General features: G+C 41.3%; 58 protein-coding genes and 2 riboswitches (1 of these 60 running past the window's edge). Of the genes, 14 read left to right on the top strand and 44 right to left on the bottom strand.

What is annotated here, in order from left to right; genetic code table 11:
* Nucleotides 1-65 precede the first annotated feature (65 nt).
* The 4 genes from AC25Y5_RS13430 to pruA form a co-directional block, all read right to left on the bottom strand.
* Nucleotides 66-1,229 (bottom strand): iron-containing alcohol dehydrogenase, encoded by a 1,164-nt coding sequence (locus AC25Y5_RS13430; RefSeq protein WP_488140742.1) that lies wholly within the window; start codon nucleotides 1,227-1,229, stop codon nucleotides 66-68.
* A 155-nt stretch (nucleotides 1,230-1,384) separates the two neighbouring features.
* Nucleotides 1,385-2,629 (bottom strand): Glu/Leu/Phe/Val family dehydrogenase, encoded by a 1,245-nt coding sequence (locus AC25Y5_RS13435; protein WP_488140743.1) that lies wholly within the window; start codon nucleotides 2,627-2,629, stop codon nucleotides 1,385-1,387.
* 80 nt (nucleotides 2,630-2,709) lie between these two features.
* Nucleotides 2,710-3,903 carry an ornithine--oxo-acid transaminase gene (locus AC25Y5_RS13440; RefSeq protein ID WP_488140744.1) on the bottom strand — a complete coding sequence of 398 codons (1,194 nt, stop codon included), beginning with the start codon at nucleotides 3,901-3,903 and terminating at the stop codon, nucleotides 2,710-2,712.
* Nucleotides 3,904-4,113: 210 nt separating this feature from the next.
* The gene (gene pruA / locus AC25Y5_RS13445; RefSeq protein WP_482105843.1) at nucleotides 4,114-5,658 is read right to left on the bottom strand and encodes an L-glutamate gamma-semialdehyde dehydrogenase; all 1,545 of its coding nucleotides are present in this window, start codon (nucleotides 5,656-5,658) and stop codon (nucleotides 4,114-4,116) included.
* 143 nt (nucleotides 5,659-5,801) lie between these two features.
* On the opposite strand from pruA, the gene AC25Y5_RS13450 reads away from it, so the two are divergent.
* Nucleotides 5,802-7,109: an AAA-type ATPase lid domain-containing protein gene (locus AC25Y5_RS13450; RefSeq protein WP_488140804.1), complete on the top strand. Its 1,308-nt coding sequence runs from the start codon at nucleotides 5,802-5,804 to the stop codon at nucleotides 7,107-7,109.
* A 157-nt stretch (nucleotides 7,110-7,266) separates the two neighbouring features.
* Here the strand turns inward: AC25Y5_RS13450 and yugI are convergent, their stop codons facing one another.
* The 3 genes from yugI to AC25Y5_RS13465 all read right to left on the bottom strand — a co-directional run bounded on the left by yugI (nucleotide 7,267) and on the right by AC25Y5_RS13465 (nucleotide 10,340).
* The gene (yugI, locus tag AC25Y5_RS13455) at nucleotides 7,267-7,641 is read right to left on the bottom strand and encodes a S1 domain-containing post-transcriptional regulator GSP13 (protein WP_488140745.1); all 375 of its coding nucleotides are present in this window, start codon (nucleotides 7,639-7,641) and stop codon (nucleotides 7,267-7,269) included.
* Between the two features lie 132 nt (nucleotides 7,642-7,773).
* A complete protein-coding gene (locus AC25Y5_RS13460) occupies nucleotides 7,774-9,939 on the bottom strand; it encodes an RNA polymerase sigma factor (protein ID WP_488140746.1) in 2,166 nt (721 codons plus the stop codon).
* 140 nt (nucleotides 9,940-10,079) lie between these two features.
* Nucleotides 10,080-10,340 (bottom strand): DUF1871 family protein, encoded by a 261-nt coding sequence (locus AC25Y5_RS13465; RefSeq protein WP_488140747.1) that lies wholly within the window; start codon nucleotides 10,338-10,340, stop codon nucleotides 10,080-10,082.
* Between the two features lie 74 nt (nucleotides 10,341-10,414).
* Here AC25Y5_RS13465 and AC25Y5_RS13470 point away from each other — a divergent pair, with 74 nt between their 5' ends.
* Complete coding sequence (locus AC25Y5_RS13470; RefSeq protein WP_488140748.1) at nucleotides 10,415-11,590, top strand: MalY/PatB family protein; 1,176 nt, start codon at nucleotides 10,415-10,417, stop codon at nucleotides 11,588-11,590.
* Between the two features lie 48 nt (nucleotides 11,591-11,638).
* Here the strand turns inward: AC25Y5_RS13470 and AC25Y5_RS13475 are convergent, their stop codons facing one another.
* Together AC25Y5_RS13475 and AC25Y5_RS13480 are read right to left on the bottom strand one after the other, a co-directional pair.
* The gene (locus AC25Y5_RS13475) at nucleotides 11,639-11,863 is read right to left on the bottom strand and encodes a hypothetical protein (RefSeq protein ID WP_482105849.1); all 225 of its coding nucleotides are present in this window, start codon (nucleotides 11,861-11,863) and stop codon (nucleotides 11,639-11,641) included.
* A 36-nt stretch (nucleotides 11,864-11,899) separates the two neighbouring features.
* Nucleotides 11,900-12,487 carry a peptidylprolyl isomerase gene (locus AC25Y5_RS13480; RefSeq protein WP_482102354.1) on the bottom strand — a complete coding sequence of 196 codons (588 nt, stop codon included), beginning with the start codon at nucleotides 12,485-12,487 and terminating at the stop codon, nucleotides 11,900-11,902.
* A gap of 293 nt (nucleotides 12,488-12,780) precedes the next feature.
* Here AC25Y5_RS13480 and AC25Y5_RS13485 point away from each other — a divergent pair, with 293 nt between their 5' ends.
* Nucleotides 12,781-14,013, top strand: a complete 1,233-nt coding sequence (locus AC25Y5_RS13485; protein ID WP_488140749.1) for an MFS transporter — start codon at nucleotides 12,781-12,783, stop codon at nucleotides 14,011-14,013.
* 75 nt (nucleotides 14,014-14,088) lie between these two features.
* Entirely contained in the window at nucleotides 14,089-15,942 is a 1,854-nt protein-coding gene (locus AC25Y5_RS13490) for a transglycosylase domain-containing protein (RefSeq protein WP_488140750.1), read from the top strand.
* Nucleotides 15,943-15,957: 15 nt separating this feature from the next.
* Here AC25Y5_RS13490 and AC25Y5_RS13495 read toward each other — a convergent pair whose 3' ends face one another.
* Nucleotides 15,958-16,533, bottom strand: coding sequence for a DUF5366 family protein (locus tag AC25Y5_RS13495; RefSeq protein WP_488140751.1), 576 nt, complete (start codon nucleotides 16,531-16,533; stop codon nucleotides 15,958-15,960).
* Between the two features lie 164 nt (nucleotides 16,534-16,697).
* Between AC25Y5_RS13495 and AC25Y5_RS13500 the strand changes: the two genes are divergently transcribed.
* From AC25Y5_RS13500 to mnhG, 7 genes are read left to right on the top strand one after another with little or no spacing between them, the layout of a single operon-like run.
* Nucleotides 16,698-19,109 (top strand): Na+/H+ antiporter subunit A, encoded by a 2,412-nt coding sequence (locus tag AC25Y5_RS13500; RefSeq protein ID WP_488140752.1) that lies wholly within the window; start codon nucleotides 16,698-16,700, stop codon nucleotides 19,107-19,109.
* Nucleotides 19,096-19,518: a Na(+)/H(+) antiporter subunit B gene (locus AC25Y5_RS13505; protein WP_488140753.1), complete on the top strand. Its 423-nt coding sequence runs from the start codon at nucleotides 19,096-19,098 to the stop codon at nucleotides 19,516-19,518. Before AC25Y5_RS13500 ends, AC25Y5_RS13505 begins: the two co-directional genes overlap by 14 nt.
* A complete protein-coding gene (locus tag AC25Y5_RS13510) occupies nucleotides 19,518-19,859 on the top strand; it encodes a Na(+)/H(+) antiporter subunit C (RefSeq protein WP_482102223.1) in 342 nt (113 codons plus the stop codon). Before AC25Y5_RS13505 ends, AC25Y5_RS13510 begins: the two co-directional genes overlap by 1 nt.
* Complete coding sequence (locus tag AC25Y5_RS13515) at nucleotides 19,852-21,342, top strand: Na+/H+ antiporter subunit D (RefSeq protein ID WP_488140805.1); 1,491 nt, start codon at nucleotides 19,852-19,854, stop codon at nucleotides 21,340-21,342. Before AC25Y5_RS13510 ends, AC25Y5_RS13515 begins: the two co-directional genes overlap by 8 nt.
* A 6-nt stretch (nucleotides 21,343-21,348) precedes the next feature.
* Complete coding sequence (locus AC25Y5_RS13520; protein WP_482102225.1) at nucleotides 21,349-21,828, top strand: Na+/H+ antiporter subunit E; 480 nt, start codon at nucleotides 21,349-21,351, stop codon at nucleotides 21,826-21,828.
* Nucleotides 21,825-22,106 (top strand): Na(+)/H(+) antiporter subunit F1, encoded by a 282-nt coding sequence (locus AC25Y5_RS13525; RefSeq protein ID WP_482105856.1) that lies wholly within the window; start codon nucleotides 21,825-21,827, stop codon nucleotides 22,104-22,106. Before AC25Y5_RS13520 ends, AC25Y5_RS13525 begins: the two co-directional genes overlap by 4 nt.
* The gene (mnhG, locus tag AC25Y5_RS13530) at nucleotides 22,090-22,473 is read left to right on the top strand and encodes a monovalent cation/H(+) antiporter subunit G (protein WP_488140806.1); all 384 of its coding nucleotides are present in this window, start codon (nucleotides 22,090-22,092) and stop codon (nucleotides 22,471-22,473) included. The genes AC25Y5_RS13525 and mnhG overlap by 17 nt, the downstream gene beginning before the upstream one ends.
* Nucleotides 22,474-22,519: 46 nt before the next feature.
* Here the strand turns inward: mnhG and AC25Y5_RS13535 are convergent, their stop codons facing one another.
* Nucleotides 22,520-22,771 carry a hypothetical protein gene (locus AC25Y5_RS13535; RefSeq protein WP_488140754.1) on the bottom strand — a complete coding sequence of 84 codons (252 nt, stop codon included), beginning with the start codon at nucleotides 22,769-22,771 and terminating at the stop codon, nucleotides 22,520-22,522.
* 63 nt (nucleotides 22,772-22,834) lie between these two features.
* The gene (locus tag AC25Y5_RS13540) at nucleotides 22,835-24,346 is read right to left on the bottom strand and encodes a leucyl aminopeptidase (RefSeq protein ID WP_488140755.1); all 1,512 of its coding nucleotides are present in this window, start codon (nucleotides 24,344-24,346) and stop codon (nucleotides 22,835-22,837) included.
* A 156-nt stretch (nucleotides 24,347-24,502) separates the two neighbouring features.
* Here AC25Y5_RS13540 and AC25Y5_RS13545 point away from each other — a divergent pair, with 156 nt between their 5' ends.
* Complete coding sequence (locus AC25Y5_RS13545) at nucleotides 24,503-24,979, top strand: divergent PAP2 family protein (protein ID WP_488140756.1); 477 nt, start codon at nucleotides 24,503-24,505, stop codon at nucleotides 24,977-24,979.
* Nucleotides 24,980-25,093: 114 nt separating this feature from the next.
* On the opposite strand, the gene AC25Y5_RS13550 is transcribed toward AC25Y5_RS13545, so the two are convergent.
* From AC25Y5_RS13550 to AC25Y5_RS13565, 4 genes are all read right to left on the bottom strand, one after another.
* Nucleotides 25,094-25,420, bottom strand: coding sequence for a YuiB family protein (locus AC25Y5_RS13550; RefSeq protein WP_488140757.1), 327 nt, complete (start codon nucleotides 25,418-25,420; stop codon nucleotides 25,094-25,096).
* Nucleotides 25,421-26,444: 1,024 nt separating this feature from the next.
* The gene (locus AC25Y5_RS13555; protein WP_482102231.1) at nucleotides 26,445-27,662 is read right to left on the bottom strand and encodes an NAD(P)/FAD-dependent oxidoreductase; all 1,218 of its coding nucleotides are present in this window, start codon (nucleotides 27,660-27,662) and stop codon (nucleotides 26,445-26,447) included.
* 254 nt (nucleotides 27,663-27,916) lie between these two features.
* Entirely contained in the window at nucleotides 27,917-28,279 is a 363-nt protein-coding gene (locus AC25Y5_RS13560; protein WP_488140758.1) for a HesB/IscA family protein, read from the bottom strand.
* A gap of 492 nt (nucleotides 28,280-28,771) precedes the next feature.
* Complete coding sequence (locus tag AC25Y5_RS13565; RefSeq protein WP_488140759.1) at nucleotides 28,772-29,008, bottom strand: NifU family protein; 237 nt, start codon at nucleotides 29,006-29,008, stop codon at nucleotides 28,772-28,774.
* Between the two features lie 85 nt (nucleotides 29,009-29,093).
* Here AC25Y5_RS13565 and AC25Y5_RS13570 point away from each other — a divergent pair, with 85 nt between their 5' ends.
* Nucleotides 29,094-29,423 (top strand): YuzD family protein, encoded by a 330-nt coding sequence (locus AC25Y5_RS13570; protein ID WP_482102234.1) that lies wholly within the window; start codon nucleotides 29,094-29,096, stop codon nucleotides 29,421-29,423.
* Nucleotides 29,424-29,638: 215 nt separating this feature from the next.
* Here AC25Y5_RS13570 and AC25Y5_RS13575 read toward each other — a convergent pair whose 3' ends face one another.
* Nucleotides 29,639-30,706 (bottom strand): NAD(P)/FAD-dependent oxidoreductase, encoded by a 1,068-nt coding sequence (locus AC25Y5_RS13575; protein WP_488140760.1) that lies wholly within the window; start codon nucleotides 30,704-30,706, stop codon nucleotides 29,639-29,641.
* 142 nt (nucleotides 30,707-30,848) lie between these two features.
* Between AC25Y5_RS13575 and AC25Y5_RS13580 the strand changes: the two genes are divergently transcribed.
* Nucleotides 30,849-31,085 carry a YuzB family protein gene (locus tag AC25Y5_RS13580; protein WP_482102236.1) on the top strand — a complete coding sequence of 79 codons (237 nt, stop codon included), beginning with the start codon at nucleotides 30,849-30,851 and terminating at the stop codon, nucleotides 31,083-31,085.
* A gap of 44 nt (nucleotides 31,086-31,129) precedes the next feature.
* Here AC25Y5_RS13580 and AC25Y5_RS13585 read toward each other — a convergent pair whose 3' ends face one another.
* From AC25Y5_RS13585 to gcvH, 27 genes are all read right to left on the bottom strand, one after another.
* Nucleotides 31,130-31,894, bottom strand: coding sequence for a TIGR01457 family HAD-type hydrolase (locus AC25Y5_RS13585; protein WP_488140761.1), 765 nt, complete (start codon nucleotides 31,892-31,894; stop codon nucleotides 31,130-31,132).
* Entirely contained in the window at nucleotides 31,891-32,340 is a 450-nt protein-coding gene (locus AC25Y5_RS13590) for a DUF86 domain-containing protein (protein WP_488140762.1), read from the bottom strand. The genes AC25Y5_RS13585 and AC25Y5_RS13590 overlap by 4 nt, the downstream gene beginning before the upstream one ends.
* A 105-nt stretch (nucleotides 32,341-32,445) precedes the next feature.
* Nucleotides 32,446-32,802: a YutD family protein gene (locus AC25Y5_RS13595; protein WP_488140763.1), complete on the bottom strand. Its 357-nt coding sequence runs from the start codon at nucleotides 32,800-32,802 to the stop codon at nucleotides 32,446-32,448.
* An 18-nt stretch (nucleotides 32,803-32,820) separates the two neighbouring features.
* The gene (gene lipA, locus AC25Y5_RS13600) at nucleotides 32,821-33,780 is read right to left on the bottom strand and encodes a lipoyl synthase (RefSeq protein WP_482102240.1); all 960 of its coding nucleotides are present in this window, start codon (nucleotides 33,778-33,780) and stop codon (nucleotides 32,821-32,823) included.
* A 145-nt stretch (nucleotides 33,781-33,925) separates the two neighbouring features.
* Nucleotides 33,926-34,633 (bottom strand): ABC transporter ATP-binding protein, encoded by a 708-nt coding sequence (locus AC25Y5_RS13605; protein WP_482102356.1) that lies wholly within the window; start codon nucleotides 34,631-34,633, stop codon nucleotides 33,926-33,928.
* Nucleotides 34,634-34,635: 2 nt separating this feature from the next.
* The gene (locus AC25Y5_RS13610; protein ID WP_482102241.1) at nucleotides 34,636-35,415 is read right to left on the bottom strand and encodes an ABC transporter ATP-binding protein; all 780 of its coding nucleotides are present in this window, start codon (nucleotides 35,413-35,415) and stop codon (nucleotides 34,636-34,638) included.
* Nucleotides 35,405-36,355 carry a branched-chain amino acid ABC transporter permease gene (locus tag AC25Y5_RS13615; RefSeq protein WP_482105863.1) on the bottom strand — a complete coding sequence of 317 codons (951 nt, stop codon included), beginning with the start codon at nucleotides 36,353-36,355 and terminating at the stop codon, nucleotides 35,405-35,407. Before AC25Y5_RS13615 ends, AC25Y5_RS13610 begins: the two co-directional genes overlap by 11 nt.
* A gap of 13 nt (nucleotides 36,356-36,368) precedes the next feature.
* Complete coding sequence (locus tag AC25Y5_RS13620) at nucleotides 36,369-37,244, bottom strand: branched-chain amino acid ABC transporter permease (RefSeq protein ID WP_488140764.1); 876 nt, start codon at nucleotides 37,242-37,244, stop codon at nucleotides 36,369-36,371.
* A gap of 86 nt (nucleotides 37,245-37,330) precedes the next feature.
* Nucleotides 37,331-38,515, bottom strand: coding sequence for an ABC transporter substrate-binding protein (locus AC25Y5_RS13625; protein ID WP_482105894.1), 1,185 nt, complete (start codon nucleotides 38,513-38,515; stop codon nucleotides 37,331-37,333).
* A 443-nt stretch (nucleotides 38,516-38,958) separates the two neighbouring features.
* Nucleotides 38,959-40,518: a Na+/H+ antiporter NhaC family protein gene (locus AC25Y5_RS13630; protein WP_488140765.1), complete on the bottom strand. Its 1,560-nt coding sequence runs from the start codon at nucleotides 40,516-40,518 to the stop codon at nucleotides 38,959-38,961.
* A 144-nt stretch (nucleotides 40,519-40,662) separates the two neighbouring features.
* Nucleotides 40,663-40,845: riboswitch (Lysine riboswitch) on the bottom strand.
* Between the two features lie 58 nt (nucleotides 40,846-40,903).
* Nucleotides 40,904-41,680 carry a sporulation protein YunB gene (gene yunB, locus AC25Y5_RS13635; protein WP_488140766.1) on the bottom strand — a complete coding sequence of 259 codons (777 nt, stop codon included), beginning with the start codon at nucleotides 41,678-41,680 and terminating at the stop codon, nucleotides 40,904-40,906.
* Nucleotides 41,681-41,756: 76 nt separating this feature from the next.
* Entirely contained in the window at nucleotides 41,757-43,130 is a 1,374-nt protein-coding gene (locus AC25Y5_RS13640) for a bifunctional metallophosphatase/5'-nucleotidase (protein WP_488140767.1), read from the bottom strand.
* Nucleotides 43,131-43,133: 3 nt separating this feature from the next.
* Nucleotides 43,134-43,958, bottom strand: coding sequence for a sulfite exporter TauE/SafE family protein (locus AC25Y5_RS13645; RefSeq protein ID WP_482102247.1), 825 nt, complete (start codon nucleotides 43,956-43,958; stop codon nucleotides 43,134-43,136).
* Nucleotides 43,958-44,821, bottom strand: coding sequence for a DUF72 domain-containing protein (locus tag AC25Y5_RS13650; protein ID WP_488140768.1), 864 nt, complete (start codon nucleotides 44,819-44,821; stop codon nucleotides 43,958-43,960). Before AC25Y5_RS13650 ends, AC25Y5_RS13645 begins: the two co-directional genes overlap by 1 nt.
* A 654-nt stretch (nucleotides 44,822-45,475) precedes the next feature.
* Nucleotides 45,476-46,873, bottom strand: a complete 1,398-nt coding sequence (gene sufB / locus AC25Y5_RS13655) for a Fe-S cluster assembly protein SufB (RefSeq protein WP_488140769.1) — start codon at nucleotides 46,871-46,873, stop codon at nucleotides 45,476-45,478.
* A gap of 18 nt (nucleotides 46,874-46,891) precedes the next feature.
* On the bottom strand, nucleotides 46,892-47,332 hold the full coding sequence (gene sufU, locus AC25Y5_RS13660) for a Fe-S cluster assembly sulfur transfer protein SufU (protein ID WP_488140770.1): 441 nt from the start codon (nucleotides 47,330-47,332) through the stop codon (nucleotides 46,892-46,894).
* Nucleotides 47,322-48,551 (bottom strand): cysteine desulfurase, encoded by a 1,230-nt coding sequence (locus tag AC25Y5_RS13665; protein WP_488140771.1) that lies wholly within the window; start codon nucleotides 48,549-48,551, stop codon nucleotides 47,322-47,324. Before AC25Y5_RS13665 ends, sufU begins: the two co-directional genes overlap by 11 nt.
* Nucleotides 48,551-49,858: a Fe-S cluster assembly protein SufD gene (gene sufD, locus AC25Y5_RS13670; protein ID WP_488140772.1), complete on the bottom strand. Its 1,308-nt coding sequence runs from the start codon at nucleotides 49,856-49,858 to the stop codon at nucleotides 48,551-48,553. The genes AC25Y5_RS13665 and sufD overlap by 1 nt, the downstream gene beginning before the upstream one ends.
* A 19-nt stretch (nucleotides 49,859-49,877) precedes the next feature.
* Nucleotides 49,878-50,657, bottom strand: coding sequence for a Fe-S cluster assembly ATPase SufC (sufC, locus tag AC25Y5_RS13675; RefSeq protein ID WP_482102253.1), 780 nt, complete (start codon nucleotides 50,655-50,657; stop codon nucleotides 49,878-49,880).
* A gap of 246 nt (nucleotides 50,658-50,903) precedes the next feature.
* Nucleotides 50,904-52,118 carry a dicarboxylate/amino acid:cation symporter gene (locus AC25Y5_RS13680; RefSeq protein ID WP_488140773.1) on the bottom strand — a complete coding sequence of 405 codons (1,215 nt, stop codon included), beginning with the start codon at nucleotides 52,116-52,118 and terminating at the stop codon, nucleotides 50,904-50,906.
* Between the two features lie 150 nt (nucleotides 52,119-52,268).
* Nucleotides 52,269-53,126 (bottom strand): MetQ/NlpA family ABC transporter substrate-binding protein, encoded by an 858-nt coding sequence (locus AC25Y5_RS13685; protein ID WP_488140774.1) that lies wholly within the window; start codon nucleotides 53,124-53,126, stop codon nucleotides 52,269-52,271.
* 98 nt (nucleotides 53,127-53,224) lie between these two features.
* Nucleotides 53,225-54,085 (bottom strand): MetQ/NlpA family ABC transporter substrate-binding protein, encoded by an 861-nt coding sequence (locus AC25Y5_RS13690; RefSeq protein ID WP_488140775.1) that lies wholly within the window; start codon nucleotides 54,083-54,085, stop codon nucleotides 53,225-53,227.
* Nucleotides 54,086-54,155: 70 nt separating this feature from the next.
* Nucleotides 54,156-54,824, bottom strand: a complete 669-nt coding sequence (locus AC25Y5_RS13695) for a methionine ABC transporter permease (RefSeq protein WP_488140776.1) — start codon at nucleotides 54,822-54,824, stop codon at nucleotides 54,156-54,158.
* Complete coding sequence (locus AC25Y5_RS13700) at nucleotides 54,817-55,842, bottom strand: methionine ABC transporter ATP-binding protein (RefSeq protein ID WP_488140777.1); 1,026 nt, start codon at nucleotides 55,840-55,842, stop codon at nucleotides 54,817-54,819. The genes AC25Y5_RS13695 and AC25Y5_RS13700 overlap by 8 nt, the downstream gene beginning before the upstream one ends.
* A 420-nt stretch (nucleotides 55,843-56,262) precedes the next feature.
* Nucleotides 56,263-56,373: riboswitch (SAM riboswitch) on the bottom strand.
* 54 nt (nucleotides 56,374-56,427) lie between these two features.
* The gene (locus AC25Y5_RS13705; protein WP_488140778.1) at nucleotides 56,428-56,727 is read right to left on the bottom strand and encodes a thioredoxin family protein; all 300 of its coding nucleotides are present in this window, start codon (nucleotides 56,725-56,727) and stop codon (nucleotides 56,428-56,430) included.
* A 14-nt stretch (nucleotides 56,728-56,741) separates the two neighbouring features.
* On the bottom strand, nucleotides 56,742-57,083 hold the full coding sequence (locus AC25Y5_RS13710; RefSeq protein WP_488140779.1) for a toprim domain-containing protein: 342 nt from the start codon (nucleotides 57,081-57,083) through the stop codon (nucleotides 56,742-56,744).
* A gap of 207 nt (nucleotides 57,084-57,290) precedes the next feature.
* Nucleotides 57,291-57,671, bottom strand: the 3' portion of a protein-coding gene (gcvH, locus tag AC25Y5_RS13715) for a glycine cleavage system protein GcvH (protein ID WP_488140780.1). Its footprint extends 3 nt past the window's final position; 381 of the gene's 384 nt are visible here — the last part of the coding sequence; its start codon lies beyond the right edge, outside the window — the gene reads right to left on this strand; it ends in the stop codon at nucleotides 57,291-57,293.

Raw genomic sequence — 57,671 nt, forward strand, 5'->3', positions numbered from 1 at the left:
TTAGCTGCATAATATAAAACTCTAACTTTAAGGGGTCACAACACAACGTGACGTTTTCATATTTCTCACAACGAAGCTTTTAATATTGAAAGCACATCTTCATTCTCAAGCCTGTTGAATTTCCCAAGTGGCCCATTGATGGTTGCCTTGTCTGCCATTAAACCCAGTTTGGAATCATCGATATTATAATACGCAAGCGTTTCAGGTGCACCTATTGACGTCCAGAATGCTCTCAATCGTTCAATTCCCTCAAAAGCAATTTCTTCTTCAGGTTTCCCTTCCGGCTCGACACCAAATACGTTGACTGCAAGTTTAGCAAATCGTCTTGGATTACTTTTGACATTATGACGCATCCAGTGTGGGAAAAGAATCGCAAGTCCACCCGCATGCGGAATATCATAGACCGCGGATACAGCGTGTTCGATATCATGAGTAGCCCAGTCGCCTTGATAACCCATTTGAAGGAAACCATTCAATCCTATAGTCCCTGCAAACAGAATCGTTTCCCGCAAATCATAATTAGTGAGATCTTCAACCAGCTTCGGACCATTAGCCATGATCGCACGAAGTACGCCTTCGCACATTTCATCTTGTACGGGTGTGTTTTCAGCATTATTAAAGTATTGTTCAAATACGTGTGACATCATATCAACAATACCGTAAATTGTTTGGTCTTTTGGAACAGATATTGTATATGTCGGATCAAGAATTGAGAATTTCGGGAAATTGAACGGACCACCCCATCCGTATTTCTCTTCTGTTTCTTCATTTGTAATGACAGAGCCTGCATTCATTTCTGAGCCCGTTGCTGCAAGCGTTAAAACTGTCCCAAATGGAAGTGCGTTTTCCGCTAACGCTTTCTTCGTGACTAAATCCCAAGCGTCACCATCGTATTTCGCGGCTGATGCAATCAATTTCACACAGTCTATAACTGAACCGCCCCCAACTGCTAGGATGAAGTCAATATCTTTTTCTTTACAAATCGCTGCACCTTTACGCGCGGTTGAAACGCGCGGATTCGGATCCACACCCGCTAATTCAAATATTTCGTTATTGTTTTCACGTAAAATCGTCATTACTTCATCATAGAGGCCATTCTTCTTAATACTGCCACCGCCATAAACAACAAGCACTCTATTCCCGTAATTCGTTAGTTCTATCGTTAACTTTTGAATTTGGTTTTTCCCGAAAATTAACTTTGTTGGATTGTGAAATATGAATTCATTCATATTATTACCTCCTTCTACTCTTTTCATTATCCAAAACAATAAGCAAGTTTGCAATTCTAAAGGGTGCGTATGAAAACACTATTGTTACGATACTGGGAAAAATCACAAAAGGCATCTCCCGCTTAATAAAACGGGAGATGCCTTTTATATTTAACTTATGCCCAACCACGGAAACGTGATGCTTCTGCAGTTTTACGTACACCAATCATATATGCTGCTAGACGCATGTCTATGTTACGAGTTTCTGCAGTTGCATAGACGTTATCAAATGCATCAACCATTTTTTTCGTCATTTTTTCACGCACTTCTTCTTCAGTCCAGTAGTAACCCATATTGTTTTGGACCCACTCGAAGTAAGAAACTGTTACGCCTCCCGCACTTGCAAGAACATCCGGTACTAAGAGAATTCCACGTTCTTTAAGGATTCTCGTACCTTCACTCGTTGTTGGTCCGTTCGCTGCTTCAACAACGATTTTAGCCTTGATATTATGTGCATTTTTTTCAGTAATTTGGTTTTCAATTGCCGCTGGAACTAGGATATCACAATCAAGTTCAAGCAATTCCTGATTTGTTATTGTGTTATCGAAAAGTGTTGTTACTGTTCCAAAGCTATCGCGACGATCAAGTAAATAATCGATATCTAAACCATCAGGATCATGAAGCGCTCCGTATGCATCGGAAATCCCGATTACTTTTGCACCTGCATCGTGAAGGAATTTGGATAAGAAACTTCCAGCATTCCCGAAACCTTGAATAATAATTTTTGCACCTTTCATATCAATTCCACGACGTTTTGCCGCTTCATTGATAATAATAGTTACGCCTTCCGCAGTTGCCCGGTCACGACCTTGTGATCCACCAAGAACAATCGGTTTACCTGTAATGAAACCAGGAGAATTGAACTCATCAATACGACTATATTCATCCATCATCCATGCCATAATCTGAGCATTTGTAAATACATCAGGTGCTGGAATATCTTTATTAGGTCCCATTACTTGGCTTAATGCACGAACATAACCTCGGCTTAGGCGTTCAAGTTCACCCATTGACATTTCACGGGGATCACAGATAATTCCACCTTTACCTCCACCATATGGCAAATCGACAATACCAGCTTTAAGCGTCATCCACATTGACAGTGCTCTAATTTCATCAAGCGTCACATCTGGATGGAAACGAACGCCACCCTTTGTCGGTCCAACTGCATCGTTATGCTGTCCACGGAAACCCGTGAAAACTTTAACTTTGCCATCGTCCATTTTAATTGGAATTCGCACTTCAACCATACGAAGTGGTTCTTTTAAAAGTTCGTACATTCCTTCATCGTAGCCTAATTTATCAAGTGCATCTTTAAATAGTTCTTGGGTAGACGTAAACAGATTCAAGTTTTCACTCATTCAACGATTCGCCTCTTTGATTTATAATTTTTTCTTATGCATATATTGTAACATAACAGACACTTATTTGGACAAATAATTTATTTTCCAAAGACTTTTTTTATTCTGTCAAGTGCCCAATCGAGTTCTTCTTTTGTAATAATAAGTGGTGGTGCAAATCGAATTACTGTATCGTGCGTCTCTTTACAAAGCAAGCCGAGTTCTTTTAGCTCTTCACAGTATGGACGAGCAGCTTCTTTCAATTCAACGCCGATGAATAATCCGCGCCCACGTACTGATTTTATAGACGGATTATCAATTTTCTTTAACTCTTCCATAAAGTAATTTCCAAGTTCGAGAGAGCGTTTCGCCAATTGTTCTTCTTCCAACACTTCAAGAGAAGCAATGGATACTGCGCAAGCCATTGGATTTCCACCGAAAGTCGATCCGTGTGATCCAGGATTGAATACACCGAGAACAGACTTGTCAGCCAACACACAGGAAATCGGGAATACGCCTCCACCTAGTGCTTTACCCAGGATGTACATATCTGGTTCCATGTCTTCCCATTCACATGCAAACATTTTACCAGTACGGCATAGGCCGGCCTGAATCTCATCCGCTATAAAGAGGACATTGTTCTTTTTACATAATTCACGCGCTGCTTTCATATAGCCTTCAGGGGGAATAATAATACCTGCTTCACCTTGAATCGGTTCAATAAGGAATGCAGCTGTATTCGGAGTGATTGCAGCTTCAAGTGCCTTGATATCACCATAAGGAATAAGGTTAATGCCTGGTAGCATCGGACCGAATCCGCGTTTATATTCAGCGTCTGATGATAAAGAGACCGCTAACATCGTACGGCCATGGAAGTTTCCTTCACATGCAATAATTTCTGCCTGATTTTCTGCTACTTCTTTAACATCATAAGCCCAACGACGTGCCGCTTTAATAGCTGTTTCAACAGCTTCAGCGCCTGTGTTCATTGGAAGTGCCATTTCTTTACCTGATAGTTTACAAACTTTTTCATACCACGTACCAAGTTGGTCATTATGGAAAGCACGTGACGTAAGTGTAACTTTATCGGCTTGGTCTTTAAGTGCTTGAATAATTTTCGGATGACGATGGCCTTGATTTACTGCTGAGTACGCAGAAAGCATATCCATGTATTTATTGCCTTCCGGATCTTTTACCCAAACCCCTTGTGCTTCGGAAATAACAATTGGTAGTGGATGGTAATTATTTGCCCCGAATTTCTCCGTTTTGTGGATTATTTTTTCTGAGACTGACACTTATTTACCTCCTTTGATTATGTAAGAGGCCCACCCTGCAGATGGACCTGTTTATCCATGTCTAGCTCCGGGCGCCCTACGCTTTTCTTATTGTCCCGGCTTCGGGCGCCAGCCCCTCGAGTCGCTTCGGAATCGGGAAAAAGGCAAAGAACGCCTTTATCCCAATTCCTCCAGCGCTTTTCGGGTCTAAGCAGGCGACCTACGCTTTTCTTACAGTGTTTCTGATGTTGTTTGCCCTTGCATATGAAGTTGCAGGTAATCCGGACCGCCGGCTTTTGAATCTGTCCCTGACATATTGAATCCACCAAACGGTTGGTAACCGACGATTGCGCCTGTGCAACCACGGTTGAAGTAAAGGTTACCTACGTGGAAATCTTCACGAGCTTGTTCAATATGAAAACGGTTATTCGTAATGACTGCGCCTGTCAATCCATAGTCTGTATTGTTGGCATATTCAATCGCCTCAGTGAAATCTTTTGCTTTCGATAATCCGACAACAGGGCCAAAGATTTCTTCTTGCATAACACGACCTGTTGGATCCAAGTCCGCAATAACTGTTGGAGCAACAAAGAATCCTTTAGAACTGTCTCCAGTTCCGCCTGCGACAATCCGTCCTTCTTCTTTACCAATCTCAATATAGCTCATGATTTTGTCGAATGAAGCTTGATCGATCACTGGACCAGTGAAGTTTGAGTTGTCTTCTGGATCGCCATACGTCAATTCTTTTGTCAATTCCTCAACGCGCGCGACAACTTGGTCGTAAACATCCTCATGAATAATCGCTCGTGAACAAGCTGAACATTTCTGTCCACTAAAACCGAACGCTGATTTTACAATTGATTGTGCAGCAAGTTCCAAGTCAGCTTCATTATCAACAACGATTGTATCTTTTCCGCCCATTTCAGCGATAACGCGTTTCAACCAAATTTGACCTTTATTCACCTTAGCTGCACGTTCATAGATGCGTGAGCCTACTTCACGAGAACCAGTGAATGAAACAAAACGTGTTCTAGGATGATCAACTAGATAGTCGCCAACCTCAGCACCAGATCCAGGGATGTAGTTTACAACTCCCGCTGGCATTCCTGCTTCTTCGAGAACTTCTATGAATTTGTATGCAATAACCGGAGTTGTCGATGCTGGTTTAAGAAGAACTGTATTTCCTGTAACTAAAGCAGCAACTGTTGTTCCAGCCATGATTGCGAAAGCGAAGTTCCATGGCGAGATGATTACGCCCACTCCAAGAGGGATGTAGTCAAAGCGGTTGTATTCACCAGGACGGCTTACAACAGGAATACCATTTTTCAAATCTAGCATTTGGCGAGCATAGAATTCCATGAAATCGATTCCTTCAGCTGTATCTGCATCTGCTTCGTTCCAAGGTTTCCCTGCTTCCTTCATAAGGAGTGCTGAGAATTCGTGTTTACGGCGACGAATGATTGCAGCAGCTTTGAATAGTACGTCTGCACGGAATTCAGGTTTCACTTTTTTCCATGTGTTAAATGTTTCATCTGCAACTTTCATTGCTTTTTCGGCAAGGTCTTTGCTTGCTTTCGAAACGCGACCTATTACTTGCTCTCTATTAGAAGGGTTAGTTGAAACCAATTTTTCTTCAGTCATGATGCGTTCCCCACCGATGATAAGTGGATAATCCTGTCCTAGATAACCTTCAACCACTTTTATACCCTCAAGAAAAGCTTGTTTGTTCTCTTCTACTGTGAAATCTGTAAATGGTTCATGTTTATATGGAATCATATTATTCCTCCTCATTCAGTAGTAGGACGCAAAATTTATTTGCACATTGTATTTGATTACATATATAATAATGCAAAAGATTGTTGCGGATATCAAGCATTATTCATTATTTTTTTAAAAATAGGAGTTGGAAGGTGATTACTTTGAAGAATATCGACATTTCACTCTTCCCTTTTTATCAGTTTGCGGTGCGTCGCGCAGCGGCTGGTATACATGCAGTTGATAAAATCGGAAGAACTGTCATCTATAATGAAAAGATGAAAGAAATTGAAGGACTCGCACTTGAAGATGTCGCTGATCGGTCAATTTTAGAGCTGTTCAATTTTGACCTGGAGGAAAGTACACTTTTAAAAGTTTTGCAAAGTGGCAAAGAGCAATTAAATGTAAAACAGACTTACTGGAATAGGAACGGTACCGAAATTACAACAATTAATGATACGTTTCCGATTTTTGACAACGAAATTCTAATTGGAGCTGTAGAACTAGCCCGCGACGTTACGGCACTTGAAAGATTTATTCTTCAACCGTTTAGAAAAAACAGTGTTCCAGTGACATTCAATCAGATTATTGCTTCCTCACCTTCTATGAAAGTGGTTATTACGACTGCAAAAAAAGCAGCTCGAGCAAAATTACCTGTACTTTTAATCGGTGAAACCGGAACAGGTAAAGACCTTATCGCCGAGAGTATACATAACGAATTCTCTACTTCCAACACACTATTTTATACCCTATTCTGTCACAGTTCAGACCCACTAGCATTAGATCGTTTAGGTAAAGATTTGAACGTACCAGAACCATTAACTCTTTTTTGCGAGAGAATCGATTTGCTGTCCATTCCACTGCAACAGAAATTACTAGCAATACTATTAGAAAATCCATACAGTAATAAGCAATTCATTGCTAGTATCGGGGATGATCCAGTGGAATTAATTGCTTCGGGTGCTTTATTGAAGGATTTATACTATTTCTTTGCTTCTTTCGCCATCCGAATTCCACCTTTAAGAAAACGTAAAGAGGATATATTACCTTTCGTTTTGGCTTATTTAGAGCGTCGGAGTGAACGGTATGGTTCTACGCTTAAAGAGATCACGGTGGAAGTTGAGGATTTATTCCTCGGATATGAGTGGCCGGGAAATGTGCGGGAACTTGAATTTCTTCTGGATGAAATCTCTTCCGTTGCCACGACTGAGATGGCCATTACATATGATCTGTTACCGTTGCATTTCAGGATGAAGGGCGCAGAGATTACCGAGGAACCGACGCAGGCTACGGACTTTATTGTGCAGTCCGATAAAGAGTTGTTGCCGCTTGATCAGTTTTTGCGTGAAGCGGAAGGCTATTATTTAAAAAAAGCGATGAAACTCAATAATGAAAACATCACAAAAACTGCACAAGCACTTGGCATGAGCAGACAAAATTTACAATATCGTTTGAGGAAATTAAAAAAATGAGGGAGAAGGCATGTTTGCCTCCTTCCTCATTTTTTCTGTCTAGCTTCAGCGCCTAGCCCCTCGAGTCGCTTCAGTCTTGCTGATAAAGGCAAAGAACGCCTATATCTTCAAGCCTTCCAGCGCTTTTCGGGGCTGAACAGGCGCTTACGCTATTCTTTCATTGCCCTGATTTTTCAATCCAGTCTTGGAGTTTTTCTTTCAGTGAGTTGAATCCGTCTGCATCGCTTTCATCGACGCGTGCTTGCAATGATTTGCGTGGACGTTCGTCTTTTCGGATGGTAGCCGGTGCTTCTTGAAGAGCTCTAATGGACAAGCTGATTTTTCCTGCAGCTTCGTCGACCTCTAGTACCTTTACTTGTACTTCCTGCCCCACAGTTAGAAATTCATTGATATCTTTGACAAAACCATACGTAATTTCAGAGATGTGGACAAGTCCTTGTGTTTCATTGTCAAGTGCTACAAATGCACCGTACGGTTGGATACCCGTTACTTTGCCGGAAAACTCTTCTCCTGCTTCGAATTTTTGCGCCATGTAAAACAGCTCCCAATCTATTTTGGTATCGATTCTGCCCTTAAGGCCACTTAAAATTATATCATGTTTGAAGTGAGCGGGCAAAAATTCGACAGTTTGAAAGGGTTCAACGCTATTACACTGCCACACATATTAATCCTCAAATTCGTGCAGTAAAAGATCTAAGTCCGCATGACTGATTCTCCATACAGTATCATCATCCAAAACCATCTGAACCAAATATGCTGTCGTATTTCCTTGTTGAAATCCAATCGAACCTGTTGTTTCTCCGTCACTATTGAAATGCAGACCATCGTAGCTATCAATTGCTATTTCCACTCGACTCCATTGAGCAGTGTATTCTTCAAGCGTAGCCGTATTATTTTTGGTGCTGTAAAGCTGCCACATCGTCTCGGAATCTTCTTGCTCATTTGCGTATAAGTATACCCCGATAATGACCAATGGACTGATTCCTTGCAGTGTGGATTTGTCGTAATTTGATGAAAATGAATGGTACGTCTCTTTAACTAAGTCCTCGAAGAAGGTATCGGGGAAAGACACACTTTCAAAGCCAGATGCATTTTGTCTGAATCCTTGCATGCTAAACGTATCGAGTCTCCCGGATTTTGCAAGTTCCAATGCTTGATGAACATCGTAGGCTTCTAATCGGCTGTGACTATTCGATTCCGTCCAATCCGTCGATTTCATCTCTGAATTAATTGTTTGCATAAGATAAGCCGCTGGTGAACTCTTTCCAGCACTAGCGATTCTTTCCCATCCTGCTCGATAATCCATTTTCACTTTACCGTTAGTATCGAATACCTGATCAGGCTCCGTTCCCCCAATGATTTCGTAAAAAAGTTCACTGTACGACCAACCCAGGTTATGAAATACTTCATCCGTAAACGTTGTGGCTAATAACGTTTTTTCTATTTCTAGTAAATAGTCGATTGAGTCTTCTAGCGGATGCACAAGACCCGGATACATAACCAACGGCGTCGCTTCCAAACCCGTCAAATAGCCGCTAAGATCGGAGTGGATAGAGGATCTAATTTTAGCGCTATGCTCATTCTTTTTAAAAACAGGAGCAATAGGCGCCCAGTTTTTTATGGACACCGGATACATATTTTGTTTAATCATGCCATCCAAGGCAAACTGTAAACCTTCAGGATATGTATCCTTTTGTTTCATGAATCCTTCAATATCTATGATTCCGTTATCTACTGCATCCTCGATAATCTGTTCGTGTTTGTAGAGAATCGCGAAATAGGATTGTTGAATTAGGTAAATCTTTTCCAAATAAGCTAACATAAATTCATTGCTTTTTTCCAAGTCGTCTGCCAGCGATTTTTTAAATAACCGTTTAGTCATCTCAGATGGCAATTCCAATGACTTGATTATTTCCCCATACTCTTCTTCTACCTTTTTCTTATTCAAGCTACCAGTACTGCTTAAAACACTTTCGTATCGACGGATCATATAGTCAAAATCAGTTCGTTGTTGATTTCCGTAATATATATGGTTAAATTCCGCGCCATCTTCAGTCGGTTCAGTCAGACCCAGTTCGGTGTAGCGATTTCCGACTTCTTTTTCAAATGATGCCTTTAGTCGTTCAATATATTTTTCGGCAGAAGCCTTTTTATATTCCTCACTTGTCACAACAGGAACAATCAGCAGTGATAGAAGGACAAGGACTCCCGCAATCCAAGAAATCATGGACTTCTTTGAATACGATTGTACCGCTTTCCCAGTCGTCTGAACTGCCTTCTGCGACTCTGCAAAAACCTGTTCTTTTTTAAATGTAGTTTTTAATCGTCCATACGATTTAGCAAGGAATTCAAGCCTCTTTTCAAGCGACGCGATTTCCAGGTCGTAAAATGCTTCCGCAATGGCTTGTTCGACAGTTTCCTCAGTAGTATCCAGAATTACTGCAATGTCTATTTCATCCAGTTGATGAAATTTCGAGAGAATAAAAGGCACTTTCCTATCTGTTTCAAGCATAACAATCTTGTTATGCAATTCTTGATCCTCTTCAAAAAGAAATATCGGCTCATTCGGTGGATTGGCTAGTCGCGTATTTGATAGAATATTTACTGCATGTTTATATAAAGTCTCAATAAGCGGCTTTTCAAATTCATGGGATTCTAGCTGATTGTGAAAGTTCCTAAATGTTTCCCCCGTTACATCCACAGCTTGTTTTAACGTACAGCCATACTGTATGGCGAAACGCTCGATGTCTCCTGAATAGATGTCCATCCATTGTTCAAAAGCGTCTATCTCGCCAGCCCTCACCTTTTGACTCAACTCGGCATCTTCCACAGGCACCCCTCCAGTACATAATTCTAATTATTTCAATTATATCAAAGATTATCCTGTATTGAAATTTGTTTCACAATCCGAAGTTGTTTTATTGTAAAAATTAAGCCATACCCATTTGAATGCGGGTACAGCTCTACAGGTTAGACGATACATTTCGCCTCGTATTTAATCGCTAGCAACTTATAAGAAATTTGTACACAGTTTTCAATCGGAATCCATTGCTCATAGGAATGTTCATAAACTTCCCGAATTCGCTTTGCAAGGTCTGTAGGATGATCAAGTCGATGTAAATCCGCTACGATATCGACAATTTCAAGTGCATACGCTTTTGGTCCGACTTCGAATGGGTCCCATTGTTCAAGAAGTGCAACAGCCTTTTTATTCATTTCAATTGTATGCACGATGAATCACCTTATTTTTCTCATTATTTTAGACTATGATAACATAGTAAGGAAAAAAGAAAAGAGGGATTTCCATGAATAACTTTGAACTTGTGATTGAACGACGTAAAACACGTTCTGCAAAATGGGACTTAATGGAAATGGTCTATGGTATTGAAGATGCATCCGATATTTTACCGATGTGGGTCGCGGATATGGATTTTGCCGCTCCTGAAGTTGTCGTAAATGCCATGAAAGAACGACTCGACCATGCCGTATTCGGCTATTCTTACATTCACGATGAATGTAAAGATGCAGTTAGCTCGTGGCTTTCTGAACGTCATGGTTGGGATACAAAAAACGAATGGATGTTATTCCACCAAGGTGTTATTCCAGCCATCGCTTCAGTAATTGAAACGTTTACAAATAGGGGTGACGGAATCCTAGTCACTTCCCCCGTCTATCCACCTTTCTTCCAACTTCCCAAACGTCAAGAACGGAACCTGGTCGAATGTATCATGAATGAAGTCGACGGCGTTTACTCCATCGATTTTGAAGAATTCGAGAAAAGCCTTCAGCAAGATGTAAAACTATTCATCTTATGTAATCCGCATAACCCTGGCGGCATCGTCTGGACAGAAGCCGAACTGAAAGAAATGGTGCGACTCTGTACAAAATACAATGTACTGATTTTATCGGATGAAATACACTCAGACCTGGTTTTCTCAGGACATAAGCATATTCCACTGGCTGCCGTAGCTGGCGAAGAAGCCGGACGTATCATAACATGTGTTGCACCTACAAAAACGTTTAACCTTGCCGGAATTCAAGCTGCTGTAATGATTGCGACGGATGAAGATGTGAGACGTAAGCTTTCACTAAATGCCATGGCACACGGCCAGATGGGATTGAATTCATTTGCAAGTGTGGCTTTAACTGCAGCATACAAGGAAGGCGGACCTTGGCTTACGGAGCTGTTGGAAATAATTTCACACAATATGGATTATGCAATTCTTGAATTAACAAAAGCAATTCCTGGTTTAAAAATAGCTAAACCGCATGCGACATATCTTCTTTGGATTGATTTCCGTGGTACTGGATTTTCAGAAAAAGAAATAATGGACAAGCTTTTGAATAAAGGGAAGCTTGCGCTCGAACCTGGATCCAAGTACGGGGAAGCAGGACGTGGGTTCCTTCGTATGAATATGGCAACACCATTGTCAGTTGTCAAAGATGGCGTCAATCGCTTTATCAATGCATTGAGTGATTGAAATAGTTGTAATTAAAGATTACTCATTTCAACAAAAAAAACAGCATCCTCAGTTGGGAGGATGCTGTTTCTCTTTCGCTTCGCGGCGTTCTCGCAAAATGCGTTCTTCAAGTTCTTTTGTTTCCAATTCCTGTTTCTTCGAATTTTTTCGAATCCACCTAAAAGCGAAAAACATGAGAACCATGAAGGCTGCAAACGATAACGCAGCCGGGATGTATTCTGATTTATCTTCCGGAAAGTAAAGGAACGGCATTAATAGAGCGTTCACTTCCATCCACTTCCTTACGTTATTAATTTCACATAATCAAAATTACTTTTGAAGAATTTCGATAGATTCAATTGAAATATCTTCAACTGGTTTGTCTTGACGGCCTTTTTTAACTTTTGCAATGGCATCGACAACATCCATGCCTTCGATAACTTGGCCAAATACCGTATGTTTTTGGTCTAGGTGAGGTGTTCCGCCCATTTCGCTGTATGCTTGTGCAATATCAGCAGGCCATCCGCCTTTTGTCATTTGTTCAACTGTACCTGGAGCTTGTGATGCATGAACAATGAAGAACTGGCTGCCATTTGTACCAGGACCAGCGTTTGCCATCGAAAGAGCTCCTTTTAGGTTGAATAGTTCTTCAGAGAATTCGTCTTCGAAGGAATCGCCGTAGATACTAGCTCCGCCCATACCTGTACCTGTTGGATCTCCACCTTGAATCATGAAATCTTCGATAACGCGGTGGAAGATAATGCCGTTGTAGTAACCGTTTTCTGCATGTGTCAAGAAGTTTTCAACTGTTTTTGGTGCTTGTTCAGGAAAAAGCTTGATTTTGATTGGCCCCATAGTTGTGTTCATAACAACGAGCGCCTCGTTTGCTGCTACTTCATTCGATAATTGTGGATACATTGTTGTTGCCTCCTCTGAGTTCTTAGTACTATTTTTTTCCGCTGGCGTTTTACCAACAGGCACTTCATCTTCTTGTTTCTCGTTCTCTGTAGCACCATTTCCGCAAGCGGATAATAGTAAGAGACTGATAGAAATTGTTAGAAGGGAGAAAATTATTTTCCTCATTATGATTCACCCCGAATCAGTTTATCATATCATATCTTCTATTTCGATAAATAAGCATGAAACTTCCTTCGTTTACCGAACTGTTTTATACTTAATCTAAAGGCACGACGCAGAAAGAAGGTTTTCATATGGACGTGCAAAAACGGAATTTTATCATCATCTGGATTTCGAACGTGCTCGTTGCTGGAACCATGACGATGATTATGCCCTTTTTATCTCTCTATATTGAAACATTCGGTGACCATTCCGATGCATATGTTCAAAAATGGGCTGGTTTAATCTTTGGCGCTACATTTGTTACCGCTTTTATCATGTCTCCCGTTTGGGGACGGGTCGCCGATAAGTATGGTTTCAAGCCTATCCTTCTCATCAACGGATTCGGCATTGCAACATCCGTTTTTTTAATGGGATTTGTCGATTCCGTTGAGGCATTTTTCCTCCTACGTCTTTTAAATGGGCTTGTCACTGGATTTATACCTACGTCACTTGCGTTTATTTCTTCACAGACCGCAAAAAAAGAAGCTGGGAAAATGCTCGGTACGCTACAGATGGGCAGTGTTACAGGAACGTTATTTGGTCCAGTTTTCGGGGGGTTACTTGCGGATACTTTCGGCTTTCAGTACACCTTTATCATTACGTCCATCTCCGTTATCGTCGCTGCACTTATTGTCCTATTCGGGATTAAAGAACAGAAACGGATTAAAAATCCGAAAGCAATTCAATACTCCAGAAAGTCAATAATAAGTGGCCTTCTGCATCACAGACTTATGTTAAATGTCATGATTGTAACAGCACTTATCCAGATCGGAAACTTCAGTATCCAGCCACTTCTTTCTTTATATGTTTCACATCTGACAGATGCGAAAGATGTGGCGTTCCTCGCCGGTATCACCTTCAGTGCAGCGGGGGTTGGTAATCTCCTATTTGCACGGCGCTGGGGTAAGCTCGGCGACGATATCGGCTATGAAAAGGTTCTTTCCGTTTTGCTGATTTTATCATTCGTCTTTATCATACCGCAAGCTTTCGTGACAGAGCTATGGCAGCTTATTTTCTGGCGGCTGCTGTTCGGAATAGCACTTGGTGGAATGATTCCCATAACGACTGCACTGGTTAGACGCGAAGCACCCATCGATATTCAAGGTGAAGTCATGGGTTATAATACGAGCTTCCGTTTTCTCGGGAATATTATCGGTCCAATGTTCGGTGGGATTATCAGTGGTTATATTGGTATTTCTTCCGTCTTCCTGGTCACCGGCGTTCTATTCTTGCTAGGTTTCGCATTTCTCTATTATGCCAAACGAAAACCCGTTCAGGACTTTGAAGATTTCCTAGCATCTGAAGAAAAACGAATACATCCTTAAAAATTCGCACACTTCGATATCCGTAGTGTGCTATATTTTTGTTATTATATGATTTTTGAACGGAGCTCAAAGACATTGAAGCAATTTATCGGTTTCATATTTATCCTTCTCACGATTCCCTTGCTACTCATTGTTCAAAAAGAGATTGCGATCGAATTGAAGAGTGCAGAGTCTTTCAAAGAACAGATCTATCAATCCATTGAGCTGTCCCCCCCAACGAGTAACAATCCCTTAGCACTGAAGGATCGCAACGGTTTAATTTTTGCGGAGGAATACATAGAGTGGCGCGACCCTGTCCCACTGTCAACCATTCCACTATTCGTTCGCCAACTTTTTCTCGAAAGTGAAGACTCAGGTTTCTACGAGCACCGCGGATATGATATTGCAGCAATCGTGCGTGCTTTTGCTGTTAACACAGTGACAGACGATATCAGACAGGGAGCATCTACCATTACACAACAAGTCGTGCGAATGCGCTTTTTATCCACAGAGAAGACTTATGAACGCAAGCTGACTGAACTTTTCTATGCAGCTGAGCTGGAAAGACAATCATCCAAAGATGAAATCTTAGAAATGTATTTGAATGAAATGTATTTCGGCAATCAAGTCTACGGAATTAGTGCCGCCGCAACATACTACTTCAGCAAATCTCTAAATGAGCTGAATGAAGCTGAACTTGCCTTTCTCGCAGCGATTCCGAATAACCCAAGTATGTATGATCCTATAAAGCATTTCGATCAGACAAAAACTAGACAGGAACGTCTTCTTTCTGTCTTAGTAAAAGCTCGGAGCATTACTGCCGATGAAGCTGAACGATATAAAAATACGAGCGTTCAATTAAACCTAAAACAAAAAATGAATGCCTTCCCCGCATACAGTACATATGTCCTTGCTGAACTTACTAATCTTATAGCGCAATCAGAAGGATTGTCAGAAGCAGTAGCAAACGCTTCAAGTGATGCAGAAAAAAATGCACTTGAAGCGTTAGTGAAACAGCGTACCGCTGAGGTTTTATCAGAAGGACTCATTATTGAAACAGCCCTTGACTCTAAAAAACAGTTGCGCGATGAACAGACTATCTCCGCGATTTTAAAACCCGTTGGTGTAGAAGCTGGGTCTGCTGTTATCGACAATGACACACGAGAAATCGTCAGTATTTTTGCCGGGGTCGACTATAAAAAGTTTGACTTCCATCGTGCTTATCAGGCAGTCAGACAACCAGGTTCCGCCATCAAACCGCTTCTAGTCTATGCCCCGCTATTTGAAAGTGGTCCCTATACTGAAAATATGCCCATCAATAGCGGAAATATATGCATCGGCTCGTACTGTCCAACAAATATTGGTGGTTTTGTCTATGGCGATGTAACGGTCAAAGAGGCATTCCGACAAAGTCATAACACGGCAGCCGTTAGGTTATTTCAGATGGTTGGAATTGAAGAAGCATTCGGTTTTATAGAACCCTTTGGATTTAAATCCGTTACAAAACGAGATATGAACTATTCAGCCGCACTAGGCGGTTTTTCAAAAGGTGTGACGCCTATTGAACTGGCAGGTGCCTATTCCAGTTTCATCAACGGGACGTATTCACCTGTCCATGCGATTCGTGCAGTGAAGGATAGAAAGGGTACTATTCTTTATCAATGGCCGGAAGTTAAGAGCGATGTCTGGTCCCCTTCTACAGTTAAAAAAGTTCGCGACTTGATGCAGGATGTCGTATTAAATGGGACGGGGCGTGGCATCAGCTATAGCACCGCGTATACTGGAGCAAAAACTGGAACAACGGATCATTATAAAGATTTATGGGTTGGCGGCATGAACGATACCTATACAACGGCTGTCTGGGTCGGCTCTGATATTCCGCAGTCAGTTAAAAATGTGAGTGACCGAAAACTGCATCTCCAGATATTTTCGGCATTACTCCGAGACTAGCCCTTCACCAAATGGCTAGTCTATTTTTTCGCCTATGAATGGCAAACTTGCGATAACGCCTGTATAGAGTTTCAATAAAATATAGACAATTGTGGAGATGAGCACACACCAAAATGTTATTTCAAAAATAATAAGTCCAATCGTGCTGACAATTGTCATGTATCTGCTTAACTTGTAAACGACATAGACAAAGTAAATGAAAGTCGTCAGTAAAAACAAAGTACCTAATAGTACGATTGAATTGACACCTAACACTGATGCGAGCGCGCCGAAAAAGTAAATGACATTACCTCCCCGAGCTTGGCTATACGATTCTCCCAATACGTCTTTTGAAAAGAACAGCATTGCTGTTTCATGAATTGTCTCCGCAATTAACTTTAGCGCGGAAAACACCATGAAAAACAATAATGAATAGATGACTAGTAAGAAAATACGTAACTGTATTTCCGTTAGGAATTCTCTCATACCTGCATACAGACCAATTCCTTTGAACTGCTCAACAGACACTCCTACTGTGTAAACACCGAATGTTAAACTGAAAAGCACAATTGTAAAGAAAGGCAAATAACCGAATATGTATGGATTTTTCATTTTACACCTCAAAAGTAGTTCTCTTTCTTCAACTCTATAATATAAGAAGAGAGTCGAAAGATGCAATAAGGTGCGGAAATGTTCAATGCAAATACCCCCAATATACGTTATACTTTATAACATTGCAGAAAGTTATGTTTCAATCATCAGGAAGGAGAATTTTCTTGAATTTCGTATTGCTGATTTTTCTGCCTATTGTGGCAGCCTTATTTGTACCTTTCCTATTCAGGAAATTAAAAGATATACATACTGGTTGGTTCGTTTTACTAGTTCCTGTAGCCCTTTTCATTTATTACATTGGATTTATCAAGACAACAATGGACGGCGGACATGCTGTATCTGAGCTTCAATGGATTCCATCGCTCGGTATTTCGTTCGTATCGTATATTGATGGGCTTAGCCTGCTGTTCACCTTGCTAATTACAGGTATTGGCGCACTCGTGGTCCTCTACTCCATTTTTTATCTCGATAAAAATCGGGAAAAACTAAATAACTTTTACGTTTTTCTACTTATTTTCATGAGCGCCATGTTAGGAGTCGTGCAATCGGATAATGTAATTTCTCTCTATTTATTTTGGGAGCTGACATCCATTTCATCATTCCTGCTAATTGGCTATTGGAATACACGTGATCGTTCTCGATTTGGTGCATTAAAATCGATGATGATTACCGTATTTGGCGGTTTAATGATGCTTGGTGGATTTGTCTTACTCGGAATAATGGGCGACACGTTTTCTATACGTGAACTTATCGCAAATGCTTCCACGTTTGTAGGACATGAATACTTCACGCTGGCACTCGTTCTAGTCTTACTAGGCGCATTTACGAAATCAGCACAGTTCCCGTTCCACATCTGGTTGCCCGATGCGATGGAAGCGCCTACCCCGGTAAGTGCATATCTGCACTCTGCAACCATGGTAAAAGCAGGCCTTTACCTTGTCGCTCGATTCACTCCTATCTTCGCAGTTTCTGAAGTTTGGATTTGGCTTGTTACTGGCATCGGCCTTCTAACATTGTTCTGGGGCTCTCTTTTTGCAGTGAAACAGACCGATTTGAAAGCAATACTTGCTTTTTCGACAATTAGTCAACTTGGACTTATCATGTCCTTGCTCGGTGCAGGTGCACTTGCCTATCACTCAGACGATCCAATTTTAAAATTCGCAACATTCGCAGCAATCTTTCATCTGATTAACCACGCGGTCTTCAAAGGAAGCTTGTTCATGGTTGCAGGTATTGTCGACCATGAAACAGGTACCCGCGATATTCGTAAACTTGGCGGATTAATGAGCATCATGCCCGTCAGTTTCACAGTGGCATTCATCGGGTCTATGTCGATGGCAGGATTGCCCCCATTCGGAGGCTTCCTGAGTAAAGAAATGTTCCTTCAATCAATGCTCGCCATTCGTCATTTTGAACTGTTCAACTTTGCAACTTGGGGAATTATCTTCCCAGTTATCGCTTGGATTGCTAGTGTGTTCACATTCGTTTACAGCTTCTACTTTGTATTTAAGACGTTCACTGGACAACAAAAAAGTGAACTTCTTGCGAAAAAACCGCATGAAGCACCTGTCGGCATGCTTGTAGCTCCTGCCATTCTAGCTATACTCGTTGTCACTATTTTCTTTATCCCGAATTTGATTGGGAAATGGTTGGTTAAACCTGCTGTGATAGCTGTCCAGCCTGATTTGTATAGCCATCCTTCTGAAGTTGCAGTACATGTTGCGGCTTGGCATGGCATCGCCGCTCCTGAACTATGGATGACGATTTCACTTGTCGGAGTAGGTCTCGTACTCTTCTTGACAATGAAAAGATGGCACAAGTTATATGACATTCAACCTGAGTATTTTTCATTAAACGCTCTTTATGATTCAGCCATGTTATTTAGCGAAGGTGGAATGAACCGTCTTTCTCGTTTTTACATGACTGGGTTAATCCGTACGTATCTGATTTATATGTTTGCTTTTATCGCTGCCATAACGTCGGCAACGCTCTTTATCAAAGAAGCATTCGTCTTAGATATGAATAGTTTTGCACCGGTAACCTTATATGGAATCCTGACTGCGATTATCTTAGTTCTGGCGGTTAGTATGGTTCTTCTAGCCAAGACGAGGCTGTCGGCAATTATCGCACTCGGCGCAGTCGGATATTCGGTTGCATTATTCTTTGTTCTGTTTAAAGCACCGGATTTAGCGCTTACACAACTCGTAATTGAAACCATCTCAGTTGCACTGTTCCTGTTGGCCTATAAACATTTGCCGTCGCTTAATAACCATGGACAAACGAAGCGCAACAAGGTGGGTAATGCGATTATAGCCGCCGGTGTAGGTATTACAGTAACATTGGTAGCTCTATCAGCCCATTCACAAAAACTGATTCCATCAATATCTCAGTATTATAAAGATACAGTTGCTTCTGAAGCTGGGGGCGGGAATATCGTCAACGTCATTCTCGTTGATTATCGTGGTTTTGATACATTATTTGAAATCACCGTTCTATCAATCGTCGGAATCGCCGTCATTGCGATGGTTCGCCTAAAGCTGTCAAGAAAGGAGGAGAGTACGGATGAAAACAAATGATGTCATTTTGCAAACGGCAACAAAATTCGTATTCTTCATCATTTTCCTTTTTTCAATTCATATTTTCTTTGCGGGACACTACACACCAGGGGGAGGCTTCGTAGGAGGACTCCTCACTACCGGCGCAATTGTTCTGCTACTTTTAGCATTCGACCTGAAAACTGTGCAAAGAGCTTTACCTTTTAACTTCACGATTGTGACAGCTATCGGTTTACTACTTTCACTCGGAACGGCTGCAGGTTCAATTTTCTTCAACGTTCCATTTTTTACACATGTATTTGATGATTTCACTTTGCCTCTATTTGGGACAACTTCCCTTCATACTGCAATGATCTTTGATGCCGGTGTATATCTCGTTGTTGTTGGTGCCGCCGTTACAATGATTCAAACGATTGGAGGAGATGAGTAATGGAATTTATAATGGCTATCGTCATCGGAATTCTTTTCATGGCAGCTGTCTATTTGATACTTTCCAGAAGCCTCCTTAAAATCATTCTCGGGACAGGCCTGTTGAGTCATGGTGCCCATTTACTTATCCTTACGATGGGTGGACTTGGTGGTGCTTCTCCGCCTGTCTTGGCCGAAGGCATCACTGATTATGCTGATCCTTTACCACAGGCGCTAATATTAACGGCTATTGTAATCAGTTTCGGAGTGACCGCATTCATTCTCGTGTTGGCTTATCGGACATATGCTGAGCACAAGACTGATAACATGAATCTCATGAGAGGAAATGACGAACATGATTAATCTGCTTTTATTTCCAATCCTATTGCCCTTCTTTTTCGCAATTATTCTTCTTTTTTTCAAGGAGAATATCAAGGTACAGCGCTCGCTAACATGCATCGGACTTTTGGTAAGCTTGGTTGCTGCACTTTTTCTTGTTGCAAAAGTGAAAGCGGATGGCGTGCAAGCAATTACTCTCGGAAGTTGGTCGGCACCGTTTGGTATTTCGATGGTGTCAGATATGTTATCCGCATTGCTAGTAACGACAACACTCTTAATAACACTGTTTGTTGTGATCTACAGCTTCACAGCGATTGGTGAAGAGCGGGAGCGCTACTTCTATTATCCTGCTATCTTGTTCATGATTACAGGCATTAATGGTGCTTTTACAACAGGTGACATTTTCAATATGTTCGTATTTTTCGAAGTGCTGCTTATCGCCTCTTACCTACTAATCGTTCTCGGCGGCAAGAAAAAACAGCTCAGCGAATCAATCAAATACATACTCGTTAATGTTATATCATCTGCCCTGTTCGTTATTACGGTAGCATTCCTTTACTCAGTCATCGGTACATTAAATATGGCCGATATTTCGGTGAAGATAGCTGAAATTGGACAACCCGGTATCATAACCGTAATCGCAGTCCTCTTTCTTATCGTCTTCGGTGTCAAAGGTTCCCTATTTCCACTTTACTTCTGGTTGCCGGGTTCTTATGCAGCACCGCCCACACCCATTCTTGCACTCTTCGGAGCATTGCTGACTAAAGTGGGTATTTACGGAATCATCCGAACGTATACACTGTTCTTTGTTCATGATTTAGATTTTACACATGGGTTATTATCCATACTGGCTCTACTCACAATCATTGCGGGTTGTATAGGTGCACTCGCTTATTTCGATTTAAAACAAATTATCATTTACAATATTGTAATTGCCGTGGGCGTCATATTATTCGGCGCCGCGCAAATGAACGAGGCTGGTTTAACTGGCGCTGTATTCTATTTAATCCACGACATGCTAATTAAAGGAGCTTTATTCCTTTTAATTGGAATCATTGCTTATGTAACGGGTACATACAATTTGCGTAAAATGGGTGGTTTGATGAACACTCATGCTTCCCTTGGTTGGATTTACTTAATCGCAGCGTTTGGTTTGGTAGGTATTCCGCCATTAAGCGGTTTTGTCGGAAAGCTTTTAATCGTCCAAGGTGCATTTGAGGCAGGTCACGTCTTCGGAAGTATCGTCATCCTGGCATCGAGTCTTGTTGTACTGTTATCCGTTATTCGAATCTTTGTCTATGCATTCTGGGGCAAGCCCGGACTTCATGGAGAATTACCTAAAACAGACAGTCGTTCTTACCGGAAGATGATGGCTCCAGCTATTGTATTAGTCATCTTGTCCGTGCTGTACGGGGTAGGTACTGAATGGCTCGTTCCTTACATGACGGATGCAACAGATGTATTACTACAACCGTCCATCTATATTGATGCGGTGTTAAAGGAGTAGATGACGATGGCATTTCAACTATTATTGAACTTTTTCATCGCTCTCGTCTGGATGTTCATAAGCACCTCATTCACCGCTTCGACATTCATCATTGGATTCTTGATTGGTCTGCTATTAATCATTATGACGAGACGTTTTTTCCCGAACAGACTATACATTTGGCGACTTTGGGCGGCATGGAAATTAGTACTCCTCTTCTTTAAGGAGTTGACATTGTCCAATATTTCAGTGTTACAGGTCGTCCTGCGTCCGAAGTTAAATCTTCAGCCTATGATTTTCGCTTTGCCGACAGACCTTGAATATGACTGGGAAATCACATTGTTATCTAGTCTGATCACATTGACTCCTGGAACGATTGTTTTGTACGTTTCAGATGATCAACGAACACTTTATGTCCACGCCATCGATGTCGATGATGTCGATGATGCAATTGACTCCATTAAAAACACATTTGAAAAAGCAATTAAGGAGGTGAGTCGACCATGACAACATTCATATGGGTTTCTCTCATTCTTGTTATCCTGTCGATTGTTGGACTATTGTATCGTCTCTACCTTGGTCCTTCAATCCCGGATCGGCTTGTTGCACTTGATGCAATTGGCGTCATGCTTATTTCAGCGATTGCTCTGCTGTCTGTCATTTTCGATACAGGGTTTTTCATGGAAGTCATCTTGCTGATTGCAATTATGTCATTCATCGGAACCGCATCATTCTCTAAATTCATTGAGAAAGGAGAGATAATTGAGCGTGATCGTAATAGCTAATATCCTCATTGTCCTAACAATCGTTGTTGGCATTGTTTTCACTATCGTGACAGTCATTGGCGTCATTCGCTTACCAGACTTGTATACAAGAGCGCATGCGGCTTCTAAAAGTGCGACTCTGGGCGTGCTTAGTATTCTGTTAGGTGTATTTTTTCACTTTTGGTTGAAAGAAGGACACTTTAGTATACAACTCCTTCTTGCAATTGCATTTCTGTTTATTACCTCTCCAGTTGGCGGACATCTGATGAGTCGCGCAGCATATATTTCGGGTGTTAAACCAACAGAACGAACTGTTGGTGACGACCTTGCAGAAGTGATCAAAGAAGCTAAACAAAAAGCTTCTGGAACATATAAAACCAAAGAATAAAAAACACATGACAACCCGAGTTCAGGTTGTCATGTGTTTTTTAGTTTTAGTAAGGACCATAATATCCATAAGGGTACGGTTGATAGCCATATGGATATGGAGGGTAACCGTAGTAGGAAGGATATCCTCTATAAGGATAACCACCATATCCATACGATGGGGTTAGGACAGAACCGAGTAAGCTACCAGCAAAGCCTCCGATAAAAGGACCCCCAAAATCACCAAATCCACCAAATCCACCATATCTATTTCCACGACCATGGCCACGGCCGCGATAACCATCATAACGTCTCGTCATAGTTATCCTCCCTTCCCACTTATACTATTCAAGCGAGGTGTCTCAAAGGGGGACAATTGCCTATCAGCCTTCTAGTTCAGATTCGGCTAGACGTTCAACAAGCGTCGCTAGCGTTCTTACCATGACACCCGTTGCACCTTTTGGACCTAAGTCATGTGCGGACTGGGCATCTGACGTTCCCGCGATATCTAGGTGAATCCAAGGTGTGTTACCAACGAATTCACCGACAAACCCGCCTCCGAAGATCATATGACCATCTCTGCCAGGTGAATTATTTAAATCCGCTACATCACTCTTACGTATTCTCTTCTTATCATTTTCAGTAAGTGGAAGCCTCCAGACAAATTCTCCTGTTTCCATTGAAGCATGCATGAATTCTTCAAAGAAACCTTCATCGTTTGTAAGCGCTCCCGTCTTGTCCATACCGAGCGCAACGATAACTCCGCCAGTTAGTGTAGCAACGTCAATGAGGCAGCTTGCACCTGCTTGCAAAGCGTATGTAACTGCATCTGCAAGTACAAGACGCCCTTCTGCATCCGTATTGAGCACTTCAATCGTTTTTCCGCTCAGTGAAGTAATGACATCATCCGGTTTAAAGGCGTCACCAGAAACCATATTGTCTGTAGAAGCAATCACAGCAATTACATTTTTATCTGGTCGTAGCTCTCCAATGATGGTCATCGCACCAAGCACTGCAGCAGCACCGCCCATATCACCTTTCATGCCAACCATTCCATCTTTCGTTTTTAAGGAATAACCCCCGGTATCATATGTAATACCTTTACCGACAAGCCCGATGACATCTTCCCATTTTTCTGTTGCGGCATATTTCATGACGATTAGCTTGGGTTCTTCTACCGAGCCTTTGTTAACAGCAAGAATTGCGCCCATGCCGAGTTCTTCCATTTCTTTTTTACCTAGAACTTCAATTTCAAAGTCATATTTTTTAGCAAGCTCACTTGCATACTCAGCCATTTTAGTTGCAGTTAAAATATTCGGCGGCATATTGACAAGGTTACGTGCTTCATTAACTGCATAAGCATGTACCTTCCCCACTTCAAATGCTGCTTTCAATTCATCTTCGTCAAATAATGACAAGAATGAGAGTGTTTCGAGTGTAACATCGCGTTCGTTTGAATCGGTACGATATCCTTCGAACTTATATAGTCCAAGTCCGATGCCTTCTGATGCCGCAAACACGACATCAGCACATGTCAGTTTGTCGTTCGTAAATGGAGCGGTCCAAATTGCAGCAGAAGCCACTTTCAAATCTGCCAAGCCTTTGCCAATCGCTGCAAATGATTGACGCAACCGATCTTCAGTCAATTCTTTTTGCAGACCAAGCCCAATGAATAAGACACGCTTATAACCTTGTATTTCAACAGTAGGCATTTTTGTAATCGTTTTAAATTCTGTTTTAATATCGCCTGATTTTACCCATTCTGGCACACGCGGACTAAAAGAACTGACAAAACTACTCCAGCCTTCTACATTTTCAGGATGCTCCGGTACACCGATTACTAAGACATCTGCTTCTACTTTACCAAAATTAGGTTCCATAATTATGGTTTTCATTTGACTACCTCCATTTTTTAATACATTGTTTAGTATAGCGGAAATTTTCGGCCGTTTATATTGATTCGTCTGGAAGGCGGACTATCGTTTTTTTGTAACATTCTCTTATGGTATACTGTTTGTATAAATTCCGTACTTTAAAAGGAGTTGAACTAGATGGTCTTATTACAAAACACCCCGCTCCTTGCGGCATTATTCGGAATCATCTTTGCTCAATTCATCAAAATTCCAATTCACTTTTTTCTTACAGGTAAACTTGACTGGAAATTGATGACCTCAACGGGTGGGATGCCCAGTTCCCATTCCGCTGCCGTCACATCTCTGACGACTGCAATCGCTTATGAAGCAGGACTTGACTCTCCTCTCTTTGCAGTCTCTGCCATCTTTGCCGTTATCGTTATGTTTGATGCGACAGGAATCCGTTATCAGGCGGGACAACAAGCACTCATTATCAATCAAATGCGTCTGGACTTCCAGACGTTCGTTCAAGAAGCGAAAGGTTGGCAGCATAAAGACGGCCAGCAAAAAATTCTAGAGTTAAAAACATTACTTGGCCACAAACCTAGTGAAGTATTTGCAGGAGCTGTCACTGGTATTCTAATTTCAGTCATTCTATATTCATTTATCATTTAAGAACAAAAAAGAGGGTGTGTACTAGCAGTTTTATGCTTGTATACACCCTCTTTTTAAATTTAGAAAGGTAAAACTATTCAACTTGGGTTGCTGTTTAAGTGTGCTAGGCCATTCCTAAAACATTTGATAGCCTTGTTTTCTCAATAGCTTAATAACGATGCCTGAAATTATCGCTCCAACCAGTCCACTCGCTAAAATGACGACATCCACAGTGTGGAGTGACATAATCTTTTCCCCAAGGAGGTTGAATGCGTAATTCGGCTTCGTGAAATATTCGAGGACTTTCACTTCATCAATAATCAGTATGACGACAATCGGATAAATAATGGCCATCAACCAAGTCATTCGCAAAAGCATATTTATTAGGAATCCTATACCAAAGAACATAACAATGAAAATCATTACGGATAATACGACGTGCGTTATAGAAATGGTTCCCAATGTGACTACCTCCGTTTTCCATTTATAATTTTACAGGAACGGATGAATGCTTTCAACATTACAATGCCTGTTCGATAATTTGTCGAATTTCGTTGTGGTGATAATATGATTTTGTTTCATCACTTATTGAAATAGAGTATATATGAAATATATCAGAATGGGTCACTTGGTTACTATTATTGAGTGAGTTGTGATTCGGTGTGTAGAATGTAGATCGCTTGGCGCTTTGTGGAGGCCTCTGGCCTTCGCTGGGGTGTAACATTATCGATAGAGTTTTAGTTCAGAGTGTACATTGTAGATCGCTTGGCGCTCTGGGGATGCCTCTCGCCCTGAGCCTGGATTAACGCTTCGCATCCAGTCTCACGGCTTCGGCTACCCCTTGTCGCGCCTGCGCTGGGGTGTACATTATCAATAGAAATGTGATTTTGAGATGTATAACTGAGATTATAATGTGATTACTATTTGATACTGACTTCATTGCAGAAAGACCTACTATAGGCTGCTGACCTCTATCCCCAATATTGAAATGCGCTTTCCTACATAGAGACTATCCAGCACAGGCGCGACTTCGTGGTAGCCGGAGCGATAAGACTGAAAGTGGTCTCCTATCTGGCTTATCGGTGGCCACTGAAAAAGTTCTATATTATTAATTAGAACTAGTTGATTGTAGTGAAGAGCGGCGACTCCAGCGGGAACAGCTAGGAAGAGAAAGAAGTTCACTCTTCCCTGGCTGAAGACCCCGCAGGAAAAACCGTCACGCAGAACGGCTTTTGCGACCAAAAGCGTTAGCGTTGGGAGCACCGGGCAAGAATGCCTTAATTTCTGCAAAGAACGCAGAAATACGGCAAATCGAACCCTTTGCTGTTCGATTGGCTGAAGCCGTGCCCGCGGAAAGCGTCCGCTCGGAACGGAAATCAACGGCATTGAAGGAAATCGGACTTTTTCAGTGGTCTACATTCTAGAATTAACAAATTTCCTCAAAAAAAAGCACCCGCCGTAAAACTGGCGAGTGCTGAAATGCATATTATTTAAGCAAGTTGAACTTACCTTTTTTCAGCGTTAATCCTACTCCACCAATCATGAAGAGCGCACGGTTATCAACCATTTTCTTCATGAATGAAGCTTTTGTACCTGTAACTTTTTTACCAAATACTTCACCAATAGCGTCGTTGTCGCCAAGTGAACAAAGGCTACCTTTAAGATCCGGTGTGAATTCTGAAGTAGCTTCGCCTTTCATCAGCGCGATTAGGTTATTCGCACACATGTCACCTTGTTGCATTGCAATTTGTGCAGTAGGAGGATAAGGACGATTAACTGCTTCATTGATCATTAGTGCACAGTCTCCAATGATGAATACATCAGAGTACCCTGGAGCCCGAAGATCTTTGTCAACTTTAACACGAGCACGCATGTTTTCGATACCTGTCTCTTCGATCAGACGATTACCGCGGACACCTGCAGCCCAAACGACTGTACCAGCTTTGATGAATTCAAATTCATCATCACCTTTTTTAATATTGACGCCTTCAGGAGTAGCTTCAACAACTGGCGTACCAATTGAGAATTCGATTCCTTTAGAGTTCAATTGTTTTACTGCATAATCCACAAGTTCAGGATCAAATCCTGGAAGAACCATTGGAGCTGCTTCTACGCAAAGGACTCGTACTTTTTCTTGTGGAACGTCGAACTCTTTACATAACTCAGGAACACGGTTACCAAGTTCACCGAGGAACTCAATACCTGTGAAGCCTGCGCCGCCAACAATGATTGTCAGGCGGCTATCGTCTTTAACTTCTTCAATTGACCATGTCGCGAATTGATATTCAATATGTTCGCGAATTTGACGAGCAGCTTTTACGTTCGCAATAGACAACGCATATTTATCAAGACCTGGGATACCGAATGTTTCTCCTTCGAATCCAAGTGAAATTACTAGGTAATCGTATGAATGTGTACCGACATTTGTTGTTACAACTTTCCCATTAACGTCGATAGCTTGAACTTCAGCTTTAACGAATTTAACTTTATTGCTGTTAATAACGTCTTTGATATCATACCGTACAGATTCAGGAGACATTGTCCCTGCTGCGGCTTCATGAAGCCAAGTCGATTCGTAATGGTAATCATTTTTATTTATTAGAACGATATCTACATCGTCCGCACCTAGAGATTTCTGCAAATTAACAATAGCCGATAAACCACCGTAACCTGCACCCAATACTAAAATTGTCGGTCTATTCACGAAGATCGAAACCACCTTTGATTTTTTTATATGCCCGGCCCAGGTGAAATCGGTTACATTGACGATTTACACAGTCCTGGCCTTTGTCATTTTTTTTCGACAAACTTCTATTTCTAATAGTAGCCCTTTTGAAACGCCTTTTCAATAGTATATTTGAAATAGAACTTTTTTGAAAATACTGACAAAAACAGAAAGTTCTCTACATAGTAAAAAAATCCTTCCCAAATAAAATTCAGGAAGGATGTACTATTCAATCAGCAGTCTGCTGGAGCTCCTGCTTTCTTAGCAGTTCTAAATGATGTACCGCAACCGCATGACGCAATAGCGTTCGGGTTATTTATTGTGAATCCGCCTCCCATGAGGGACTCTTTATAGTCAACTTGTGTGCCTTCAAGAACGCCTGCATCTTCACTCGAAACAAGAATTTGTAAACCATGCTGCTCGAGCAAAATGTCGTCAGCTGATTTTTCACTCTCAAAACCCATTCCGTATGTCAGACCACTGCATCCTCCGCCGTTCACAGCGACACGCAGAAATGATCCTTCTTCCTCATTATGACGCATCATTTCCCTAACATGAATTGCTGCTGCTTGTGTAACTTCAACAACCTGTGTCATTCGTGTTCACCTTCCCTTTGTTTTCTTTTCCTTATCATAACAAGGAATTCAGCCATAACGCAATCATAATAGCTCGTGCGTTTTGAAATTTACGTTATAATAGAATATACTAGTTCGAAAGGAAGATTCAAGTGGAAATCAGCCCATTTTACGATAAAAAGGTAGTATATTTCCATTATAGTAATCGTTTTACAACTTCGAAAATGAAATCAATATTTACCCGAGTCTCTTCCTATGAGAGTAACTTTAAACCTGTCTATCCTGATCCCGCTATAGAAAGATGAGGTAATTACCTTTTGACAATTGCAATTGCCGAAATTTTATGGAGAATCGGATATACTGAAGGGACGGTCTCTGGTTTTTAACGTGTCCTGGAAAGCCAGTGTACTTCAGCCGAACCAAAAATCATTGAACTAGCCGAAAGAGTTAGGCAGGAAATTCGAACTTTGAAATAAAAAGACGGACCAATTTTCGGTCCGCCTAAAGTTTACATCAAAATACTTGTTCTACTTCAACAACTCCTGGAACTTCTTCCAGAAGAGCTCGTTCAATACCAGCCTTCAAAGTTATTGTTGAGCTTGGGCAAGTGCCGCAAGCACCGAGAAGGCGTAGTTTCACGATGCCATCCTCAATATCCACAAGTTCACAGTCTCCTCCATCACGAAGGAGGAATGGGCGTAATTTATTTAAAACTTCTTGTACTGGTTCAGTAAGCATTGTATCTGTCATTGTTTTTTAACTCTCCTTTCCTTATACTTATTATAAACTGGAAAGAAGAAAAAATCCATCATTCAAATCGAAAGGGGAAAAAAAAATGAGTAAAAGCAACGCAATCATTGAAATTTATGGTGCAGATATTATTTGTGCCAGCTGTGTTAACGCACCTTCATCAAAGGATACATATGAGTGGCTGCAGGCAGCCATTGATAGAAAGTATCCTAATCAGCCATACGTAATCGACTACATCGACATCGAATCAGAAGTTACAGACGAAAAACATAAACATATTTCACAACAAATTCAAGAGGATGTATATTTCTATCCGCTCGTTATGATCAATGACGAAATGATTGGTGAAGGTTATATTCAATTGAAGCCTGTGTTTACTGCCCTTGAAAAGCACGGCTATGTTGCAACTGAATGAAATGATAATGCTGCAGTTTAATTGAGAACACAAAACACCCCTTCCCGCAGTCATGAATGCGAGTTAGGGGTGTTTTGTATCTAATTTATTATAGAAAAATGCCACCGCAAAGATTAAAAATCGATACGGTGACATCTAAGGAATTGTGATACTGTGAGTTGGTAACGTATTTTAAAGTCTCTCAAACGTTTATGTGACCACGTTTAGTGGTACTCTTATCCGTTATGCCATTTATACATCCAAAGAACGCCTGACTTCAATAGTCTTGCAATACGACCTGTTACGGTACGATCAGCAAGATATGCAAAGCCCTGCTTCTTGCCAAGGGATCCAAGGAAACCTTTCAGCTTGATTTCAGGCATTTTCTCCGGTAAAGGTTCGTTGTTCCAGACGTTGCGCAGTACGCGTACAATCTGTTCCGCTTGTTCCTCAGCTACTTGTGCACTTGGTGCGTAAGGAAGCGCTGCGCAGTCCCCTACGACGTATACATCATTAAATTCAGGGAGCTGATGGTACATATTTAATATAACGCGACCTGAACTGTCTTTTTCTGTATCAATATTTTCGACAGGCGCAACTGGACGAATTCCTGCTGTCCAAACAACAGCATCTACGGCAATCGTTTCTTCATGATTATAAAGCGTAGTTGGTTCCACTTTTGTAATGTTGGAGCTCGAAACAACGTCTACATTATGTTCATCAAACCATCCCTTGACATAATTACTGAGTCTCTCAGGGAAATCCCTTAAAATACGCGGTCCGCGATCGAACAATTTGATATTCAAATCCGGTCTGCTTTCCCGAAGCTCACTTGCAAGCTCGATTCCACTTAAACCCGCTCCGACGATACCTATCGTAGCTCCGCCTCCAAGACCTAGGAGTTTCTCATAAGTAATCCTGGACTTACCAATTGTCTGGATACTATATGTATATTCCGAAGCACCTGGCACGTCATGATAGTTATCTTCACATCCTAGTCCAATAACAAGTTCATCAAACTTTATTTGCACGCCGTCGTCTAGATAGACACACTTTTCATCTGGTCTAATTTCGATAATTTCTCCACCGATAACTTTAAGTCTCTCATGTGTAGGAAGCGTAACGCGCACAATAGAATCCGATACCGTCCCTGACGCCAGCGCATAAAACTCTGTTTTCAAACTATGAAACGGTGTCCGGTCGACTAGTGTTATTTCTACATCTTCAGGAAGATCCTTTGTTAATAAACGAAGTAAGATACGCATATTTCCATATCCAGCACCTAAAAGCACAAGTTTTCTCATAATTTTTTCTCCTTTGTAAAACAATAATCCGTTGTTTTCCCAAATTCGATTATAACAGTTTGTGACACCTTTCACAATAAGACACGATTATTGACGAAAGAGGTAAAAAAGTGTAGGATTCCAAATAGGCGAGGTGATCATCGTGAATCCAATTGTCGAATTTTGCATGAGTAATATTGCAAATGGTTCACAGGAAACATTCGAGAAGTTGGAGAAAGATCCCGGTCTTGATGTTCTCGAATATGGCTGTTTAAGTTATTGCACTAAATGTACTGATACGCTTTACGCCATTGTAAATGGTGAAATTGTTGAAGCTGAGACAAATGACGAACTAACAGAACGTATCTATCAATTCATAGAAGACAATCCGCTCTTTTGAGCATTATGGCTACCCGTCAATCATTAACGGGTAGCTTTTTAGATTTAGAACTCCAATAATGTTTGATAGGAATATGTCGGTTTCTGTCTTTTCCCTATACCCTCTTCCAAGGAAGTAACTCCCCCTGCAACGTGAACGGTATCAATGCCAAAACGAATTCCCGCTTGTATATCCGTATCGTAATTATCACCAATCATAATCATCTCTTTTTTTAAGTAGTCATTCTCTTGCTGAATGAACTCAAGCATATATGACTCGGGTTTACCAACGAATAACGGAGATACACCACTTGCGTTTTCTAGCAACTTTACGAATGATCCATTTCCAGGGACAAGTCCTCTCTCTGTCGGAAACGCTTTGTCGCTGTTCGTCGCGAGGAATTTTGCACCCTCACGTAATGCAAGACAGGCATCAGCCAATTTAGCATAGGTTATACTACGATCAATCCCCATGATGACAATGTCTGGATTCTCCACCGTAAGCTCTATACCTTCAATTGCTAACGCTTCTTCCAATCCTTCTTCACCAATCATCATGACTGATGCGCCTTGAAAATTTTCCTTGCAGTATTTTGCAGCCGCAATGGCGGAAGTCATAATGTGCTTTCGATTTGCTTTAACTCCAAATGCTGCCAACTTCTCCTGAAGTCGCAAGCGTGTCATAGAAGAATTATTAGTTACAAAATAAGGTTCTAAACCACTATTTTGTATTTTTCCAATAAAAGAGACCGCTTCAGGAATTGGTTCGATACCTCTGTAAACAGTCCCATCAAGGTCAAGGCAAATTGCTTTATAATTAGTAATACTCATTTATCTTCTGGGTAGAAAGCGGAGACTGGTCCGAGTTCATTTTCTAGGTAGTGGCGAACCTTGGTAGGGAATATGAGAAGTTCTTCCATCGATGCATTGAGTACGTTCTCGATCTCATTCACATCAATTTTGGTGAAATCACGGACAATCATTTTTCTTAACTCAATTACCCGTTTTAACGGATCTGCCATTTCCTTTGTAATCACTCGTTCGTCTTCCATGATGTCGATAATATCTTTATAACTTCCTGGATCACGCATGATAAAACCATCAATCATCGAGTTCCCGACATCAATAATCGATTCAATGATTACATGTGTTATCCGTTCAAGCGCAAGTGAATGAATTGTATCCTCTTGCCACTCACTTCCTTTTCTATATAACGCCAGCAAACTTTCCATATGGCTAAGTGATTCGCTAATTTGATTACGGTCGACAAAATACACTGACTTTCCCTCCTGATTGTTTAGACTATCTTATAATAATACTACATCTGATTCGATGAATTGAAAAGACCCGCGTGCGGATTTGGCATCCACTCGCGAGCCGGTTTACTCAGTAACCTCTGTTACCTGTATTTCTGGTGTTTCCGGAGTTTGTAGTACTTTTATTGTCTCCTGAACTTCCGGTTTAACCTTTTCCATTTTTTTCAATACGAAATAAGCACAGCCAAAATTACAGTATTCATACAAATAATCTTGTAATGTGTTAATTTTTGTTTCATACGTTGCTTTCTGGTTGGTATCTTCGAAAAAACCTTTTAAACGGAGTTGTCCGTATCCCCAGTCACCAAGTATGTAATCGTATTTAAGGAGCACGTCACTATATCTTGCAAGCAACGCTTCTTCATTAAATCCCTCACGGTAGTCAGTCATTATATCGAACTTCCAACTATCAATTACTATCATTCAACTTTCACCGCCAATTTAGCTTTGCAGTGCTGTTTCAAGTAGCTCATCACCTTGACGCTGCCTTTCCTTTGCGGCCGCGTTCACCTGTTCATCAGCATGGTAACTCGAACGTACAAGCGGACCAGCCTGACAGTGTGAGAACCCTTTAGACATTGCAATTTTTCTTAACTCCTCAAATTCTTGAGGTGAATAATACTTTTGTACTTTTAAATGTTTTTTAGTAGGCTGTAGATACTGGCCTATAGTCATTATATCAACTTTATGGGAGCGAAGGTCATCCATTGTCTCGAGAATTTCTTCATGTGTTTCACCAAGCCCTAACATCAATGAAGATTTTGTAGGGATGTCTGGCTGCATCTCTTTTGCACGGAGTAAAAGTTCGAGTGATCTGTCATAAGTTGCACGTGCACGAACTCTCGGCGTTAAGCGACGTACCGTTTCAATGTTATGATTCAGAATATCCGGTTTGGCGTCCATAAGACGTTCCAGATTCTCATATACACCGCCCATATCTGATGGCAGTACTTCAACAGTTGTAAACGGATTTTTTCTACGTATTGCACGAATTGTTTCAGCGAAAATTGCAGATCCTCCGTCTTTCTGGTCATCACGCGCTACCGCAGTAACAACTGTATGCTTTAGATTCATTAGAGCTACAGAATCCGCCACACGTTCCGGTTCTGCAATATCAAGTTCCGTAGGCAATCCTGTTTTAACTGCACAAAAACGGCATGCACGTGTACACACAGCACCCAGAATCATGAATGTAGCAGTTCGACGCTCGCCCCAGCATTCATGGATATTTGGACAACGTGCTTCTTCACATACAGTATTTAAGTTATTTTCTCGCATCATTTTTTTAAGGTCTGTATAATTTTCATTCGTATTAAGCTTAATTTTTAACCAATCGGGCTTTCTTACATGTTCGGTTCTATTTCCTTGCTCCGGCTTGCATGACACGTCGACCGACTCCATTCCTCTGAACTTTTAATGTATTTCAACTACTGTTGTCAATGTATCATATATTTAGACTTCAAACAACCGTCATAACGCTATAATTCTGACTCTTATTAGTTATTAAAAAAAGGTAGCGCTTGTATCCTGCGCTACCTTTCTTCTATCAATGTCCACCCAAGTAAGCTTTCTTAATCTCTTCACTGGCCTGTAGTTCCTCTGCAGTTCCTGACAAAATAACTCGACCTGTTTCTAGGACATATGCCCTATCCGCAATTGATAATGCCATATTTGCATTTTGTTCAACAAGAAGAATTGTCGTTCCTTCTTTATTAATATCCCTAACAACTTGAAATATTGTTTTTACCATTAAAGGCGCAAGTCCCATTGACGGCTCGTCCAAGAACAGTAACTTTGGTTTGGCCATGATAGCTCTACCCATCGCCAACATTTGTTGTTCCCCACCGGACAAGGTTCCAGCTGATTGCTTACGCCGCTCATGCAAGCGAGGGAAGATTTCGTATACTTTTTGGAAGTCCTGTTGAATACCCGCTTTATCTTTTCGTAGAAATGCACCTAATTCGATATTCTCTTCAACACTCATTTCTGCGAATACTCGTCTTCCTTCAGGAACGTGGGAAATTCCCGCCTTTACGATAGACTGAGCGGGTTTACCCACTATTGACTGGTCCATGTATTCAATGGATCCCACTTTAGGCTTCAATAAACCGGATAATGTTTTCAACAATGTACTCTTCCCAGCGCCATTCGCACCGATTAATGTAACAATTTCACCCTGATCCACATTCAATGAAACGCCTTTAAGGGCATGGATACTACCGTAATATACGTTTAAGTTTTCAACTTTTAACATGCTCATTCGTGAACTTCCTCCCCTAAATAAGCCTCGATCACTTTCGGATTATTACGGATTTCTTCAGGAGTTCCTTCAGCAAGGAGTACACCGTGGTCCAATACGTAAATACGTTCACAAATTCCCATAACCAAATTCATATCGTGTTCAATCAACAAAATTGTTAGATTAAACTTTTTACGAACAAAAGCGATTAACTCCATTAACTCTTTCGTTTCCTGCGGATTCATTCCAGCTGCCGGTTCATCAAGTAGTAGCAACTGTGGTCCTGTGGCTAACGCTCGTGCAATTTCCAGCCTGCGCTGTTTCCCATATGCCAGGTTCTTTGCATCTTCATCCTTATATTTATCCAATTCGAAGATTTTCAGAAACTCCATCGCTTTTTCTTCCATTTCTTTTTCACCAGCGAAATGGGAAGGAAGGCGTAACATAGAACTCAGAACAGAATGCTTTGCTAGTGAGTGATAAGCTACTTTTACATTATCCAAAACAGATAGCTCATTGAACAATCGGATATTTTGAAACGTCCGGCCAATTCCTCTACGGGTTACTTGAAAAGGAGCCATCCCATTAATGCGTTTACCATTAAATAATATATCGCCTTCAGTGGGCGTATAAACACCCGTCAAAAGGTTGAAACTCGTTGTCTTACCTGCACCATTCGGTCCAATTAGACCAATTAGTTCGCCTTGATTGATTTCCATGTTAAAATTCGAAACAGCTTTCAGCCCGCCAAACTGTATACCGACATCTTTAATTTTAAGTAACGGTTCACTTGTCATGCTGGCTGCCTCCTTTCGAACCTCTCCACAATTTGAAGTAATCCGTTATTTCCATTGTACCCATTAAACCTTTTGGACGATAAAGCATCACGATGATGAGTACAAGACTATAGATGATCATCCGTGTCTCAGGATAACCTTGCAAGAACGTGGACACTATCGTTAACAAAACCGTTGCAACAATTGCGCCTGATAAACTTCCTAAACCGCCCAACACTACATAGATCAGGATATCAATGGACTTTAAGAACCCGAAGTTTGAAGGTTGAATGATATAAAAGTTATGAGCATATAATGCGCCTGCGATACCAGCAAAGAAAGAACCAATCGCGAACGCCAGTACTTTATAATACGTTGTGTTTATCCCCATTGCATCCGATGCAATTTCATTTTCACGAACAGAGATACAAGCTCGACCATGTCTTGAATTTGTAAAATTGACGATAACGACAATTGTGACGAAAAGACAGATAAATGCAGAAGTCCATGTAGTTGCATGCGTAACTTGCATCCCCGCTGCTCCGCCCACATATTCGATATTCAAAAATACTATTCGAATGATTTCCGCAAAACCGAGTGTTGCGATCGCAAGGTAATCCCCGCGTAGCCGCAAACTAGGTATTCCTATTATCAACCCTGCAATTGTAGCAATTAGTCCTGCGGCTATTATAGCAACCGGAAATGGTAGGTTTAATTTCATTGTCACGATTGCCGAGATATATGCACCAACTGCCAAGAATCCGGCATGACCAAGTGAAAACTGTCCTGTAATACCTATTACTAAATGCAAACTGACCGCGAGCATTATATTAATGGCCATAAAAATTAATGTATTAGAGTGAAAGGTATTCAATATGCCTACATTAAGAAGCACTTGAACAACTGTATAAACGATAAGAGATGAAGCAACAAATGACCAAAACTGTTTCGACTTTTTCATGACTTTGTTTCACCTACACTTTCTCACGTGTATTTTTACCAAAGAGTCCAGATGGTTTGAAGATGAGTATTAAAATCAATATGACGAATGCCGCGGCATCTCTCCATAGAGAGAACCCGAGCGCACTGACAAACGTTTCTACAACTCCAAGCACAAGACCTCCAGCCATGGCACCTGGAATAATTCCAATTCCACCAAGGACAGCAGCAACGAATGCTTTCAAACCAGGAATAATACCCATTAATGGGTCAATCTTTGTATAATAAATACCGAAAATAACGCCCGCTGCACCAGCTAAAGCTGATCCAATCGCAAACGTAGCCGAGATTGTGTTGTCGACATTAATTCCCATAAGCTTAGCTGCTTCAGCATCATAGGAAACAGCTCGCATCGCTTTTCCGATTTTTGTTTTATGTACAATGAATTGTAGAATGATCATTAAAGTAACAGAAACAGATAGAATTAAGATTGCTTGACTGCTGATTTGAGCACCGAAAAAATCAAATGATTTATTGCGTAATACTTCAGGATACGCATCAGGTTGTGCACCACGCATATAAATAACACCATTTTGAATGAGAAGAGAAACCCCAATTGCTGTGATCAATGCAGCAATTCTCGTTGCATTCCGTAATCTCTTATAAGCGATTCGTTCAATAAGTACGCCAATAATTGCACAGGAAACCATTGATAATAGTAATGCAGGGAAAAACCCGAGTCCCCAACCAGCAATGGAGTAATACCCAATAAACGCACCTATCATAAATATTTCACCATGCGCAAAGTTAATCAGTTTTATGATTCCATAAACCATTGTGTAACCTAGTGCAATTAACGCATAAATGCTACCGAGTGAAATACCGTTTATTAGCTGTTGTAACCATTCCATGAACTTCTCACTCCTTTTCCAGCTCTAAAGTAAGGATTAAAAAAGAATGGGAGGAGGACATCCTCCCCCCATTCTTACAGTTTAAATTAAGGATTAACTTTTGTTTTAAAGACTTGTTCGCCATCTTTGAATTCAAGAATAGTAGCAGATTTGATTGGGTGATGGTTTTCATCAACCGAATACAGTCCAGTGATCAATTCAAGATCTTTCGTTTCAGCGAGGGCATCTTTAATTTTGACTGAATCCGGACCGCCTGCGCGTTTGATAGCATCAGCTAAAAGATACACTGTATCGTAACCTAGTGCGTTGAATGCATCTGGTGATTTACTGAATTTCTCATTGAACTTATCGTTGAAGTCTTGAATGATGCCATCTGGATCTTCAGATGAATAGTGATTTGTTGTGAATGTATTGTTCAATGCATCTGCACCAGCAAGCTCAATTAGAGTAGGAGAATCCCATCCATCTGCTCCCATTAGTGGAACATCGATACCCATTTCACGAGCCTGTTTAACGATTAGTCCTACTTCTTCATAATATCCAGGGATGAAGATGAATTCAGGATTCGCAGCTTTAATACGAGTTAGCGTTGAACGGAAATCAGAATCCTTACCTACGTATGATTCTTCAGCAATAATTTTACCGCCTGCTTTTTCAAAATCTTTTTTGAATGATGCAGCAAGACCTTTTGAATAATCGCTTGCATTATCAGTGAAAATCGCTACGTTTTTAACACCAAGATCGTTTGCTGCAAAGTTTGCTGCAACCGTTCCTTGGAATGGATCGATGAATGAAGTACGGAAAACGAATTCATTCACACTTCCGTCTTCTTTGACTGTTACTGTAGGGCTTGTTCCAGATGGACTGATAAGCGGTGTTTCGTTGCCGTTCGCAATTTCAGCCTGTGCAACAGTAGCACCACTCGTTGCCGCACCGATGATTGCAACTACTTTATCCTGAGTGATCAATTTAAGTGCTGCACTCGTAGCCTCAGCAGGATCGGATTTATTATCAACTTTCACAAGTTCGATTTCCTGACCATCAATTCCGCCATCTGCGTTTATTTCTTCAACAGCAAGTTCAATTCCTGATAACTCTGAAGTACCATAAGAAGCAACATTACCTGACAATTCAAGGTTGACCCCGATTTTAATCGTATCGCCATCCTTAGAGCCGCCTGTGCTTCCTTCTTCAGCTTTTTCCCCTGCACACCCTGCCAGTATTCCGACAGCTAGTGCCGAAACGGCAAATACACTTACAAACTTTTTCATTTTCAAATGAAATCCCCCTTTTTATTGATATTTCAGATAATTAAAACCGTTCCATCTTTTTAAAAAAAACTAACGATTCTCTTTTTCTAGAAATATCACTTTTTTCCTACTTACAAGCCCATTGTAAAACAAACTTCTTATTCAGTCTATAGCAATTTTCATATAATTATATTTCACTGAATAAAATATTCGACCTAGTAAATTTTTACAGTTATTTTTTGTATTATTATCACTAGATTAAATCCAGTTTATTCCTCCTTTACGATCACATAGGACCAAAAAATAGTGTTTTATTAATCTCATATCACTTTTTGGTCTTAATGCCTAGTATATACACCTATCAGACTATTGTCAAAACATTTTTTTGTTAGAAAACTATTATTATTATAATAAAAAAGCGGTAGCCTAAGCCACCGCTTTTTAGTATAAGATTATCAATACTATTAATGTGCCACTTTACTAGCCCGCATTGTCCAGACAGTAAAAAATACTAACAAAATAATAATAACGCCAACGAGGCCGATCCAGATCGAACCTGTAATACCAAGAATGACATAGCCCATCGTAGCGATTACAGCACTGATCAGCGCGTAAGGAAACTGTGTCGAAACATGATCGATATGGTTACATCCTGCGCCTGTAGAAGATAGAATTGTCGTATCGGAAATTGGTGAAGCGTGATCTCCGAATACAGCCCCCGCAAGAACTGCAGCAAGCGCCGGCAGTAACATTTCCGGTGCTGCTTCAATCATGATTGTTCCTGCAATCGGCAGAAGAATACCGAACGACCCCCAAGAACTTCCGGTTGAAAAAGCCATAATGCAAGCAAGTATGAACATAATAACAGGCAAGAATGAAACCGGTATATTTGATTTCATTACAAGGTCAGATAAGAATAGACCCGTTTCAAGTGTTCCGATTAAGAACGATAGTGACCAAGCAAAAATAAGGATTAAAACAGGCGGCATCATAGACTTCAGTCCATTTGTAAATGCACTGCCCATAAGTGAATAGCTTGCCGTTTCATTATTTTTCATCTGCTGCATATATAAAGTTACTGCAACTAACGTAGCTATAATTCCGCCCAACAACAATGAAAGTGCGACATCCGTATTTTCAAAGATCGAGAAGATATTCATCGATCCTCCAATTAAATAGCCAGACCAAATCATCACTGCAAATGTTACTACAACGAGTGTGACAATCGGCGCCACAAGATCTCGGATGCGGCCATGCGTGTGCACTGGGAATTCCTCTTTCAATTGACCTGGAATTGCTTTGTCAGGGTCAAATAATTGGCCTGTTTCAGTTGCAAGTTGTTCATGTTTCTTCATTGAGAATAGATCCAAATTAGTCCATGCAAGGAAGAATACCATTGCGAGTGTTGCGATAACGTAGAAATTCATGGGTGCCATCATTACGAACGCGGATAATGGCGAATAACTGATTGCTGCTGCGCCGCCAAATATAAGGGCGAGTTGTCCGATTAAAAAGGCACCCCAGCTTGAAATTGGTGAAATGACACAAATCGGTGCTGAAGTCGAGTCGATGAAATAAGCCAATTTCGCTCTTGAAACCCGGTGCTGATCCGTAATCGGACGCGCGATTTGTCCCACTGCCAATGCATTGAAATAATCATCCACGAAAATAGCAAGACCGAGTGATACCGTGAGCAATTTTGCCCCACGTTTTGTTTTAATATGGCGTACTGCCCATTCTGCAAATGCTCTGCTACCTCCAGACAAGCTAACGAAAGCAGTGATAACACCTAAGAGTAGGATAAATAGAACAATGTAAATATTTGCTGTATTTAGTCCACCATCCCAAAATGTCGCTTTAATGGATTGCCATAATATGCTCAGCGTTTCTACAGGAGCGAATGACGCCGCTAACAAAGCACCTGAGACGATTCCTGCTCCTAGCGATAACAGCACCCTTTTTGTTGCAAACACCATAATAATGGCGATTAGTGGTGGTAATATTGATACCCAAGTTCCAATCATTTTCTATTCCTCCATTTTGTCGGGTCGAGGCCCTTTCAAGGGGGAATACAAAAAACCGACTGCTAATTACACTTCTCGAGTGTAATTGGAGCCGGCTTTATCTACGTTTCGTTTGTTGGATAAATAATACAGCTTATCTAACTCACGACTTGTAGCTCATCATACATGTTGTTAAGACGTATGACAGTGTTATCCCTATTCGGAACAACCCCAGCCTGATAGATCTCGACGATCATACCACGCTTCGGCAAAGCTTCCTTTTGCACACGGTCATCGGTGTCAATCTCGCGTGTGTGACTAATAAGCAATGCAGCCTCTACCCAATCGATATTTCTAATCCTCTAATAGCCTATCAGTTATCCGCAGCATTTTCAAGTATTCTTCTTCACTCATACTCAGGGCTTAACGGAACTTCAACCGAAGGAGCATTATCGGTTCCATTATTGTAGATTTGAGGAACCTTCCCTTGAATAAGCCCCATGGCTACCGGAATTTTTTGATTAATAACACTTTTTTCAGTTGCAAGCGGAACTATAATCTGGACATTGACTGTTAATAATATATTCACTTCAACGTAGGCACTGTTTATACCAAAAGGAAGAATTTCCGTATCGATTGTCGCACTGACATCACCAATGACATGGAAACGAATTGGAATCTTAGGACCCAAGTTTCCTAGCAATGGGATATTCGTCGCTTGACCGATAGGAACGAAGAAGACGACTCCTCCTTGAGTTTCCATTGCATCGGGATCGAATTTGATTTCATTCTGCGGGGGTAATATATCAAGATTTCCCTCCGAAGCTTGTTGTAAATGGGACTCGACAAGCGTTTGGGTTTCAGCCAACACCCTGTTAATAACTTCCGTGTTAAACTTCCATGTAACAACACCCGTAGATTCATTGGGAATATCCACGATGATATCATTAACGTCGAGCACAGTAGCAACCCTTGAATTGATGGCCTTACTAATAACATGTGAGGCTATTCTTTGCGTCTGTACTTCTGCATATTGGACATATATTGGAGTAAGCCTCATATTGACTACATAAAAGAACAAGAAAACTGCTATAAAAAATGTAGGTACTAAAATAGGTAATAGTCTACGCTTTTTTTTCCTGGTTTTCCTGGTTCTCCTGGTGACTTGCCCCTGAAATTTCAAAACGACTCCTCCTGCTTTTAAGCTATGCAGGAATTGAGCCGTTTATTCTTAGGCGATATGCGCACAGTACCAATGATTAAGACTTAAAATGTTCGGTCCCGTACCAGCCAAGCACATCTCGAATCAACTCAGGCATGTAATACTCTACCTCTGCATGTCTGAGGGATGGAAAGAAATGTCCGAACGTAAACATATCTAATGTTGCAAGGGTATATTTTTGACCTGGTACGACCTCACGATTTCCCGCAAAAAGTTGTCCATGTCTATTCTGATATAATCTTTCATAAATCATCGCGCCCATTAATGTGCCCCGGAAACCGAGGCCTTTGATTTCAATTTGTGGCCAATCCTTATTTAAAGAAAGCTTATATACTTCTATAAGTTCGACTCCATCCAGTGTGATGAGACACGGGTTTATGGGATGTGGCAGAAGTGAATGCAAATCGCCTTTCGTTACCCAACCTTTATCGAGACTACCTAGGAAAATCCCTGCATTAAACATGGCACAATCAGCCTGTGAATAGGCAATGAGTGCCCGACCGAAGAACGAGGATAAGGGGCTACCCTCAAACAGATTCTGTTGCAACCGTGAAGGATTATCAAAGACCTTATCTTCCATCGCCCTTTTCCCAAGTTGTATTAAATGATTCGATTGGGCGATATCCTCTTCACTTCTTTTAACCAAATCCGCCCTAACTAGTTCTGCGTCGATAGTGAGAGTACTTTTTGTGCTACTAGCAACTTTCAATGTCACATGGCCCACATACTCACCATATTTACCCGTTGCAGCCAATAATGTATCCCCAATCAGCTTGCCTTCATGGAAAAGGTGATGCGTGTGCGCACCGAAAATGATATCAATCTCCGGACACTCCACTGCGAGTTGCTCGTCTTCATGAATACCCATATGCGATAAGCAAACGATTAGGTCCGTTTCTGATGCAAGCTGTTTGGCAATGCCCATTAAGCTTTCGCGGGGTGGCGTAATTTTCCAGCCCAATTTCGAATAGAACGCCTGATATTCTGCAGTTGCTCCTATAACGCCAATTTTCGTTCCACTGGCAGTAACATAAATTTTGTAAGGTTGCGCCCATTTCGGACGATTTCCATCCTGTTCAAACAAATTACTTAGAATGACTTCAAAACGAGCATCTGCGTAAAGTGAGTTTAATGCAGCTTTCGACATTGTGATTCCTTCATTATTACCTATTGTAACTGCATCATAACCAGCTTCATTCAACAGTCTAACATTTCCTTGTCCTTTCGTTCCTTCCGTAAATGGATGTGAACGATCCACGTGATCACCGATGTCGAATACGTAACAAGCCTCACCATTTAATAAGTGTTTATTCTTTTCATCACAAAGAAACCGGCTAATCTGTGGCCAGCTTTCAAAATGACTGTGGATATCGTTTGTATGATAAAAGTGAATCACTTCAATTTGATTCATATGTCACCCCAAAAGTCCTTCAATAATCGATCTGACTCCAAGTAAAAGCAAGATAATACGCAGTGCAACAACAACAGTTTCCGATTTCATTTTCTGGTTCAGCCGAGCTCCGATTTTGGCTCCAATGTATGCGGCCGGAATGACCGGAATCGTATATAACCAAGGAACATTACCGAGCGATATATGTGTAATCGAGTTGACAATCGCCGATAAGAAAACCATGAACATTGATGTACTGACTGCAACATGGGGCGGAAATAAAAAGAGTAACATCATGGCTGGTACTAGAATTGAACCACCACCGATGCCAAAAAGACCTGACGCAAATCCAACACCAAATGTTAGGATCAATGCAAACCAGACAGGAAATCCATAGACATAGGTCTCATCCATATTATCTGTAAATGTCCTCTTTTTACCATGATTTACAAACCAATCAACCGGTTTTAAATGCTTACGGACCAAAAGAATGATTGATAAAATAATTAATAAAATGCCGAAATAAAGATTAAACGATGGCAAATCGAGCCCTTTATTCACAAAAGCACCTAGGAGAGTCCCCGGAACACTGCCCAGGAAAAAGATATATCCACTCCTAAAATCAATTGTTTTGCCCTTCATATAAGAAAGCGTCGAAGCCAGTCCTGTGAAAATCATCATAATGACAGAAAGCCCGACAGCCGTTTGTGGTGTAATTCCATCTATCAAGCCCAGATTAATACCGACAAATAATGTCGCCGGCACAAGGATCACTCCACCTCCCAAACCCACGAGTGCACCAATAATCCCTGCCGCAAGACCGATAACGGCTAATAAGAAATACTCCATTACCATTCTCCTTCAAACAAGTCGAGCTGTTTTGATGTTAGACTTTCATAATTAATGTTAAGTACCTTTTGTAGCCGTTTAGCATTTTGAGCTGCATGGCCACCTGAGTTATTGTTAAAAATAACGAACGTTTTAGAAGTTTCTTGTTTGAGCTTTTCAACCGCTAACTGGATTTCATGGAGTTCAGTGTCATTATAGTTATATAAGTAACGCACTTTACGCCAAGCCTGATCATCACCAGTCGTGTTACGCCACCCTGATACATTTCTGCCGTGTAATCTAAAGAGCACTTTATCGGAGCGTGTTGTTACAGGTACAAGCGGAATGCTTCCTTCTCCTGCCTGTGGTTCGTCACACACTGAATGAATGACATTCATATCAGTAAGAAAACGTAAAGTCTGTTCTCTAAATGCAGGAGAATACCAAGATTGATGTCTAAATTCAACAGCAATATCATATCCATGTAATTGATTGCATACTTGTCGGATTTTAGTGACATTTACTTTATTACAATCAAACCACGGAGGAAATTGGACTAATATCATTGCGAGTTTTCCTGCTTCCTGAAGGGGCGTCATCGACAATCGGAACAAATTGTACATTTCATCAACGGTTGCATAAGGTAGTTTACCCTGATGATGACCCGTCATTCCTTGATATGCTTTAACGATAAAAGTGAAATCATTTGGCGTCTCCGTTATCCATTTCCGAATATTGCGTTCTGGCTGAATGGCATAAAAAGTAGCATCAAGTTCTACGATTGGAAAGTGTGAACTATAGTCTATAAGCTTCTCTGTCTTTGAGGAGGATAGGTTGTATACGTCAGGATGGTCTCCCCAACCGGTCAGTCCGATATGGATCATCCTTCTCTGCCCCTTTCAAATGAATCGATACTAACATATTAACATAGATGGACAACAGATTTGATGAACTCTACACCCTCTAACTATTCTTACTATATAGTCGGCACTTAACAAACAGGTTATTATTCCAAAACCGATTTGTTGCTAGAATTGTTCATTCTACTAGTGAGATGACCTTCATTTTCACTGGGCTATTTTCGGGCACTCTTGTACATTGTACAATGCGCTCCTTCCTAACTTTTAGATAAGAGTATGTCGTGCTCAATAAAAATGTGACACTTCCCTAAAATAGAGAATGAGACACGATAATAGAAGGCTCAAGCGGTCAAAATTGTATCTTTGACCGCTACCTTCTAGGTCAGAAGCAATCTATTCTTTCGTCCCGAAAAGCTTTGGCACTACTTGTAGCTGTGTGATTGGAGAGCGACGGATGAAGGACCACCATACGATTACCGAAAAAACTGTGTAGGGATGCGACTTTGTCGCACCCCTACACATCCAATCTTCTCGATAATGGTACAGTAGTCGTTCTAATCCAAATGCAACGATACACGTAGTGCCAGTGTGTGACTAAGTCATTTACTCGTTATTTCTGATTAATCAACAGTAAGGTACAAAAAAACCGGCCCTGGTGGCCGGTTTTTCTTGTTTAAATTACCCGATTGAACCTTCCATTTCGAATTTAATGAGACGGTTCATTTCTACAGCATATTCCATCGGTAGTTCTTTTGTGAATGGCTCGATGAAGCCCATGACGATCATTTCAGTTGCTTCAAGCTCAGGAACGCCACGGCTCATCAAGTAGAAGAGCTGCTCTTCTGATACTTTAGAAACTTTCGCTTCGTGTTCAAGTGAAATGTTATCATTCAGGATTTCATTATATGGAATCGTGTCAGAAGTCGACAGGTCATCCATAATGAGCGTGTCACACTCGATATTTGCACGTGCACCATCCGCTTTACGTCCAAAGTGTACGATTCCGCGGTATGTTACTTTACCACCGTGTTGTGAAATTGATTTCGACACGATTGTTGATGACGTATTTGGTGCAAGGTGATGCATTTTCGCTCCAGCATCTTGGTGTTGACCTTTTCCTGCAAGTGCGATGGAAAGTGTCATACCGCGAGCGCCTTCGCCTTTTAGTATAATCGCTGGGTATTTCATCGTTAATTTTGAACCAATGTTGCCATCAATCCATTCCATTGTTGCGTTCGCATCACAAACCGCGCGCTTCGTAACAAGGTTATAAACGTTATTTGCCCAGTTTTGGATTGTCGTATAACGACAGTATGCATCTTTTTTAACGATAATTTCTACGACCGCGCTATGCAATGAGTTCGTTGTATAAACAGGCGCTGTACATCCTTCAACATAATGGACACTTGCCCCTTCATCTACAATGATCATAGTACGTTCGAACTGACCCATATTTTCTGAGTTAATACGGAAATAAGCTTGAAGTGGTGTTTCTACTTTAATGCCTGGTGGAACATAGATGAACGATCCACCCGACCATACAGCAGAATTCAATGCAGCAAACTTATTGTCAGAGTTAGGGATAATTGTTCCCCAATACTTTCTGAACAGTTCTTCGTCTTCCTTAAGCGCTGAATCTGTGTCTTTAAAGACGATTCCTTGGTCCACAAGTTCTTGTTTCATGTTATGGTAAACAACTTCAGATTCGTATTGTGCTGATACACCCGCAAGGTATTTTTGTTCCGCTTCAGGAATTCCGAGTTTATCAAACGTACGTTTGATTTCTTCCGGTACTTCATCCCATGAACGCTCTGCACCTTCAGAAGGTTTAACGTAATAAGTAATCTCATCGAATTTAAGGGAGTTTAAATCTCCACCCCATTGAGGCATTGGCATTTTATAGAACATTTCCAATGATTTCAATCGGTAATCAAGCATCCACTGAGGTTCATCTTTCATACCTGAGATTTCCTCAACGATTTCTTTAGTTAAACCACGTTCCGAACGGAAAACAGAGACATCTTTATCAGAAAACCCATATTTGTAATCGCCGATATCCGGCATTTTTTTAGCCATTACTATTCCTCCGTCCTATTATTGTTCGGAGTCATTTCCGACTCCCTTTTCCATCGCCTTCCATGCTAGTGTCGCACACTTTATGCGGGCAGGAAATTTCGATACGCCCGCAAGCGCTTCAATATCACCAAGATCGATGGAGTCGTCAACATCTTTACCAAGCATCATGTCCGAAAAGATTGTGGCCGCTTTTAGTGCTTCATCCACTTTCTTCCCTTTAACAATTTGCGTCATCATCGATGCGGATGCCATTGAAATTGAACAGCCATCACCTTCAAATTTAGCATCTTTAACAATGCCTTCATCCACTTGCAGAGTCAGATGAATGACATCTCCGCAAGTTGGATTATTCATATCGATTGTAATGTTACTTTCTTCAAGGACACCTTTGTTTCTAGGTTTTTTATAATGGTCCATGATGACCGAACGATAAAGTTGATCTAGTTTGTTAGTAGACATCTGCGAAATACTCCTTTGCGATACGGAGTCCGTCCACGAGGCGGTCAACGTCAGCTTCGGTATTATAAATATAGAAGCTAGCGCGTGCAGTGGATGATACATCTAGCCATTTCATAAGTGGCTGAGCACAGTGATGACCTGCTCTAACGGCAATACCGTTCATATCGAGCACAGTAGCAACATCGTGTGGATGGACATCGTTCAGATTAAATGTAACAAGTCCGGCACGTTTTTTAGGATCTAGTGGACCGTAAATGGTAAGTCCATCGATTTCCGACATTCTTTCCATTGCATATCCAGCTAGTTCATGTTCATGCCGTTCAATGTTATCCAGACCGATTTCCTCTAAAAAGTCGATTGCAGCAGCAAGTCCAATCGCACCTGCGATTATCGGTGTACCGCCTTCAAACTTCCAAGGAAGCTCTTTCCATGTCGATTCATACAATCCAACGAAATCAATCATTTCGCCGCCGAACTCGACAGGTTCCATTTTCTCAAGCAACTCTTTCTTTCCATAAAGGACGCCAATCCCTGTAGGACCGCACATCTTGTGTCCAGAGAATGCAAGAAAGTCACAATCTAATTTCTGTACATCTATTTTTATATGGGGCGCAGCTTGCGCACCATCAACTACCATAACAGCACCATGTTCATGAGCAATTTCGGCGATTTCTTTAATAGGGTTCATCGTACCAAGTACGTTTGAAACGTACATAACTGAAACAATTTTTGTACGGTCTGTAATGGTAGCGCGAACTTTGTCGATGGATAGAGTTCCATCTACTTCAAGGTCGATATATTTCAAAACGGCCCCTTTTTCTTTCGCCAGCTGTTGCCATGGAATAATATTGGAATGGTGTTCCATGTAAGTGATAAGAATTTCATCACCTTCACCAACATTCGCGCGTCCATAACTTTGTGCAACAGTATTTAATGCGGTTGTAGTGCCACGCATGAAAATAACTTCTTCCGTTGACTTCGCGTTAATGAATTTGCGAACTTTCTCGCGTGCACCTTCGTATCCTTCTGTCGCCCGATTACCAAGCGAATGGACGCCGCGGTGGACGTTTGAATTATCAAAGCTGTAATAGTTGCTAATTGCTTCTATTACTTGCCGCGGCTTTTGAGAAGTCGCGGCACTATCTAGATAAACGAGCGGATGCCCGTTGATTTCCTGGTCTAATATAGGGAAATGTTTGCGGATGTCTTTGCTAAGCATTAGCGCACTTTCCTTTCGATAACCTCCGTCAATTGTTTCTTGACGCCTTCAATCGGTAATTTGCTGACAACTGGCGCAAGGAAGCCATGGATAACAAGTCGTTCAGCTTCTTTCTGTGAAATCCCACGGCTCATCAGATAAAATAATTGCATCGGATCGACACGACCAACTGATGCCGCATGACCTGCTGTTACATCATCTTCATCGATAAGAAGGGCTGGATTTGCATCTCCACGCGCCTTTTCACTTAGCATAAGGACGCGTGATTCTTGGACTGCGTTCGCTCTCGTCGCGCCTTTAGCAATTCTTCCGATTCCGTTAAAGATACATGTAGATTCTTCTTTCACAACACCATGCTTCAAGATGAAGCCTTCTGTATCCATACCAAAATGCACGATTTCAGATGTGAAGTTCTGACGCTGTTTACCACGTCCCACAACAACTGATTTCATGTCACAGTGAGATCCGTTACCTACAAGGTGAGTAATGTTTTCAGAAATCGTATCACTGTCATTCATTAGTCCAAGTGCCCAGTCAATACGGCTATCGCGTCCTGCAATCCCGCGGCGATTCACATAGGTTGTGAATCCTTTCGCAAGTACATCAACTGCACCATATGTGATTTGCGCATTATCGCCTGTGAATACTTCAGATACAATATTCGCTAATCCTTTTGCTTCTTCTACAGTCGACAAATAGTTTTCGACATATGTCACTGAACTATTCGCTTCTGCCACGATAAGAACGTGGTTAAAGAGTGAAGCCTGTTCATCGTCATGCAAAAATAGTACTTGAATCGGCTCTTCGACGACAACATTTTTCGGAACGTAAACGAAAACGCCGCCGTTAATAAGTGCTGCATGAAGTGCAGTCAATTTGTGGTCGTCTACCTTTACACCGTCCGTCATGAAATACTTTTTCACAAGGTCGCTGTGTTCGCGTGACGCTGTGAAAATATCCGTCATGATGACGCCTTTCGCTTTCAACTCTTCGGATAAAAAGAGGTAAGCAGGTGTGTTATTGTGCTGAACATAAATACTGTTTTGCTTTTCTTTGTCAACAAGTGCACGCGCTTCTTCAGAAAGCTCGTCCAATGAAGCATAAACAGTACTTTCAACTGTATGGACAGGGAATTCCGTGAAATTCCACTTATCAATTTTCGTTTTATCTGGTTTTGGCATTGGTAGCTGTTCCGCTTTCGCTAATGCGTCTGCGCGGAAATCCGCCATCCAATCTGCTTCGTTCATCTTAGCGGAATAGGAGCGGACGTCCTGTTCGGTTAATGCCAACTTTGTTTCAACCGTCATTTTGAATCGTCCCCCTTTCTTAAACTTCCTGCCCGACAGTTTCGTCTTCGATGCCAAGTTCTTCTTTAATCCAGTCATATCCTTGTTCTTCAAGTTTATGTGCGAGTTCAGAACCGCCGGATTTAACAACTTTACCTTGCATCATAACGTGAACTTTATCTGGCGTGATGTAGTCTAGAAGACGTTGGTAGTGAGTGATGATCAAGCAACCGAAATCTTCTCCGCGCATTTCGTTAATTCCTTTAGAAACAACTTTCAATGCATCGATATCAAGACCAGAGTCAATTTCATCAAGCACTGCAAATTTAGGTCTCAACATTGTAAGTTGAAGAATTTCGTTACGCTTTTTCTCTCCGCCTGAGAAACCTTCGTTTAAGTAGCGTGTAGCCATGTCTTCATCCATTTCAAGGAATTCCATTCGGCTATCAAGTTCACGAATGAATTTCATCAATGAAATCTCGTCGCCTTCTTCACGTTTAGCATTGATTGCAGAACGTAGGAAGTCAGAATTCGTTACGCCTGTAATTTCACTTGGATATTGCATACCAAGGAAAATACCCGCTCTAGCGCGTTCATCTACTGCCATTTCTAGTACGTCTTCACCATCAAGTGTAATCGTACCAGATGTCACCTCATATTTGGGATGCCCCATAATCGCTTGCGCGAGTGTTGATTTACCTGTACCGTTCGGACCCATGATTGCATGGATCTCGTTTGTATTGATCGTCAAATCGACGCCTTTCAATATTTCCTTGCCTTCGATTTCAACGTGAAGGTCTTTAATTTCTAAAGTAGCCATTCCAATACCTCCAATATAATAAAGTTGAACGGATATCCATTCTCAATTTAGTATCATTCTAATCTTAACCCATTAACCATTGCCTTGCAAATCATTGAGAATCGTTTCATTTTAAAAGGGATACCCTTAATTCAAGACTTGTATGACTCCATTTTTCTAGTGCTCGCCCATTTTCAATTATCCAGTTCCCAATGAGAATCCACACAATTCAAAAAACCGATACGCAATGTACCGGTTTTTGAATCATTAGTATTGTTCTGGTTCTGGAGTCGCTTTAGCTACATCATCATTTTTTGTAAACTTATCGACGATAATAGCAAGTGCGCCATCACCCGTAACGTTTGTTGCAGTTCCAAAGCTGTCTTGCGCCATGTAAAGTGCAATCATAAGTGCAATCATCGCTTCATCGAAGCCAAGCATAGTGCCGAGTAGCCCTATTGCTGCCATAACCGCCCCGCCGGGTACTCCTGGTGCTGCAATCATCGTAACGCCGAGCATGAAGATGAATGGAAGGAAATCTGCAAATACAATCGGCATTCCATTCATAAGCATGACGCCTATCGAACAGGATACAAGTGTAATTGTACTTCCTGACAAGTGGATTGTCGCAAAAAGTGGAATTGTAAAATCAGTCACTTTATCCGACGCACCTGTTTTACGCGCCTGCCTTAACGTAATCGGTATCGTCGCCGCAGACGATTGTGTCCCAAGTGCAGTAAGGTAAGCAGGTGCCATTGTTTTCATCAAGAAGAACGGATTCTTTTTTGAAAGCGATCCTGCAACCGTATATTGAAGTGTTAGCATGATGAAGTGAAGAATAATAATCATAACAAATACCATTGCAAAGACAGATAGAACCTTAGCAACTTGGCCAGTATACGTCATATTAAGGAAGATTCCGAAAATATGGAATGGTAAAAGTGGAATAATAACAAACGAAATCACTTTTTCGATTAACACATTGAATTCATCAAATACATTAAGCATAGATTTGCTACCGATGGAAGCCATCCCGATTCCCAGTACAAACGCAAGAAGAAGTGCCGCCATAACATCCATCACAGGAATCAATTCAATCTCAAAAAAAGCTTCAGCCGCAGCACGGCCACTTTCAGCAACACTACCTTCGCTAATTTTCCCGATAAATCCAGGCAACAAACTTGTTGCTGCAAAATAGGCAATAATCCCTGCTACAATTGTCGAAAGATAAGCAAATGCTGTCGCCAAACCAAGTAGTCTACCTGACCCCTTGCCTAGCTTCGCAATTCCTGGCGCAATGAAAGCGATGATGATCAAAGGCACTATAAAATTCAAAAAGCCTCCAAATATCATATTAAATGTGGCTGCGAGACCCACAAACCACTCTGCAAAGCCTTCGCTAATTTTCGGTAACAGCGATCCAAACACGACTGCCAGTGCAATAGCGATGACGATACGCCAAATTAGACCAATTTTTTTCAAAACAGTGTTCCCCCTAAGATGATTTTATGTATTTAAGAGACAACGATACCATAATATTTTCGCTATTGAAACACCATTTCGACATTAACATCTATTGGAAAACAAAAAACCTCCGTCGAATTCGTACTTTTCGACAGAGGTTTCTACCTATTATTTAACCGGGACTACTGTGCCGCCCCATTCTTTGATGATAAAGTCTTGAATTTCTTTCGACTTCAATACTTCAATCAAAGCTTTGATTGACTCATTATTTTCGTCGCCTTTTCTTACTGCGATGATATTTACATAAGGGGAATCCTTGTCTTCGATAGCAATTGAATCTTCAATCGGATTCAAGCCCGCATCGATTGCATAGTTCGAGTTAATCAACAATGCATCGCCTTCATCATTCGAGTATAGTTGCGGCATTAGACCAGGTTCATAGTTTGCATCAAATTCAATATTTTTAGGATTTTCAACGATATCTTTCAGTTCAGCTGCTGTCTTATCTACACTTTCGTCAAGTTTAATAAGTCCTTTTGATTCGAGCATCGCAAGTACACGCCCGTGATCCGAAACTGAACTACTCATTAGAATTGTCGCACCGTCAGGAAGTTCATCGAGTGATTTATACTTTTTCGAATAGACACCAATTGGTTCAATATGGATGCCACCCGCATTTACAAAGTCGTATCCAGCATCTTTAATTTGCAATTCAAGATACGGAATATGCTGGAAGTAGTTTGCATCGATTTCGCCAGATTCAAGATCTTGGTTTGGTAACACATAGTCTTGATATGTTTCGATTTGAAGGTCGTAACCCTTTTCTTCCAATAACGGTTTTGCTTGTTCAAGAATGATCGAGTGCGGTGTATTGGAAGCACCGATAACAATCTTAGTTGTTTCTTTTTCGTCTGTGTTTTCACTATTCCCGCTTGTATTATTGCTTTCATCGGTGTTTTTTGTACCGCAAGCCGCAAGTACAAGAACGAGTGCTGCTAATAAAACTCCTGTTAGTAATTTCTTCATTTTATACTCTCCCTTTTCTCTATGCTGTTAATCTGAATGGTTGATATTGCCTATTGTTCACTAAATCAATCCACGCCTTGTCCACTTGCTTCAACAAATTACTTTACTGGGATGACGTCGCCGCCCCACTCTTCAAGAATAAAGTCATGAATTTCCTTCGATTTCAACACTTCAACCAATGTCTTGATTGCTTCAGTATTTTCTTCGCCTTCTCTAACTGTGATGATGTTCGCATACGGCGACTCCGTCTCTTCAATCGCAATTGAATCTTCAATTGGATTCAAGCCTGCATCAATTGCATAGTTTGCATTGATGACTACCGCATCACCTTCATTATTGTTATAGAGTTGCGGCAAAAGTGAAGGTTCGTAATTCGCATCAAACTGAAGGTTCTTAGGATTATCTACAATATCTTTCACTTCAGCCTTTACTTTATCTACTCCTTCAGCCAGTTTAATTAGCCCAGCTGATTCCAGTAATGAAAGTACGCGGCCATGTTCAGCTACCGAGTTACTAAATATGATAGTAGCACCATCCGGAAGTTCCTCGATTGTTTTATGTTGCGTCGAGTAAACAGCCATCGGTTCGATATGGATAGCCCCTGCATTTGCAAATTTATAACCATGGTCGATTACTTGTTGATCTAAATAAGGTATGTGCTGGAAGAAGTTCGCATCCAATTCACCGGATTCAAGATCTTTGTTCGGTAATACATAGTCTTGGTAAGTTTCTATATCAAGTTCAATACCTTTTTCTTTCAATATCGGTGCTGCCTCTTCCAAAATGATTGCGTGCGGTGTGTTAGATGCACCAATTACAATTTCCGTTGCGTCAACTTTTTCATCGGCAGCATTATCCCCGCTACTCGCATTGTTATCGCCGCTGTCATCTTTCGCCCCACAAGCCGCTAATGCTAATAGAAGTACTGCTAATACGATTCCCCCAAAAAGCTTTTTCATAATCATTTCTCCCCTTTTTTCTATTCTTTTTTATAGTTTACAGGCAATGCCTGATGTTACTGTCGTAGAATTATCTCTTGTCAAATTTCCTTACCGCGAAATCCCCGATGAATTGAATGATGAAAACGATAATTAAAATTAAGATTGTTGCAATTAGTATAACGTCCTCACGGCTGCGCTGGAATCCATCCAAAAACGCGAGATTCCCAAGTCCACCTGCGCCGATGATCCCCGCCATAGCGGTGTACCCGACAAGTGCGATTGCTGTTACGGTAATACCCGAGACAAGTGCCGGCATCGATTCCGGTAATAGAACTTTAAAAATAATCGTCCTCGTTTTCGCGCCCATTGACTTCGAAGCTTCAATTACACCTTTATCAATCTCCTGCAATGCAATCAACACCATTCTTGCATAGAATGGAGCTGCTCCAATAATAAGTGCCGGCAACGCTGCATCCGGTCCGCGAATTGTGCCAAGAAGAAATTTCGTAAACGGAATAAGCAATATGATTAATATGATAAACGGGATTGATCTAAAAATATTGACGAATGCCCCTGAAATAACATTGACCAACTTATTCGACCACAGTTGTCCGGGACTTGTTAGGAAGAGTATGATTCCGAGTCCGAGTCCAATAATCAATGTGAACAGTGTTGAAATTGCTGTCATATAGAGCGTTTCTACTGTCGCTTCCCACATCTTAGTCCAATCAACATTCGGAAAAAGGTTTTCAATCATTACCGATCACCTCTGTCTGAACATCATTTTCATTGAGGTATTGAATTGCTTCCTCAATAATTGCTGAATCTCCAAGGAGCTGAAGGATAAGTGAGCCATATGCTCCTCCATGTGTATGGGAAATGTTTCCTTGGACGATAGTGACACCCACATCGTATTTCCGAATGAGACTTGCGAGCACAGGTTGTTCCGTCTGCTCACCAACGAAAACAAGCTTGATAAGTGTACCTGTTGGAAATTCATCCTTAATATGCGCCATTGCCTGCTTCGCTTCCGCGGGCTCCGTCACTTGAGAAACAAATCGCTTCGTAATGGTCTCTTTTGGCGATTGGAACACATCGAGTACGTCCCCCATCTCGACAACTTTCCCAGCTTCCATGACTGCAACCCTATGGCAGATTTTCCGGATTACGTGCATTTCATGTGTGATGAGAACAATCGTCAGTCCAAGCCTTTCATTAATACCAGTCAGAAGATCAAGTATCGAATCCGTCGTTTCCGGATCAAGAGCTGAAGTCGCCTCGTCGCAAAGTAGGACTTCAGGGTCGTTTGCAAGTGCACGGGCTATCCCTACACGCTGTTTCTGACCGCCCGATAATTCTGATGGATACGCGTTTTCTCGGCCAGTCAAACCAACCAGTTCTATCAGTTCCGCCACTTTCTTTTCGCGCTTGGCTTTTCGCACACCCGCGATTTCAAGCGGGAATGCAATATTGTCTTTTACCGTCCGCGACCACAGCAAGTTGAAATGTTGAAAAATCATACTCACTTTCTGCCGCGCTTCCCTCAACGCTTTGCCTTTGATAGCCGACATTTCCAAACCGCCGATATTCACACTTCCTGAAGTAGGCATTTCTAGACCGTTCAACAGTCGAATCAAAGTACTTTTTCCAGCGCCACTATAACCGATCACACCGAAAATTTCACCATCAGCTATTTCGAGTGATACATTTTCAACCGCTGTAATACTGCCGGGTCCTTCACCGAACCGTTTATTAATATCCGTTAAATGAATCATTGATTTCACCTCTGAGATTTTGTCTATGTAAATGTAAATTGAAATTAAGTATATCTTCGTAAACTGACTGTGCCTGTCGCATCTTAACGGACGCTTCCGCATTTCTTGTCTAGCTGCAGGCGCCAGCCCCTCGGGTCACAAGTCATTTCGCTGTGGCGGCTTAGGTACGCCCCCTTCGTGCCTGCAGGATGCAGGTATGCAGCCTTTGCCGCAGGACGCGGCGAACTTGGGCTGCCTTCCTTCGTTGCCTTATGCCTGTCGGGGGCCGGCAGGATGCAGGTCATGCAACCGTTGCGACAGGACGTCGCGAACTTAGGTTGCGTTCCTTTACCGGCGCCTTCCGCTTTTCAAATACAAAAAAACCTTCCTGCAGACGGGCAGAAAGGCTTTACGTTATCATAAAATAAACGTTTGTCCAATCTCTCATCTCTCAAAGTATGCTATGCACTTTGTGTGATTTGGCACCATTTCACTTTCGTGACGGTTGCCGGGCTTCGTAGGGCACTATCCCTCCACCTCTCTTAATAAGAGCGACCTATTCAATTGTTGGTTAAGTCGTATTATATCAAATTCCTGTCTTGATTGTCAATCAATCAATTCCAACAGATACGGGACTGACTGAAAAGCATAGACTTTATGTTGTACAACGCCATCCTTCTGTATTAACAAGCAAGGAACGCTTTCAATTTCATAGTCAATTGCCATAGATTGCACATAGTTCAAATCCGCTTTCCCGATTGGCATTTCCGGTTTCATGACAGAAATGACGTTCATCATTTTAGAAGCGACTGCACATGTACCACACATCGGTGTATATAAATAAAACGCAGAATCGGGTGAGTCCTTCAAAGTTGCCTCCCAATGTTCGCGTGTCCAATTTTCCATTTATCTTACATCCTTTAAAGTAAAAATTCGGGTCGGATTTTGAATTCCGCATTTTGTAGTATTTCAGCTAACACTTTATACGGGGTCGTCTCCACTTCCCGGTACTCTTTTTCTGTATATAGATGGATTGCTGCTGGAAATTCTCTTTTAAATAATATACGCGTTTTTTCACCATCTTCATCAGCATCGACAAAAACATACAGGTCCTGTTCTTCATAGGGCGCAAGCAACTCTTCAAGCCGATATGGGCTTACTGTACCGTTCGTACAAATGATTTTGACTGACTCCGCAAGTATACGCGCTAATCTTTTTCTATCCGAACCGCCCTCTACTATGATGATTTTTTCATCCGACAAGAGAGTTCCTCCTTCGCAAATCGACAGTAAGATGCAAAAAACGCCGGAATTATTCCGGCGCTCAGTTAAATCAAATACGCCTCGGCGTATTTGCGCCCAGATTTTGAATTGAGCTTGCTCAATTCACTCCTTTCAAAATCTGTGGCATCCGCCGGAGGCTTGAAATTTATTCAGCAAGGTTTTGAACTACTGCTGAATAATTTTCAATTATTCTCCGATTGTCATTTTATCATACGCTTCTGCAGACATAAGTTCGTCCAACTCAGAAGTGTTAGAAGGTTCAACGACGACCATCCATGCATTTTCATACGGTGATTCATTGACGAATTCAGGGCTGTCTTCTAGTCCTTCGTTCACTTCAAGTACTTTACCGCTGATTGGAGCATATAGTTCAGATACTGTTTTAACCGACTCAACGCTCCCGAAAGGCTCGTCCGCTTTGATGTCATCGCCAACAGATGGAAGTTCAACGAATACGATATCTCCAAGTTCGGATTGTGCAAAGTGTGTAATACCGATGCGGTAGTTACCGTTTTCTTCCTTTACCCATTCGTGTTCTTCAGAATAACGCAGATCTTTTGGTGTGCT

It is taken from the genome of Sporosarcina sp. Y1011, assembly GCF_057669885.1.

Coding starts and splice junctions, on each gene's coding strand:
- AC25Y5_RS13430 (WP_488140742.1), bottom strand. CDS start 1,229: ATGAATGAATTCATATTTCACAATCCAACAAAGTTAATTTTCGGGAAA.
- AC25Y5_RS13435 (WP_488140743.1), bottom strand. CDS start 2,629: ATGAGTGAAAACTTGAATCTGTTTACGTCTACCCAAGAACTATTTAAA.
- pruA (WP_482105843.1), bottom strand. CDS start 5,658: ATGATTCCATATAAACATGAACCATTTACAGATTTCACAGTAGAAGAG.
- yugI (WP_488140745.1), bottom strand. CDS start 7,641: ATGGCGCAAAAATTCGAAGCAGGAGAAGAGTTTTCCGGCAAAGTAACG.
- AC25Y5_RS13470 (WP_488140748.1), top strand. CDS start 10,415: ATGAATAACTTTGAACTTGTGATTGAACGACGTAAAACACGTTCTGCA.
- AC25Y5_RS13475 (WP_482105849.1), bottom strand. CDS start 11,863: ATGGAAGTGAACGCTCTATTAATGCCGTTCCTTTACTTTCCGGAAGAT.
- AC25Y5_RS13480 (WP_482102354.1), bottom strand. CDS start 12,487: ATGTATCCACAATTATCGAATGAAGTAGCAGCAAACGAGGCGCTCGTT.
- AC25Y5_RS13485 (WP_488140749.1), top strand. CDS start 12,781: ATGGACGTGCAAAAACGGAATTTTATCATCATCTGGATTTCGAACGTG.
- AC25Y5_RS13495 (WP_488140751.1), bottom strand. CDS start 16,533: ATGAAAAATCCATACATATTCGGTTATTTGCCTTTCTTTACAATTGTG.
- AC25Y5_RS13505 (WP_488140753.1), top strand. CDS start 19,096: ATGAAAACAAATGATGTCATTTTGCAAACGGCAACAAAATTCGTATTC.
- AC25Y5_RS13510 (WP_482102223.1), top strand. CDS start 19,518: ATGGAATTTATAATGGCTATCGTCATCGGAATTCTTTTCATGGCAGCT.
- AC25Y5_RS13515 (WP_488140805.1), top strand. CDS start 19,852: ATGATTAATCTGCTTTTATTTCCAATCCTATTGCCCTTCTTTTTCGCA.
- AC25Y5_RS13520 (WP_482102225.1), top strand. CDS start 21,349: ATGGCATTTCAACTATTATTGAACTTTTTCATCGCTCTCGTCTGGATG.
- AC25Y5_RS13525 (WP_482105856.1), top strand. CDS start 21,825: ATGACAACATTCATATGGGTTTCTCTCATTCTTGTTATCCTGTCGATT.
- AC25Y5_RS13535 (WP_488140754.1), bottom strand. CDS start 22,771: ATGACGAGACGTTATGATGGTTATCGCGGCCGTGGCCATGGTCGTGGA.
- AC25Y5_RS13540 (WP_488140755.1), bottom strand. CDS start 24,346: ATGAAAACCATAATTATGGAACCTAATTTTGGTAAAGTAGAAGCAGAT.
- AC25Y5_RS13545 (WP_488140756.1), top strand. CDS start 24,503: ATGGTCTTATTACAAAACACCCCGCTCCTTGCGGCATTATTCGGAATC.
- AC25Y5_RS13560 (WP_488140758.1), bottom strand. CDS start 28,279: ATGACACAGGTTGTTGAAGTTACACAAGCAGCAGCAATTCATGTTAGG.
- AC25Y5_RS13565 (WP_488140759.1), bottom strand. CDS start 29,008: ATGACAGATACAATGCTTACTGAACCAGTACAAGAAGTTTTAAATAAA.
- AC25Y5_RS13570 (WP_482102234.1), top strand. CDS start 29,094: ATGAGTAAAAGCAACGCAATCATTGAAATTTATGGTGCAGATATTATT.
- AC25Y5_RS13575 (WP_488140760.1), bottom strand. CDS start 30,706: ATGAGAAAACTTGTGCTTTTAGGTGCTGGATATGGAAATATGCGTATC.
- AC25Y5_RS13585 (WP_488140761.1), bottom strand. CDS start 31,894: ATGAGTATTACTAATTATAAAGCAATTTGCCTTGACCTTGATGGGACT.
- AC25Y5_RS13595 (WP_488140763.1), bottom strand. CDS start 32,802: ATGATAGTAATTGATAGTTGGAAGTTCGATATAATGACTGACTACCGT.
- lipA (WP_482102240.1), bottom strand. CDS start 33,780: ATGGAGTCGGTCGACGTGTCATGCAAGCCGGAGCAAGGAAATAGAACC.
- AC25Y5_RS13605 (WP_482102356.1), bottom strand. CDS start 34,633: ATGTTAAAAGTTGAAAACTTAAACGTATATTACGGTAGTATCCATGCC.
- AC25Y5_RS13610 (WP_482102241.1), bottom strand. CDS start 35,415: ATGACAAGTGAACCGTTACTTAAAATTAAAGATGTCGGTATACAGTTT.
- AC25Y5_RS13615 (WP_482105863.1), bottom strand. CDS start 36,355: ATGAAAAAGTCGAAACAGTTTTGGTCATTTGTTGCTTCATCTCTTATC.
- AC25Y5_RS13620 (WP_488140764.1), bottom strand. CDS start 37,244: ATGGAATGGTTACAACAGCTAATAAACGGTATTTCACTCGGTAGCATT.
- AC25Y5_RS13625 (WP_482105894.1), bottom strand. CDS start 38,515: ATGAAAAAGTTTGTAAGTGTATTTGCCGTTTCGGCACTAGCTGTCGGA.
- AC25Y5_RS13630 (WP_488140765.1), bottom strand. CDS start 40,518: ATGATTGGAACTTGGGTATCAATATTACCACCACTAATCGCCATTATT.
- AC25Y5_RS13640 (WP_488140767.1), bottom strand. CDS start 43,130: ATGAATCAAATTGAAGTGATTCACTTTTATCATACAAACGATATCCAC.
- AC25Y5_RS13645 (WP_482102247.1), bottom strand. CDS start 43,958: ATGGAGTATTTCTTATTAGCCGTTATCGGTCTTGCGGCAGGGATTATT.
- AC25Y5_RS13650 (WP_488140768.1), bottom strand. CDS start 44,821: ATGATCCATATCGGACTGACCGGTTGGGGAGACCATCCTGACGTATAC.
- sufB (WP_488140769.1), bottom strand. CDS start 46,873: ATGGCTAAAAAAATGCCGGATATCGGCGATTACAAATATGGGTTTTCT.
- sufU (WP_488140770.1), bottom strand. CDS start 47,332: ATGTCTACTAACAAACTAGATCAACTTTATCGTTCGGTCATCATGGAC.
- AC25Y5_RS13665 (WP_488140771.1), bottom strand. CDS start 48,551: ATGCTTAGCAAAGACATCCGCAAACATTTCCCTATATTAGACCAGGAA.
- sufD (WP_488140772.1), bottom strand. CDS start 49,858: ATGACGGTTGAAACAAAGTTGGCATTAACCGAACAGGACGTCCGCTCC.
- sufC (WP_482102253.1), bottom strand. CDS start 50,657: ATGGCTACTTTAGAAATTAAAGACCTTCACGTTGAAATCGAAGGCAAG.
- AC25Y5_RS13685 (WP_488140774.1), bottom strand. CDS start 53,126: ATGAAGAAATTACTAACAGGAGTTTTATTAGCAGCACTCGTTCTTGTA.
- AC25Y5_RS13690 (WP_488140775.1), bottom strand. CDS start 54,085: ATGAAAAAGCTTTTTGGGGGAATCGTATTAGCAGTACTTCTATTAGCA.
- AC25Y5_RS13695 (WP_488140776.1), bottom strand. CDS start 54,824: ATGATTGAAAACCTTTTTCCGAATGTTGATTGGACTAAGATGTGGGAA.
- AC25Y5_RS13700 (WP_488140777.1), bottom strand. CDS start 55,842: ATGATTCATTTAACGGATATTAATAAACGGTTCGGTGAAGGACCCGGC.
- AC25Y5_RS13705 (WP_488140778.1), bottom strand. CDS start 56,727: ATGGAAAATTGGACACGCGAACATTGGGAGGCAACTTTGAAGGACTCA.